The organism is Nonomuraea sp. GTA35 (assembly GCF_041950525.1).
GTDB lineage: Bacteria > Actinomycetota > Actinomycetes > Streptosporangiales > Streptosporangiaceae > Nonomuraea.
In genome coordinates this window covers 1,382,700-1,440,370 of the sequence record NZ_JBGNUV010000001.1, presented here as the reverse complement: position 1 = coordinate 1,440,370, position 57,671 = coordinate 1,382,700, and the positions used below count along the sequence as shown (strand labels likewise).

45 protein-coding genes and 2 pseudogenes (1 of these 47 only partly in view) are annotated in these 57,671 nt (G+C 69.9%); 14 read left to right on the top strand and 33 right to left on the bottom strand.

What is annotated here, in order from left to right; genetic code table 11:
• Positions 1-208: 208 nt before the first annotated feature.
• The 5 genes from ACBJ32_RS06495 to ACBJ32_RS06475 all read right to left on the bottom strand — a co-directional run bounded on the left by ACBJ32_RS06495 (position 209) and on the right by ACBJ32_RS06475 (position 2,851).
• Positions 209-613, bottom strand: a complete 405-nt coding sequence (locus tag ACBJ32_RS06495) for a hypothetical protein (protein WP_375125897.1) — start codon at positions 611-613, stop codon at positions 209-211.
• 25 nt (positions 614-638) lie between these two features.
• Complete coding sequence (locus tag ACBJ32_RS06490) at positions 639-863, bottom strand: hypothetical protein (RefSeq protein ID WP_375125896.1); 225 nt, start codon at positions 861-863, stop codon at positions 639-641.
• Between the two features lie 130 nt (positions 864-993).
• On the bottom strand, positions 994-1,605 hold the full coding sequence (locus ACBJ32_RS06485; protein WP_375125895.1) for a DUF3558 family protein: 612 nt from the start codon (positions 1,603-1,605) through the stop codon (positions 994-996).
• A gap of 246 nt (positions 1,606-1,851) precedes the next feature.
• Positions 1,852-2,292: a carboxymuconolactone decarboxylase family protein gene (locus ACBJ32_RS06480; RefSeq protein ID WP_375125894.1), complete on the bottom strand. Its 441-nt coding sequence runs from the start codon at positions 2,290-2,292 to the stop codon at positions 1,852-1,854.
• Positions 2,293-2,374: 82 nt separating this feature from the next.
• Entirely contained in the window at positions 2,375-2,851 is a 477-nt protein-coding gene (locus tag ACBJ32_RS06475) for an RrF2 family transcriptional regulator (protein ID WP_375125893.1), read from the bottom strand.
• 164 nt (positions 2,852-3,015) lie between these two features.
• On the opposite strand from ACBJ32_RS06475, the gene ACBJ32_RS06470 reads away from it, so the two are divergent.
• Positions 3,016-5,289, top strand: a complete 2,274-nt coding sequence (locus tag ACBJ32_RS06470; RefSeq protein WP_375125892.1) for a hypothetical protein — start codon at positions 3,016-3,018, stop codon at positions 5,287-5,289.
• Positions 5,290-5,506: 217 nt separating this feature from the next.
• On the opposite strand, the gene ACBJ32_RS06465 is transcribed toward ACBJ32_RS06470, so the two are convergent.
• The 3 genes from ACBJ32_RS06465 to ACBJ32_RS06455 are packed head-to-tail and all read right to left on the bottom strand — an operon-like array spanning position 5,507 to position 7,933.
• On the bottom strand, positions 5,507-6,817 hold the full coding sequence (locus ACBJ32_RS06465) for an FAD-binding oxidoreductase (RefSeq protein ID WP_375125891.1): 1,311 nt from the start codon (positions 6,815-6,817) through the stop codon (positions 5,507-5,509).
• Positions 6,818-6,855: 38 nt separating this feature from the next.
• Entirely contained in the window at positions 6,856-7,260 is a 405-nt protein-coding gene (locus tag ACBJ32_RS06460; RefSeq protein WP_375125890.1) for a DUF4267 domain-containing protein, read from the bottom strand.
• Between the two features lie 34 nt (positions 7,261-7,294).
• A complete protein-coding gene (locus tag ACBJ32_RS06455) occupies positions 7,295-7,933 on the bottom strand; it encodes a hemerythrin domain-containing protein (protein ID WP_375125889.1) in 639 nt (212 codons plus the stop codon).
• Positions 7,934-8,035: 102 nt separating this feature from the next.
• Here ACBJ32_RS06455 and ACBJ32_RS06450 point away from each other — a divergent pair, with 102 nt between their 5' ends.
• Positions 8,036-11,266: a BTAD domain-containing putative transcriptional regulator gene (locus ACBJ32_RS06450; RefSeq protein WP_375125888.1), complete on the top strand. Its 3,231-nt coding sequence runs from the start codon at positions 8,036-8,038 to the stop codon at positions 11,264-11,266.
• Between the two features lie 62 nt (positions 11,267-11,328).
• On the opposite strand, the gene ACBJ32_RS06445 is transcribed toward ACBJ32_RS06450, so the two are convergent.
• The 6 genes from ACBJ32_RS06445 to ACBJ32_RS06420 form a co-directional block, all read right to left on the bottom strand.
• The gene (locus ACBJ32_RS06445; RefSeq protein ID WP_375125887.1) at positions 11,329-11,790 is read right to left on the bottom strand and encodes a hypothetical protein; all 462 of its coding nucleotides are present in this window, start codon (positions 11,788-11,790) and stop codon (positions 11,329-11,331) included.
• Between the two features lie 157 nt (positions 11,791-11,947).
• Positions 11,948-12,529, bottom strand: a complete 582-nt coding sequence (locus ACBJ32_RS06440; RefSeq protein ID WP_375125886.1) for a hypothetical protein — start codon at positions 12,527-12,529, stop codon at positions 11,948-11,950.
• Positions 12,530-12,588: 59 nt separating this feature from the next.
• Positions 12,589-13,110 (bottom strand): DUF899 family protein, encoded by a 522-nt coding sequence (locus ACBJ32_RS06435; protein ID WP_375125885.1) that lies wholly within the window; start codon positions 13,108-13,110, stop codon positions 12,589-12,591.
• A gap of 115 nt (positions 13,111-13,225) precedes the next feature.
• Positions 13,226-13,888 carry a hypothetical protein gene (locus tag ACBJ32_RS06430; protein WP_375125884.1) on the bottom strand — a complete coding sequence of 221 codons (663 nt, stop codon included), beginning with the start codon at positions 13,886-13,888 and terminating at the stop codon, positions 13,226-13,228.
• A gap of 784 nt (positions 13,889-14,672) precedes the next feature.
• A complete protein-coding gene (locus tag ACBJ32_RS06425) occupies positions 14,673-17,426 on the bottom strand; it encodes a tetratricopeptide repeat protein (RefSeq protein WP_375125883.1) in 2,754 nt (917 codons plus the stop codon).
• A gap of 199 nt (positions 17,427-17,625) precedes the next feature.
• Complete coding sequence (locus ACBJ32_RS06420; RefSeq protein WP_375125882.1) at positions 17,626-18,456, bottom strand: tyrosine-type recombinase/integrase; 831 nt, start codon at positions 18,454-18,456, stop codon at positions 17,626-17,628.
• A gap of 784 nt (positions 18,457-19,240) precedes the next feature.
• On the opposite strand from ACBJ32_RS06420, the gene ACBJ32_RS06415 reads away from it, so the two are divergent.
• Complete coding sequence (locus tag ACBJ32_RS06415; RefSeq protein WP_375125881.1) at positions 19,241-19,999, top strand: alpha/beta fold hydrolase; 759 nt, start codon at positions 19,241-19,243, stop codon at positions 19,997-19,999.
• Between the two features lie 89 nt (positions 20,000-20,088).
• Here ACBJ32_RS06415 and ACBJ32_RS06410 read toward each other — a convergent pair whose 3' ends face one another.
• The gene (locus ACBJ32_RS06410) at positions 20,089-20,763 is read right to left on the bottom strand and encodes a helix-turn-helix domain-containing protein (RefSeq protein ID WP_375125880.1); all 675 of its coding nucleotides are present in this window, start codon (positions 20,761-20,763) and stop codon (positions 20,089-20,091) included.
• A 183-nt stretch (positions 20,764-20,946) separates the two neighbouring features.
• Here ACBJ32_RS06410 and ACBJ32_RS06405 point away from each other — a divergent pair, with 183 nt between their 5' ends.
• The 3 genes from ACBJ32_RS06405 (at position 20,947) to ACBJ32_RS06395 (ending at position 24,074) form a co-directional block, all read left to right on the top strand.
• Entirely contained in the window at positions 20,947-22,230 is a 1,284-nt protein-coding gene (locus ACBJ32_RS06405; protein ID WP_375125879.1) for a serine hydrolase domain-containing protein, read from the top strand.
• A 327-nt stretch (positions 22,231-22,557) separates the two neighbouring features.
• Positions 22,558-23,061, top strand: coding sequence for an RNA polymerase sigma factor (locus ACBJ32_RS06400; protein WP_375125878.1), 504 nt, complete (start codon positions 22,558-22,560; stop codon positions 23,059-23,061).
• A complete protein-coding gene (locus ACBJ32_RS06395; RefSeq protein WP_375125877.1) occupies positions 23,058-24,074 on the top strand; it encodes a hypothetical protein in 1,017 nt (338 codons plus the stop codon). The genes ACBJ32_RS06400 and ACBJ32_RS06395 overlap by 4 nt, the downstream gene beginning before the upstream one ends.
• A gap of 76 nt (positions 24,075-24,150) precedes the next feature.
• Here ACBJ32_RS06395 and ACBJ32_RS06390 read toward each other — a convergent pair whose 3' ends face one another.
• From ACBJ32_RS06390 to ACBJ32_RS06380, 3 genes are all read right to left on the bottom strand, one after another.
• On the bottom strand, positions 24,151-25,323 hold the full coding sequence (locus ACBJ32_RS06390; protein WP_375125876.1) for a hypothetical protein: 1,173 nt from the start codon (positions 25,321-25,323) through the stop codon (positions 24,151-24,153).
• Positions 25,324-25,509: 186 nt separating this feature from the next.
• Positions 25,510-26,871 (bottom strand): sulfatase, encoded by a 1,362-nt coding sequence (locus ACBJ32_RS06385; protein ID WP_375125875.1) that lies wholly within the window; start codon positions 26,869-26,871, stop codon positions 25,510-25,512.
• 118 nt (positions 26,872-26,989) lie between these two features.
• Positions 26,990-28,159 (bottom strand): serine hydrolase domain-containing protein, encoded by a 1,170-nt coding sequence (locus ACBJ32_RS06380; RefSeq protein ID WP_375125874.1) that lies wholly within the window; start codon positions 28,157-28,159, stop codon positions 26,990-26,992.
• A gap of 277 nt (positions 28,160-28,436) precedes the next feature.
• Between ACBJ32_RS06380 and ACBJ32_RS06375 the strand changes: the two genes are divergently transcribed.
• Positions 28,437-29,873: an alpha/beta fold hydrolase gene (locus ACBJ32_RS06375; RefSeq protein WP_375125873.1), complete on the top strand. Its 1,437-nt coding sequence runs from the start codon at positions 28,437-28,439 to the stop codon at positions 29,871-29,873.
• Between the two features lie 478 nt (positions 29,874-30,351).
• On the opposite strand, the gene ACBJ32_RS06370 is transcribed toward ACBJ32_RS06375, so the two are convergent.
• Positions 30,352-30,810, bottom strand: a complete 459-nt coding sequence (locus tag ACBJ32_RS06370) for a hypothetical protein (RefSeq protein WP_375125872.1) — start codon at positions 30,808-30,810, stop codon at positions 30,352-30,354.
• A 448-nt stretch (positions 30,811-31,258) separates the two neighbouring features.
• Positions 31,259-31,735, bottom strand: a complete 477-nt coding sequence (locus ACBJ32_RS06365) for a MarR family winged helix-turn-helix transcriptional regulator (protein WP_375125871.1) — start codon at positions 31,733-31,735, stop codon at positions 31,259-31,261.
• Positions 31,736-31,798: 63 nt separating this feature from the next.
• On the opposite strand from ACBJ32_RS06365, the gene ACBJ32_RS06360 reads away from it, so the two are divergent.
• Positions 31,799-32,329, top strand: coding sequence for a hypothetical protein (locus tag ACBJ32_RS06360; RefSeq protein WP_375125870.1), 531 nt, complete (start codon positions 31,799-31,801; stop codon positions 32,327-32,329).
• 230 nt (positions 32,330-32,559) lie between these two features.
• On the opposite strand, the pseudogene ACBJ32_RS06355 reads toward ACBJ32_RS06360, so the two are convergent.
• Positions 32,560-32,947, bottom strand: a pseudogene (locus ACBJ32_RS06355) (HAD family hydrolase); the annotation flags it as partial.
• A 309-nt stretch (positions 32,948-33,256) separates the two neighbouring features.
• Positions 33,257-34,399, bottom strand: coding sequence for a serine hydrolase domain-containing protein (locus tag ACBJ32_RS06350; RefSeq protein WP_375125869.1), 1,143 nt, complete (start codon positions 34,397-34,399; stop codon positions 33,257-33,259).
• Between the two features lie 106 nt (positions 34,400-34,505).
• Here ACBJ32_RS06350 and ACBJ32_RS06345 point away from each other — a divergent pair, with 106 nt between their 5' ends.
• Entirely contained in the window at positions 34,506-37,634 is a 3,129-nt protein-coding gene (locus tag ACBJ32_RS06345) for a BTAD domain-containing putative transcriptional regulator (RefSeq protein ID WP_375125868.1), read from the top strand.
• A 250-nt stretch (positions 37,635-37,884) separates the two neighbouring features.
• Here the strand turns inward: ACBJ32_RS06345 and ACBJ32_RS06340 are convergent, their stop codons facing one another.
• On the bottom strand, positions 37,885-38,334 hold the full coding sequence (locus ACBJ32_RS06340) for a hypothetical protein (RefSeq protein ID WP_375125867.1): 450 nt from the start codon (positions 38,332-38,334) through the stop codon (positions 37,885-37,887).
• A 1,083-nt stretch (positions 38,335-39,417) separates the two neighbouring features.
• Here ACBJ32_RS06340 and ACBJ32_RS06335 point away from each other — a divergent pair.
• Positions 39,418-40,125: a sulfotransferase family protein gene (locus ACBJ32_RS06335; protein ID WP_375125866.1), complete on the top strand. Its 708-nt coding sequence runs from the start codon at positions 39,418-39,420 to the stop codon at positions 40,123-40,125.
• A gap of 248 nt (positions 40,126-40,373) precedes the next feature.
• Here the strand turns inward: ACBJ32_RS06335 and ACBJ32_RS06330 are convergent, their stop codons facing one another.
• The 10 genes and pseudogenes from ACBJ32_RS06330 to ACBJ32_RS06285 all read right to left on the bottom strand — a co-directional run bounded on the left by ACBJ32_RS06330 (position 40,374) and on the right by ACBJ32_RS06285 (position 54,876).
• Positions 40,374-43,910 carry a protein kinase gene (locus ACBJ32_RS06330; RefSeq protein WP_375125865.1) on the bottom strand — a complete coding sequence of 1,179 codons (3,537 nt, stop codon included), beginning with the start codon at positions 43,908-43,910 and terminating at the stop codon, positions 40,374-40,376.
• Between the two features lie 445 nt (positions 43,911-44,355).
• On the bottom strand, positions 44,356-45,816 hold the full coding sequence (locus ACBJ32_RS06325) for an FAD-dependent monooxygenase (RefSeq protein WP_375125864.1): 1,461 nt from the start codon (positions 45,814-45,816) through the stop codon (positions 44,356-44,358).
• A 157-nt stretch (positions 45,817-45,973) separates the two neighbouring features.
• Entirely contained in the window at positions 45,974-46,555 is a 582-nt protein-coding gene (locus ACBJ32_RS06320) for a TetR family transcriptional regulator (RefSeq protein WP_375125863.1), read from the bottom strand.
• Between the two features lie 83 nt (positions 46,556-46,638).
• Positions 46,639-46,860 (bottom strand): annotated as a pseudogene (locus tag ACBJ32_RS06315) (ISNCY family transposase); the annotation flags it as partial.
• 183 nt (positions 46,861-47,043) lie between these two features.
• Complete coding sequence (locus ACBJ32_RS06310) at positions 47,044-47,418, bottom strand: hypothetical protein (RefSeq protein WP_375125862.1); 375 nt, start codon at positions 47,416-47,418, stop codon at positions 47,044-47,046.
• Positions 47,415-49,163, bottom strand: a complete 1,749-nt coding sequence (locus ACBJ32_RS06305; protein WP_375125861.1) for a hypothetical protein — start codon at positions 49,161-49,163, stop codon at positions 47,415-47,417. Before ACBJ32_RS06305 ends, ACBJ32_RS06310 begins: the two co-directional genes overlap by 4 nt.
• 737 nt (positions 49,164-49,900) lie before the next feature.
• Positions 49,901-50,440: a hypothetical protein gene (locus tag ACBJ32_RS06300; protein ID WP_375125860.1), complete on the bottom strand. Its 540-nt coding sequence runs from the start codon at positions 50,438-50,440 to the stop codon at positions 49,901-49,903.
• A gap of 465 nt (positions 50,441-50,905) precedes the next feature.
• The gene (locus ACBJ32_RS06295; RefSeq protein WP_375125859.1) at positions 50,906-51,370 is read right to left on the bottom strand and encodes a hypothetical protein; all 465 of its coding nucleotides are present in this window, start codon (positions 51,368-51,370) and stop codon (positions 50,906-50,908) included.
• A 799-nt stretch (positions 51,371-52,169) separates the two neighbouring features.
• Positions 52,170-53,654 (bottom strand): carboxylesterase/lipase family protein, encoded by a 1,485-nt coding sequence (locus ACBJ32_RS06290; protein WP_375125858.1) that lies wholly within the window; start codon positions 53,652-53,654, stop codon positions 52,170-52,172.
• A gap of 475 nt (positions 53,655-54,129) precedes the next feature.
• The gene (locus ACBJ32_RS06285) at positions 54,130-54,876 is read right to left on the bottom strand and encodes an SDR family oxidoreductase (RefSeq protein WP_357881801.1); all 747 of its coding nucleotides are present in this window, start codon (positions 54,874-54,876) and stop codon (positions 54,130-54,132) included.
• 96 nt (positions 54,877-54,972) lie between these two features.
• On the opposite strand from ACBJ32_RS06285, the gene ACBJ32_RS06280 reads away from it, so the two are divergent.
• From ACBJ32_RS06280 to ACBJ32_RS06265, 4 genes are all read left to right on the top strand, one after another.
• Complete coding sequence (locus ACBJ32_RS06280) at positions 54,973-55,437, top strand: Rrf2 family transcriptional regulator (protein WP_375125857.1); 465 nt, start codon at positions 54,973-54,975, stop codon at positions 55,435-55,437.
• A 124-nt stretch (positions 55,438-55,561) separates the two neighbouring features.
• Entirely contained in the window at positions 55,562-56,242 is a 681-nt protein-coding gene (locus tag ACBJ32_RS06275) for a TetR/AcrR family transcriptional regulator (RefSeq protein ID WP_375125856.1), read from the top strand.
• 50 nt (positions 56,243-56,292) lie between these two features.
• Positions 56,293-57,171: an alpha/beta fold hydrolase gene (locus tag ACBJ32_RS06270; protein ID WP_375125855.1), complete on the top strand. Its 879-nt coding sequence runs from the start codon at positions 56,293-56,295 to the stop codon at positions 57,169-57,171.
• 477 nt (positions 57,172-57,648) lie between these two features.
• Positions 57,649-57,671 carry the start of a VOC family protein gene (locus tag ACBJ32_RS06265; RefSeq protein ID WP_375125854.1) on the top strand. Its footprint extends 511 nt past the window's final position, so 23 of the gene's 534 nt are visible here — the first part of the coding sequence; it begins with the start codon at positions 57,649-57,651; its stop codon lies off the right edge, out of view.

Genomic DNA, 57,671 nt, shown 5'->3' with positions numbered 1-57,671 from the left:
GCGGACGATGAGGGCGCCGTTGTGCATCAGGTCATCCCAGGCTTCATCGCTGACCCCTCGTCGGGCGCGGGCATTGCCGGAAGTGCCGCCGCACGGGCCGAAGCAGACCAGAACCCCCCTTCGCCGCGTGCTGCCGTCACGGCTACTGGAGGTGGTGGCGGTCCGCCGATGCCACGTGTCTTGGCTGTGCGCCGAACATGCGCGGTTCTTATGGGAGGGCGTCCTCAAGGGTCCTGGCGACAAGGTAGCCTGCTGCCGTGATGGCCAGAAAACCAAATCCATAATCAATCCGACCCATAGCAAATAGCGCAAGCGTGGACATCATGCCACCAGCTGTCGCCCCCATAAAAGCAAAACTCATAAATGTTACAAGCATGAAGATGACAACGACCGTGAATCCATGAAAGCCGCGGAGAGTCCGCCTGATCGATGGTAGTGCGATCCGTGCCAAAATAAAGGTGAGAGCGCCGACAACTATCATTCCGGCTGCGACTGCCGCCAAGATCCACGGGTTGTTGAGCCAGGACTCGGCGGTGCATCCGACGAGCAAGATGACAACACCGAATCCTCCTATTGCAAAATACAGGGGGGCTCCTGCAATGAAAAACAGCACAGCCTTCACCTCGCTGGTAGCGGCCTCATTTGGGTGGGATCGGCGTACTGCCACCTGAAACCGTCGCCAACGCGCCTGGCGAGACGGCCAGGCGACCATCTGCGGGAAACGCTTCGGCGAGGAACTCGTCCGAGAACACTTCGCCCAGCACATCCCGCAGCCACACCGCTGGGCTGCCCTTTGGGGAAGGCTCCGCAAGCACTTGGGCGGTCAACTCGGGCGCCTGTCGCCCATGTCGCTCCTCCAGCATCTCCGACTCCCCCTCCCGAGCGCCAAGATCTCACCATCAGTGTCGTTCCGGTAGCTCAATAATGACCGCAATGGGGGTCCCCAGCGGGGTCCTTCACGAGAGGGAGGAAGTCAATCGTGTCCTCCTGATTTCAACGGATATGGGTCAGGGCAGCAGCGGCGACCGACGCTCCCGCGGGACACGTACCGTCCTGTGACACCCCGCGTTCCGGAATGGTCGTCGTGCCGATCAACTGATCGACATCGTCCACCGCGACGAAGATGAAGCAGATCCGCTGAAACTCGGCCTGCACAGCCTGGTGCTGTCCCACCGGCACCTGCGAGACGCGCCCGTTCTTGGTCATCGTCTTCGCATAGGACAGTGGTAGATCCAGCGCGAGGCTGACGTTCTGCCCCGCCAGTTTCCACGTGCATGACACTCCATGCTTGCGGGGCTCCTGCTTCCCCCGGCCGCTGATTCCCAGGGCCGCGAGGTCGCGCTCGTCGAGAGCCAGGCACGGCTTGGACGCCAACTGCTCCCGGGGATACTTGCGCAGCTGCGCGGGAGCCGAGGCAGAGGCGAACGAAGAAGGTGAGGCAGGGGCGGAGGAGAAGTGCGTCGGATGGGGAGACGGTCTCCGCGAACCGGCTTGCCCGCTCGAACACCCGACGCTGAGCAGGACCCCGGCAAGGACGAGCACCAGCCCGGTCTTTCGGCGAGTCAACCCGCTCCTGAGCCGCCGATCAAGATCGAAACGCAGCATATCGGCATGATAGAGGCGTCTGTCCGGGACCGGTCCCCACGAGCCCGCCGGAGTCGTGTTCGCCCATGTCGTGGGACTGACGACGTTCCCGCGGGTCGCCTCGCCACCGTCCGATGGCTAGGTGTCTCGTTGAGATTCCTCTGATCCTGTTTCTGCCGGGGCCCGAGGACAGAGGCCTACGGCGTGAGGCCGGCCAGGCACCTGGCCGCTGAGGCACCTGAGCCGGCTGGATCGAGGAGCCGCCGATCAGGCGGCGGGCTCGTTGCGCAGGGTGACGTTGATCCGGTTCCACGCGTTGATTGCGGCGATGGCCATGACGAGCCCGGCCAGCTGCTCCTCGTCGTAGTGGTCGGCGACATCGTCCCAGACCGCGTCGGGCACGCCGTCGGGGTTGTCGGCCAGACGCGTGGCCGCCTCGGCCAGCGCCAGGGCCGCTCGCTCCTCCTCCGAGAAGAACGGGGTGTCGCGCCAGGCGGCGACGCCGAACAGGCGCTGGTCGGACACGCCGGACTGCCGGGCCTCACGAGCGTGCATGTCGACGCAGAATCCGCAGCCGTTGATCTGGCTGACCCGCAGCTTCAGCAGGTGGAGGGTGGTTTCCGGGACCGGGCTGCCGCCGATGTATGCCTCCAGGGCCAACATCGCCTTCATCCCTTCGGCGGCGGGCTTGCGCATGCTCATACGCATGGACCTTCTCCATTCTCACTATCTTAGATATTGGATATCCAGAATTTTGGCGGACGGGCGAGCTGCCTACCCGAGGGCTTGCTCAGCGCCGCCTGGCGAACCAGGTGCGCGTGGCGTCGGGGGTGCCGGGCGCCTGGCGCTCCACCCGTGCCTTGATGTCGGCCAGGGTCTGCCCGGCCAGCTCTCTGCGCCAGGCCAGCTCGGCCTGCCGCATCGACTGCGAGATGAGGCAGGCCTTGCGGTAGTCGACGTCCTCCCGCCCGGCAGGACCCTTGCGCAGCACCTGTTCGCAGCGGAACACCTCCCCCGGGCCCTCTATCGCCGTCACCACGTCGAGCAGCGTGATCCGCTCCGGCGGGCGCGCCAGCCGGAACCCGCCCCGGGGGCCGGGCGTCGAAGTGAGGATCTGCGCCCGCGACAGCGCCTGAAGCTGCTTGTTCAGGTACGCCGCCGGCAGCTCGTAGAACGCCGCCAGCTGGACCGCTGTCATCGCCTCCCCGGACTCCACCCAGGTCAGGTTCAGGCAGCAGTGCAGGGCCCATTCCACTCCCTCACTCATCCGCATAACCTGGATACTAAACATCCAGGATTGTCCGGCGCAACTCGGCGCACGCGCCCGAGCTGCAGGCCAAGAGCCGCCCAGGGGAGCCGGCGCTTGATCCACTTGACCGCGGATCAGTAAGGTTTGGCGCTTTCCTCCTCACCCCCATCCCGGAGTGCCTCATGCGCCGCCATCGTTTCGGCCGGCTCGCCGCCGGCTTCGCGGCTCTCTACTTGGCCGCCGTGATCGTCCTTGCCGTCGTCGGACTGGTCACCGGCGACCTCGTCCCGCTGTGGAGGGTCGTGGCGGACCCGGACGGATACCTGGCGGACGAGATCGGGGCGTGGCCGTGGCTGCCCGCCCTGCTGGTGCCGATCGCGGCGGTGCAGGCGTGGGCGTATCGGGAGGTGTTGCGCGGGCGGCTGCGCGGAGAACCGGCGCGGCACGGCAGGGAGGCGCGACTGCTGCGGGTCGTTCTCTACGCCATGATCGTGTACGTCCTGACCTGGGAACTGCCGATCCCCTACCTCTGGTGGCTGTCGCTGGTCGCCGATGTGATCGAGCTCGCGGTGATATGGCTGTTCTTCCGCGTGCTGCGGGGGAGCATCCGCCGATGGCTGCGGGTGCTCATGCTCGTGACCGGCACGCTCAGCGTGGTGCACAACGTGGTCACCACCATCGCGTACCAGACGGGCAACCACCTCTTCGCCGGGCAGAGCTGGACCTGGGCGCTGGGCGTGCTGTGGTCGGTGTGGCTGGTGTCGCTGCTGGTGGCGCAGGCGCGGGATCCGCGCTGGTGCGGCGCGACGGTACGGGCCGGCGTGATCGCGGTCCTGTTGTCCTTCCTCTCGTCCGGCTCGGTCTCGCTCGTGGCGTTCGGCGGCTCGGACGCGGTGCCGTGGAAGCTGCTGATGCCCTCGCTCCTGGGCGCGGTTTCGGTCTTCTCGCTGGTCTGGTGGGCGCGGTCCGCGCACGACCTGGGCACGCTCCAGCCTCCCGCGCCCCGGACGGAGCCCGTGTGGGCGCGCGCCAGGTGGTGGCCACTGCCGGCCGTGGCGATCGTGCTCCCGCTGGTCCCCGCGGCCGTCAACCTCGCACAGGGGGTGCCGTTCTGGCTCGGGCCGAAGAACGCGCTGAGCGACGCGGTACGCGAGTACACCGGATCGGAGGCCACCGCGTACTGGTTCGCGCTCGACCTCCTCGTCGGCGTCGGCGCGCCGGCGGTGCTGATCCTGCTCGCCGTGCGGCGGCGGACGCGCACGTTACTGCGCGCTACGACGCTGAGCCTGTTCCTGCTGGGCGGGGCCGGCGCCGTGAGCGCGCTCACTTCGGAGCACTCCACCTTCTTCGGGGAGCTGTGGCTCTACCCGGAAAGCCTCTACGTCGAGCAGGGCGCCACCGTCCCCTACGAGAGCGCCCAGCTCCTCTCCCCCGGCATCTCCCCGCTCTGGTACGCCCTCGCGCTCACCGCCTCCGGCCTCATCCTGCTCCTTCTGTACGCCGCCCCGCCCGCCCACCGCGTCCGCCACCACGTCCTCCTGGCGGCGCTCGCCTCGGCCGTGACCCTGTGCCTGCTGCCCGCAGCGGACATGGCCCGCGGCCCCGTCGCGGACTGCGAGATGCCCGAGTGGTGGGAGATCGACACGGGCGAGGCGGAGCCGCGCGAGCTGACGGCCGAGCAGAAGTTCGTGTGCTCCCTGCGCGGCGACTACAGCGCACAGGGCCTGCACGTGTTCCCCGGCACCACGCCCGACCAGGTCGTGCTCGCCTACGGACGCCACCTGTGCGGCGTCCACACCCGCAACGACCCACGGGAGCTGGCCCGGCTGAAGATCGACCGCGCGTCCCTCACCTCTCCTCTGGCCGGCATCTGTCCCAGCGCCACCACCATCGTCCAGGCCGCGAAGGCCAAGCAGGACCAGGAGATCGCGGCGATGCAGGCCGACTCCCAAGCCATGTGCGACGCCACGCCGCACCACCGCCCGCGCATCAAGCCGGCCCGGGCGACCCGGATGAAGGAGCCGCAGTGGACCGACTACGGGGTGCTGCAGACGTACGAGGGGGAAGGAGAGGAGGAGACCGAGCCGGACATGGACGCCGGCAACGGGCTGGTCTTCTCCGCGCGCGGCGTCCTGGCCGTCATGACCCACCCCGACTTCGACCTCTGCGTCACCCTGGAGACCTACACCCGCCGGCCGCCCGTCGAGACCACGGGCTGGGACAAGGTGGTCGAGGTCGGCTACTACAGCCCGGGCGGCGAGATCGTGCTCTACGACAGCCTCAGCGGCACCGAGCTGCCCAACCTCGCCCTCAACGGGCGCAAGGGGCACTACCGTATCCGCGTGCACTACGCCTGGTTCCCCTGGAAGGGCGAGGCGCAGAGTGGGCAGCGGCTGCTCATCATGGCGTATCCGGGCAAGGGCGACAAGGAGATCGTCCACCGGAACCGGAAGTGACCCCGGGCGCGTGGCGGGACGTCAACGCTGACGGCTCTCCCGACCCGTCAGCCGCCGCTACCTGGTTCGCGCTGATCTGCATGAAGACGCTGAGCTGCTGGCGCTCCGGCACGAGAACCAGGTACTCCGCCGTCAACTCGGCGGCATCTGTCACGCGGGTGTGGTGTGGCCCCTCCGCCCCGGGGGGCGGAGGGGCCGCGACCTGCTGGGAAGCGATCTATCCGAGCACCGGGTAGTTCGCGCGGAACACGTTGTGCGGGTCACGGGCCCGCTTGATCTCCCGCAGCCGCGCGAGCGCGCTGCCGGAGAAGGACTTCGCCGCCGTGTCACCGGGAGACAGCAGGGTGTACGGCTTGCGGCCGCTGGTGTAGGCCTCCAGGTCGGCCACGACCTCGGCCTGCTTGGCGCGCGTCGCGCCGGCCACGTGCGGCAGGCCGAGACCCAGCAGGCCGAGCAGGTACGGCTCAGCCACCGCGCCGCTCGCCCCGGCCCCGCCGCCCGGCTCGGCGAGCGCCCCGCCCAGGTGCCTGATCTGCACGTTGATGAGCGGTTCGACCGGCTTGGCCAGCAGGAGCTCCACCGCGTCCGCGTCCAGGCCGGTGAGCAGCTCCGCACGAGTGATGGACGGGGCCGGATCGGTGGGCTCGGCGGTGATGCCGCCCAGGCCGGCGACCGGGACGACGCCGCGGCTGTCGGAGATCGCGCCCCCGATCTTGTCGATGCGCGCCAGCAGGACCTCCCCTTGAGCCGCCTCACCCAGGTGGACCAGGTCCAGCGTGACCATCGGCGGCGCGCCGGGCGGCTGGAGCCGGTTGATCCAGACACTGAGTTCACGCGGCGCCTCGGCGGTGATCTCCAGGAACGCGTCGTACACCTCCCTGGTCCGGTGCTCCGGCCAGATCACCCGCCCGCCGTACAGGACCGGCGCGGGATACAGCTCGAGTTCGAGGGCGGTCACCACCGCGAAGTCCCCGCCACCGCCGCGCAGCGCCCAGAACAGCTCCGGATCGGACTCGGCGGTCACCCGGCCCGGCTCGCCCTCGGCGTCCACGATGTCGACGGCCCGCACGCTGTCGGAGGCGAAGCCGTACTTGCGGCTGAACCAGCCCACCCCGCCGCCCAGGGTGTAGCCGGTCACGCTGACCCCCGGCGCGCTGCCGGTCAGGCCGGTCAGGCCCAGCGGACCGGCCGCCGCCAGCACCTGCCCCCACTTCACGCCCGCGCCCACCCGGACCATGCGCTCCTCCGCGCGTACCTCCACCTCGTTCAGCAGGCCGGTACGCAACAGGATCAGGCCCTCCACGTCACCCGAGGCGCCATGCCCGCTCGGCTGCGCGGTCACCGTCATGCCCGCCCGCCGCGCGTAACGCACCAGCGCCGCCACGTCATCGGCATCCGCGGCCTCCACCACGGCCGCCACCGGCTGCCTGACGGTCAGGTTCCACGCGGCGGACGCCTGTTCGAAGCCGTCGTCACCGGGCAGGAGCACGCGGCCCTTGAGGGCACCGCGCAGATCGTTGATGGTCATTATCGTCTCCCCTTTCGAGTTGTCAGAGAATGCGGGCGTCAGGCGGGCTGCGCGGCGGTCGCCGGGGTGGTGCCGGTCTCGCGGAGGGTCAGCAACCCCGTGACCGCGATCAGCGCCGCGGTCAGGCCGTGGATGCCGAGCGCGGCGGCCGTGGATCCGTGGTGGGCCAGGACGTTGACCATGTCGCCGAACGGGGCGACGGCCACCATCAGCAGGACCCAGCCCAACGGGCGGCGGTGGCCCGTCACCAGCAGGATGCCCATGGCCAGGCCCATCGCGATCTCGCGGCTGCCCTTCACGATGGAGAAGCCGCTGCCGTCAGAGGGCCAGTCCGCCAGCCCCGGGAAGGTGGTCCCGAGGGGCAGGACGAAGGACAACCCGAGGTAGAGGGTGAACAGGACGACGACGGCGGCCAGGACGGTGTTGAGCTTCTTCAGCGACATGGTCGTTCTCCTTGCATGTACGGACGGGCAGGGTTCAGCCGCGGACACGGCGGATGTGGCGGGCGTAGCGGGGGCGGCCGATGACATGCCAGATGACGCGGACCGGGGCGGGAAGGCCGCTGAGGACGATGGCGCGCTCGGCCGGGTTCGCGTCCTCCAGGACGGCGCCGAAGAGCGTGAGCAGGGTGAGCTTGGGCGTGTTGTTCACCAGGTGGTCGCCCAGGGAGGCCCACTCCTGTTGGGTGATGTGCTTGGCCACGAGCGGGAGGAGGGTGGCCTCCTCGTCGTCGAGGTGTTCCAGCAGGACCGCGCGGTGCTCGCAGAGGGCGGCCGCCAGGGTGTCGCGTTCGTCGGCGCCCGCGGTGGCCTCCCAGGCGGGCAGCGCGGCGTCCAGCCTGCTCAGGGTGACCGCGACGCGCTCGTGCTGGGCCTGCATGCGCAGGACGATGTCGGCCTCCAGGTCCACCCGGGAAAGGAGCGGCGGCCACAGCAGCTCGTCCTCGCTCTCGTGGTGGTTGTGCAGGACCAGCCGGTAGACGCGGAAGTAGCCGGCGACCACCTTGGCGCGAGCGGTGTCACCCGGGGCGACGGCCGCCACGAGCTCCACCAGCAGCCGTGACTCACGGCGGAGCACGCGGTGGACGATCTCCATGTCCCGGGTGTTGACGCTCATCTGTTCCCGCCCCTTCATCGGTTGCGATGTGTTCAGGCTGCTCCTGGGTGTTTGGAGGGGATTTGGAGGGGACTTGGAACGTCCACGTAAGATGTGTGGATCATGGTCTTCATCCGGGTGCTGGGCTCCTTCGTGGCCGAGGTCGGCGGCGAGCCCGTTCCCTTGGGCGGGCCGCGGCAGCGGGGCGTGCTGGCGCTGCTGGTGGCGGCGCGTGGGCAGGTCGTGCCGGTCGACCGGATGATCGAGGATCTGTGGCGCGGGGAGCCGCCCGCGCGGGCGCTGATGTCCCTGCAGGCGTACGTGTCCAACCTGCGCCGGCTGCTGGAGCCCGGACGCCCGCCGCGCACGCCGGCCCGGCTGCTGGTGAGCGCGGCGCCGGGTTACGCGTTGCGGCTGCCACCGGAGGCGGTGGACGCGTGGCGGTTCGAGGGCCTGCTGGGCCAAGCGCGTACGGACACCGACCTGCGCGCCGCGCGGGCTCGGCTCGCCGAGGCGCTGGGGCTGTGGCAGGGACCGGCGTTCGCCGAGGTCGCCGACGAGCCGTGGGCCGCCGCCGAGACGGCCCGGCTGAACGAGCTGCGCCTGGTTGCCACCGAGCTGCACGTCGCGGCGGGTCTGCGCATCGGCGACCCCGCCGCGGTGGTCCCCGAGGCCGAGCGGCTCACCCGCGACGAGCCCCTCCGCGAGGAAGGCTGGCGGCTGCACGCCTTGGCACTGTGGAGCAGCGGCCGCCAAGCCGACGCGCTGGCGACGCTCCGCCGCGCCCGCGGCATCCTCGCCGAGGAGCTCGGGCTCGACCCCGGCCCGGACCTGACGGCGCTGGAGGAGGCGATCCTCACCCAGCGCGCAGACGTCCTACGCGCGACCGTGCCCCCGCCCCCGCTGACCGCACCGCTGCCGCAGGTGGCCCCTCTCCCGGGGACGGCTCCGATCGTCGAGGCGCCGTTCGTCGGACGCGAGGCCCAACTGTCGGCGCTGGTCACGGCCGCCACCGGGGCCGCCACCGACGGAGCCCGTATCGCCCTTGTCACCGGCGAGGCCGGGCTCGGCAAGTCGACGCTGCTGGAACACCTCGGCAGGCGGCTCGAACGTGACGGATGGCTGGTCGCCGTCGGCCGCTGCCCCGAGGTCGACGGCGCGCCGCCCGCGTGGGCCTGGACCGAGGCGCTGAGCGCCGTCGCCGCGTCCAGGTCCCCGGGCGAGTTCGCGGACGACCTCGCCCCGCTGCTCACCGACACCGGGCCGGCGAACGCCGACGCCACCGCTGGACGGTTCCGCCTGCGCCAAGCCGTGTGGAAGTGGCTCGCGGCGGTCGCCACGGAACGCCCGGTCGCCGTCGTGCTGGACGACCTGCACTGGGCGGACGCCACCACGCTGGAACTGCTCGGCGGCGGCCTCGGCATGCGGGCCCCGATCCTGGTCGTCGCCGCGTACCGCGCGGACGAGAGCGGGCACCTCACCGAAACGCTGGCCTCCCTCGCCCGCGCCACGCCCCTGCGCCTGGCGCTGCCGGGGCTGAACGGCGAGGCCGTCGCGGAGCTCGTACGGGCCGAATGCGAGGCCGACGAGGAGACCATCGCGGGGATCGCCGAGCGCACCGGCGGCAATCCGTTCTACGTGCGCGAAAGCGCCCGGCTGCTGAACGGCGAAGGCGCGCTGGTCGCCCTCTCCGAGGTCCCCGAAGGCGTACGGGACGTCCTGCGCCGCCGGCTCGCGCGCCTGCCCGAGGGAGGCGTGTCCGTCCTCCGGCTGGCCGCGGTCGCAGGCCGGGAAAGTTCAGTGGACGTCCTCGTCAAGGCCGCCGACACCGACGAGGACGGCGTGATGGACGCCCTGGACGCGGGCGTCATCGCCGGGCTCCTCGACGAACCCGGCCCGGGACGCGTCCGCTTCGTCCACGCCCTCGTCAGGGACACGCTCATCGCCGACGTCAGCAGATTGCGTGCTACCCGGATGCACGCCCGGATCGCCGCCGCTCTTGAAGGAACCGACGACATCGCGGCGCTGGCCCATCACTACGCGCGCGCCGGCTCACCGAAGGCCGTCGGCTACTGCGTCCAGGCCGCCGAGCTCGCCGAGGCCCGCTACGCCCACGACGTGGCGGCCGACCTCCTCACCGATGCCGTCACCAACTCGACCGGACCGGACGAACGCGTCGAACTGCTCGGCAGGCTGCTGCGCGCGCAGATCCGGGCGGGGTCCGTCGCAGCCGCCCGCGAGACGCGCCGTCAAGCCGTGGAGTACGCAGAGTCCCTGGGCCGCGACGACCTGATGATCGCCGCATTCACCGCGTGGACAGAGCCCACCGCCTGGCGGGCCCGTACATACGGCACGGTGGACCGGCCCGTCGTCGACCGCCTGAGCCGCCTGCTGAAGCGTGACCTGACCCCTTCGGTGCGGTCCCGGCTCCTGACGGCGTACGCGCACGAACTGGTCGGCGAGGACGACCCGGCCGTTGTAGAGGCAGCACAGGAGGCGCTCGACCTCGCCACCGAACCCCGGTTGCGGGCCGCGGCACTCGAGATCCTGGCCGAAGTCCACCGCGACGTCGCGCTCTGCCGGGAGCTCGTGGAGATCGGCATCGAGCACGACCTGCCGGTCTACCGCGTCACTGGGCTGCTCAACCATGCCGGCGTCGCCGCCGCCGCCAATGACCCGGTGACCATGCACCAGGTGATCACCGAGGCCCTGGAACTCGCGCGTACCTACCGGATGCGCGAGGCGATCTCCGTCGCCGAGATCACGCTGGCGAGCCTGGCGCTCGTCGAAGGCCGATTCGCCGACGCCGAGCGCCTCTACATCAAGGCCGACGAGGGCATGCGGCGCATCGGATCGGTGCACACGGGCTTTTTCCACCTTGCCCTGGCTACGATCTGGCTGAACGAGGGCACGCTCGGTGCGCACCTGGACGACGTGCGCGCCCTCCACGCCGCGCTCGGCCCCATGGCCTGCGACCTGCTCGCGCTCGCCCTCCACGCCAACGGCCTGGACGCCGAAGCCCGCGAGGTCCGCGCGTCATCCAGCCCGATCCGCCCCGACTTCTTCTTCACCTTCCTCACAACGTTGCGCGCGATGGCCGTCGTCGCCTTGAACGACCGCGATGCCGCCGAGGAGATCTACGCGACGCTGCTTCCGCATCGCAACGGCCCCCCGGCGGGCGCCGCGAGCCTGTCGTTGGCGCTGCGTCCGGTCGCCCACACCCTGGGTGAACTGGCCGTCTACCTCGGCCGCACCGACGAGGCCGCCGCCCACTTCGCCCAGGCCGCCACCATCGCCGACCACTGGAACGCACCCCACTGGGCCGCCGAGGCCCGGTTGCGCGCGACCACCTAGCCTCTGCCCACGGCGCTACCGCGCACGGCGGCGTGGCCTTCGAGCCGTGACAGGCTGCGCGGTCAGCTGCTGAACAGATCGATGAGGTCCTGGGCGCGTGGCGCCACCCGCCGGGCCAGGATGCCCATGGTCAGCGGCTGGTGCAGGCTGCCGAGGATGGCCGCGCGGGCCTCGCCCGGGAAGAACCGCATGAGGTCGGCGTGCCGGCGGCCCGTCGCGGCGGGCCGGGGATCCTCGATCGCGCCCCGCCAGTGCGACACCGGCCGCCCGCCGGTGATCTCCTCCAGCTCCCCCGGCAGCACCACGTCCGGCAACACCGTGAACCCGGGCGAGGCCAGCGACCGCACCACCATCTCATCCTGGTCGCCCGCCGCCGAACGCAACCGCTGCCGCCAGCTCTCCGGGGCACCACGGCCCCGACCGGACAACGCATCGGTGATCAACGCCAGCATCGACAGCCCCGGCGACAACGTCACCGACCCCGGCATCCGATCAAGCCGCTCCACCACCAGACTCGTCCGCATCCCGCTTCCTCCGACACGACATCCCCCGCACCACTGGCCGAGGGCGCGTTCCCGCGCCCGCCGCGCGCCCCACGTGGCGGTTCTTCGGACCCTCCGGATGCTGTCAGCCGGCTCTTCAGGTCTTCTTACGGTCGGTGGCCGGTCCGGGCCGTCCGAGTCACCTCCAGGTCGCGCGCTTGAGAATCGCCGCCAGGCCAGGGGTGTCCCAAACGTCCACGACCACGATGCCGGCCTCGCGCAGGTGCCAGACCCGCTGGGTGAAGGCCGAGACCTTCTTGCCCTTGTCGTTCCTGCAGTGCGCGGCCCAGGCCCGGTACCGGGCCTGGTGGCCGCGCCCGGCCGGGCGCGTGGCGGCCACGGCCGGCCTGTGCGTGGGGAAGGACCACCACAGCTTGTCGTCGGCGGGGCAGGGAACCACGCCGGTGCTCGGGTGCCAGGGCCTCTTGCCGGTGTACGGCGACATCTCGTGGCCGGTCCTGATCGCCTTCGGCCCGTACAGCTCGAACGAGTCGCACTCCACGTACGACCCCCTCTTCGGACATGTCCCCGTCACCACCTGCACGGTGGGACCGTCGCCGGTGGAATGGCGGTACACCTTCCAGCCGGACGGGATCTTCAGCTGCATGCCCCTGAAGGACACCGTCTCGGTCGTGGCGGCCGCGGCGGCCGGGACGGTCGCCGCGGCTCCGACACCGCCGATCACGATGCCGACGGCGACCAGACGCTTGATCCTTTTCATCCCCATGGCTCGTTGGACACCTGATCGCGTCGAATGGTTCTCTCCCGCGCCGGCCGGCTTCACAGGCCGAGGTAGGCCAGCACGGCGCGGACCCGCCGGTGCCCGGCGTCGGCCGGGGCGAGGCCGAGCTTGAGGAAGATGTTGCCGATGTGCTTGTGAACGGCGCGTTCGGTGATGAAGAGGCGGCCCGCGATGTCGGTGTTGGCCAGCCCCTGGACCATGAGGGCGAGAACCTCGCGCTCCCTGGGCGTCAGGAGGTGTTGAAGGCGCAGCCCTCGGACTGCTCCGCGGCGGGCCTGCCGGGGTGCCACATGTGGTAGGCGCATCAGCTGGGAGCGGCCGTCGAAGACGTCGATCAACGGCACCGGCCCGCGCGCTCCGATCAGCGGCGTCCGGGGATCGACTTCGACCATCGGGAGGCGGCGCCGAGCGGCGGTGATCGCGTCGCCCTCGCGGGTGTGGACCTTCTCCCTGGCCCGCAGCCGGTCCAGTGCGGCCTGGAACGGGGCCCGGTCGACGACCGGAGGCTTGGCCGTTTCCTCTATCGGTGAGGCGCTGCGTCCGGTGGGCTGGTTCGTCATGGTGAGATCCTCTCTCGAATCGCGGCTCCCGGCCCGGGGCGAGGGAAGTTCGGGTTCCCGCCGCCGGCGGGTCCGCGATCGGAGAAAAGCGGCCCGGCGCCCGCTGAGACGAGGGTCAGGCGCTCATCCGGAGCCACAGGAAGAGGGCCAGGGTCAGCAGGGCGAAGCCGCCCACGATCTTGACCCAGGTCTGGCCGGTGGAGTCGTCCTTCAGCAGCCCTTCGGCCGAGCCCTGGGCGATGGTCACCAGCACCAGCCACGGGCTCCACGCCACCAGCAGGCAGCAGGCGACGTCATGGCAGATGCCCGCCACATCCCGGAGCAGCCGGCGCGGGGCCAGCAGAGGACCGGGGTGCTCGCGGGTCATGTCCTTCCCGTCGGGGTCGGCGGCGTTCAGATGGAAGGACGCCTTGACCGTCACGAGCATGCCAGCGGACATGACGAAGGCGGTCCACAGCCCCATCCAGGCCGCCTCCGCCGCATCCAGCGCGGCCCAGGTGACCAGCCCCACGCGCAGCAGTTCGAACATCACCACCGGGAACAGGGCGAGCACCGCCCGGGGAGGCTTGCGCCCGGCCGCCCCGAAGGCGATCGCCGGCAAGGCGGTCATCGCGACCCCGACGACGATCAGCACGAGCGCGAGCCCGAAGCTTCCCCACGTCGGGCTCGCCGCCCACAGCCACACCACCACGCCGGCGACGACGATCAGCAGCAGGTGCCGGCGCATCTCGAGCAGCCGGTATTTGCCGATGTCTACCGTGCGGCCTTCCCCTGTCATACGTAGTCCCCTTCACGTCGAGGTGGCAGCAGGCCCATCGTGCCGACCGGCCCCGCACTGCTTCAATCTTTTCGGGATAAATCGAAATGAAGGTGGCCGGACCCGCGCTGCGGGCCGGCCACCGGTAAAGGCCTATCCCTTGACATATCCGAGCTTGAAATCGCTCTTGACCGGATTGGCGCCGGTGCTCTCGCAGTCGGACTTCAGCGAGAAGAAATGGCTCTGCGACTTGGCCCAGTGGCAGCGGTAGATCGGGCGGGTGAAGCCGGGGACGGCGCTGCTGTAGAGGTAGCGACATCCTGCGGGAGACCCTCCGGGAGATCGACGAACGCATGGAGGTCCTGAACCGTGACCGTCAGGCACCGATCCGCTACCTCGACGCCGCCGAGATCGACTAGGCCCAGGCCTCCACCGTCATCTCCCGGAGTGGCACCCGCCGCACAGTGCCGTGCGGTGGAAACGAGGCAGGAAGTCCAGGCCGGCGATGCGCCGCAGTTCCGCGTGGTCCAGCCAGGCCGGATACGAGCCGAGGGAGAAGTCCGGTGCGCGGCCGCCCGCAGTTCGTCGCCGCCAGCTCAAGCCGGCCGTCGCGGGCCTGATCCTGGTCGCCCGCCCCCCCATGCCGACTGGCAACGTGACGTATTCGACTGTGTCGTATTCGCTGGTTGGTCGGGTGCGATGCGAGCGGGTGAGCCTGTTCGGCGACGGCTCAGATGATCTCCCCTGCGTAACTGGGATTATGATGGCCAGAATAGTGCCCGAATGACCGAATTTCGATGAACACTCACGCGTCGTCTCGGGACCGGCCGTCGGCTCCCGTTTCCCGGCAACGCCGGGCCCAGTAGGCGAGGTCGGCCCGGGCGGTCAGCGTTTCGGGATGTTCGGCGCCCGAGACGCGTTCGCGAAGGGGCAGCAACCCGGCGAACTGATCGCGCGCCCCGGCCGGATCCCCCGCCTCCCCCGACCAGCGGGCGAGGTCGGCCCGGGCGGTCAGCGTTTCGGGGTGTTCGGCGCCCGAGACGCGTTCGCGAAGGGGCAGCAACGCGGCAAACTGATCGCGCGCCCCGGCCGGATCCCCCGCCTCCCCCGACCAGCGGGCGAGGTCGGCCCGGGCGGCCAGCGTTTCGGGATGTTCGGCGCCCGAGACGCGTTCGCGAAGGGGCAGCAACGCGGCAAACTGATCGCGTGCCCCGGCCGCGTCCCCCGCCTCCCCCGACCAGTAGGCGAGGTTGGCCCGGGCGGTCAGCGTGTCGGGGTGTTCGGAGCCCAGGACGCGTTCGCTGATAGGCCGCAGCGCGGCGCACTGGTCGCGCGCCCCGGCCGCGTCCCCCGCCTCCCCCGACCAGTAGGCGAGGTTGGCCCGGGCGGTCAGCGTGTGGGGGTGTTCGGCGCCCGAGACGCGTTCGCGAAGGGGCAGCAACGCGGCGAACTGATCGCGCGCCCCGGCCGGATCCCCCGCCTCCCCCGACCAGCGGGCGAGGTCGGCCCGAGCGGCCAGCGTGTCGGGGTGCTCGGCGCCCGAGACGCGTTCGCGAAGGGGCAGCAACGCGGCGAACTGATCGCGCGCCCCGGCCGGATCCCCCGCCTCCCCCGACCAGTAGGCGAGGTCGGCCCGAGCGGCCAGCGTGTCGGGGTGCTCGGCGCCCGAGACGCGTTCGCGAAGGGGCAGCAACGCGGCGAACTCGTCGCGCGCCCCGGCCACATCCCCCACCCTCCCGGTGTAGTAGGCCAGGTCGGCCCGGGCGGTCAGCGTTTCGGGGTGTTCGGGTCCGTGGTGGTTGAGCTGAGCCTGGTAGCGCTGGTGTTGCAAGGTTTTGGCGGTGGCGTAGTCCCCGCTGGCGTCCAGGTAGTCGATCACCTGGGACGTCGCCGGCGATCGCGGGGGCAGGGCCGCGCGGGCGTGGGCCAGCAGTAGCCGGTAGACCGGCCAGTTGTCGATCACGTTCGGGTCCGCGGGCAGTTCGGCGGTCAGCAGGTCGGCGGCTCGGGCGTGGACGGTCTGGCGCTCGTGTTCGGGGAGGTCGTTCACGGTGACGGCTTGGACCAGGCGGTGGACGCCGACGGTGTCGCAACCGGGGCCGCGGCCGGTGTTATCAGGGCTGATGGTGATCATGCTGTAGGAGGCCAGCAGCCCCAGCGCCTGGCCGATCTGGAGTTCATCGACGTCGGGCAGGGCGTCGGGCAGGTGGTGCAGGACGGTGATGGGCAGCTGGTCGGGGGCGTAGCAGGCCAGCAGCGCCAGCAGGTGGGGGGCCAGCGGGTTCTGGGCGGCGATCCGGGTGCGGGTGATCGTCCAGACCTGGGCGAGGACGCGTTCGCCGTCGCCGCCGGGCGGCGCGGCCGCGTGAGCCTTGCCGGGGTTGTCGCGCAGCAGTGTGCGGTAGGTGGTGACGTTCATCCCGGGCGTGCGGGCGATGAACGCGGCGGCTTGCGTCAGAGCCAGCGGCAGAAATCCCAGATCCTCAGCCAGCCCGGCCAGGTCGGCCGGCTCGGCCGGTCCGGACTTGTGCGCGGGGGCGCCTCTGCCGGGCGGTCGGGTGGGATGCGCCTGGGTGATCATCCGGGTCAGGAGCTGCCGGGCGGGTTCGGGGTCCAGTACCTCCAGGCTGATGGGGGTGCAGCCCATATCCGTCCAGCCGGTGTCGCGCCGGGTGGTGATCAGCACGTGTCCGCCGGTCAACCGGCCCAGGTAGGGGTGCAGGTCACCGGCGTCTTCGACATTGTCGAAGACGAGCAGCCAGCCGGGGTGGGCGGCCAGCCACGCCAGCGCCCAGTCGGCCGCCTCCTCCGCCGTCGCCGCGGACGCCGCCACCGAGTCGGCGCCCGCGCAGATCGCCCGGGTCAGCCCTGCCAGCGAGGTCTGGATCTGGGCCGGGGTGTCGGCGTCGATCCACCACACCAGCCGGTAGGCGCCGCGGTGGCGGGCGGCGTACTGCAGCGCCAGTTCGCTCTTGCCGATCCCGCCCAGCCCGTACACGGCCGCCTGCGTGATCACCACCGGCTCCACCCCCGCCGATCCCGCCGGCCTTGCCGCCGGCGGCCTGCCCGGTGGCCTGGCCGGCGTTTTGGGTGTGGTGGTCAGTGTCTTGCGCAGCCGGGTGAGCACCTGCCGGCGGCCCAGGAACACCGCCGCCGGCGGGCGGGGCAACCCGGGCAGCCCGGCCGGGACGGTGAGGGTGGCCGCGTCCGGCAACGCCCGCCGGTCGGTCGCTGCCGGTACCGCCGGGAGGTGCGCGGGAGCGGATGCGGCGGGTGAGGGAACGCGAGGGGAACCGGCCGAATCGGAAACCTGCGACTGGCCGCGCCGCTCGCCCTGCTCTGCGGGATCGACAGCGGGGGCATCGGCGGGGTCAACGGCCGGTGGGGAGGGCCGGGGGCCGGTGCGGGACTGCCACAGCGACACCGCCGCCACGATCAGCGAAGCCAATCCGATGGTGGCGCCGGCGGGATCGACGTCACCCTTCCAGCTGACCCACATGACCACCACGGCGGCGATCACCCCGGCCACACCGGCACCGGCCAGGATCCTGAACGCCACCCGCACGCGACTCCCGCCCGGCATCATCGGCCGCCCGCCACAGCCACCACGACAGCCACCGCGACGCCGATCGGCCGCGGCCGCGATCCGCCTGCCTGTCCCGCAACCACGCTTCCTATCGTGGCGGCACTTTATGCGCACGGGCAGCACATGCACACAAATCCGTAATCAAGATCCATAATCAAGCACTGAAAGGCGATTATGGAGGCCCGATTCTCCGGTTGATCGCCCCGAGCGACAGGCGCTCGGCGCGCTCCGTCGGCCACAGTGCCGGGCCGCCGTTCCGGTCGAAGGCGGGCAGCATCGTCTCGGCCCATTCGGTCAGGACCTCCACCACCCACGGCCAGACCGTCAAGACGCTGCGCGGCTTGGGCGGCGAGCCCTTCATCGCCTTGCCGTGCCGCACGTAGCAGACGCCGTACTCGCCGAACTCGGCAGCGTGCGGGTTGCGGCCGAAGTCGGCCACGTCCAGCATCCGCACCTCGTTGCGGCGCAGCCCATAGGCGTAGGCGACCTTGAACAAGGTCGCGCCCCGGAACGCGGCCAGCCAGCCCTTACGGCCGGCGGCCCGGATCCGGGCGACCTCCTCATCGGCGTGGTCGAACAACCCCTGCAGCTCCTCGCGGGTGAACGCCCGCCGGGCCGGGTCGCCCTCGGCGTCTTGCACGTGCACCGCGGCGTTCCACTCGTGCACCACCTGGACCGGATGCGCCCCGAACCGCTGCTCGCACTCGGCCGGCCAGGCGTTGGCCGGGCCGGTGAGGTAGTGGCAGAGCAGCTTCACCGCCAGCTGGTAGCCGCGCAGGGTCGAGCGGCGCAGGTTGCGGACCGCGCGCAGATCGGTCATCCACTCATCGACCATGCCCGGCGTCCACATCCATGGGAAGGCGTCGGCGTGCGTGGTGAACGCGCGGACCATGCGCAGCCGCGAGTCCACCGTGGAGAAGGCCAGACGGCGCGCGAGCTGCTGGTTACGCCAGCCGTCCAGCATCGCCTCGAACGCCTGCTCCTCCGGGAGCAGCAGCGCCACCCCGGGCAGCAGGTGCAGTCTCGCGGAGCCCCGGCCCCCACACGTCCGTACCCATGGCGCCTCCCGCACACATGCGAATGCCAGTGAAGCACGCTGGTAGAGACGATGCGAGGGGTTCGGCGGAAAACCGTCCTGCTTGCGCCGGTTGGCGCAGGTCCTGCTCACCGGCGTATGCGCTCTGTGCTGTATTCGCATCGGATGCAATACGCGACGGTTGCAGTCCCGGAAGAAAGATATGCAGAAAGAGGGACGCGAGAGCGGTGCGGGCCCGGCCATCCTGCCGGCACGAACATCGCCATATCGCTCATCATCGGCGCGGTCACCACCCTCGCTCCGGCCACGGCCATCCCCCTGTCATGGCAGGACTGCGGGGATGGTCTGCAGTGCGCGCAGATCGAGGTGCCGGCCGACTGGGCCCGACGATCAGAGCCGCGGGTGACGATCGGGCTTGCCAAGCTGCCCGCCCAGGACCAGGCCCGTAAGAAGGGGGTGCTCCTGGTCAACACCGGCGGGCCGGGCGAGCAGATCGCGCTGCTGCGGCGCGTCAAACAGTCCTTCGCCGACCTGACCAGATGGTTCGATGTGGTGATCTTCGATCCGCGAGGGTTCGGCCGGTCCACCGCCATCACGTGTCCCCTGCCCGCCCCCTTCGCCACCGAGTGGGTGTTCCCCGGCAAGGCGGCCTACGACGCGTACGCCGCGAAGAACCGTGCGTTCGGACAAGCGTGCGTCGAAGAGGCCGGCGTGCTGTCAGGCAACCTCAACTCCTGGCAGATCCCATGGCATGGAGGCGATCAGAAAGGCGCTCTGCCAGGCCAGGCTGACCTATCTGGGCAACTCGCACGGCACCGCGCTCGGGCAGGCCTACGCCGAGTTGTTCCCCCGCAGGATCGGCCGGATGTACCTCGACAGCGTGTGGGACCACACCACGCCCGACCTGCGCGAGTGGCTCCACCGGCGCGCCCACGCGCTGGAGGCCAACGCCGAACGCTTCGCCGCCTGGTGCAGGGGCACCACCACCTGCGCGTTGCGCGGCGAGGATCCCCTGGCCGTCTGGGACGAGGTGATGGTCAAGGCCCGCCGCGAGCCCATCCCCGCCCCCGAGGCCGGACCCGAGGTGCGCATCAGTGACACGCAGATCGCCTCCCGCGCCAACTTCACCTACGAGGCCACCTGGGAGCGCCTGGCCGCCGGGATCGCGCGGGCCCAGACCGGTGACGCCTCGTTCTTCGCCAAGGTGGAAGGGATGCCCGACCCCGACCTGTCACGCGTCATCCTCTGCGCGGATCTGCCCTACCCCTGCTATGACAAGCTCCAGAAGCTGGAGACGGCGCTGCGCCGCGACACACCGCACATCGGGTGGCGGTCGGTCTGGCCGATGGCCAACCACTGCGCGGGCCTGCCACCCACCGGAACCTACCCGCCGCACCCCAGCTTGTTCCGGTCGCAACGCCGTTCCGGCACGTCACCGTGCGCAGATCGAGCCGATCACCGAGCACATGCGTCGCATCCGCATCACCGGCCCGCGACTGCGCGAGCTTGACCGGCTGCCCGGAACGCACATCCGTCTGCGAATCGGCGCCCCTCGCCGGCCAGCCACTGGTCGCCGTGCCGCCATGATCGCTCGTTCTGTCAATTCAGGAGGTGGCGCCAGCGGTCGGCGGACGCGATGATGTCCAGGCTGACGCGTTCCAGGAAGGCCGCTGTCTTGGCCAGCCGTTGCCCGACGGGGCCGTCGAGCCCGCAGGTCTCGGCCACCGCCATCGTGGCCCGTACCGTCTCAAGGGTCTGCTGCCTGCTGGTCACGACGGCGTGGTACCAGGCGTCGTCGTCGATCACGTAGATGTCGCGCCGGCGCTGCGGATCGCGCTCGCGACGGGCGTACCCCTGCTGGAGCAGGAAGTTCACAGCCACGGAGACGGAGGCCGGGCTGACGTTGAGCCTGCGGGCCAGCTCGGCCGCGGTGCGCCTGCCGTCCTCGGACAGCACCAGGTCGTGGTGCACGCGCGCGGCCGTCCTCGGCATCCCCGCCTTGACCGCCATCTCGATGATCTCCTGTTCCATGGCGGCGATCAGCGGTGTGGCCGCGTTCGGGGGTGCCGGGGTGCCGCGCCGTGCCCGCTGGGTGGTCGCCTGCTGTGCCTGCTGGGGCCGGTAGCCGGTGGGGCCGCCGTTGCGGGTGATCTCCCGGGTGATCGTCGAGGTCGGCCGGTCGAGTCGCCTGGCGATCTCGCGGTAGGAGAGTCCGGCGGTGAGTCCGGCCGCGATGCGCTGACGGTCCTGCTGGCTCAATCGTCGTCGTGGCATGCCGTCAGTGTTGCGTTAGCCGCCATCAATTGCAACAGGGTGTTGCTTTCGGGTGCAGCATCATTGCGCCAATTAATGCGCTTTTACCTGGAGAAACATCCTCCGATAGATTGACGGGATCTCGAATGCAACATAGCTTTCGGGGTGCACCAAATGCGTACTATCGCGAGATGAGGATCAACCATGAGTGCATCCCCCCACAGGGCCAAGAACAACAGAGGCCGGGTGCCGAGGACGTTCCGGCCGGTGGCGGTCACGGCGCTGGCGGCCGCACTGCTGACCGGGGCGGCCGGGCCCGCCTTGGCCGCCGCGGACGGCAAGGCCGTGCCGAAGGCCACCGGTGGACAGAACCGCCCCGAACTCCAGCAGGCCATCCAGGCGATCGTCGATGCCGGTTTCCTCGGCGTGCAAGCGCGCGTGAACGATGAGCGGGACGAGTGGGTCGGCAGCGCCGGACAGCGCAAGCTCGGTGCGAACGCGAAGCCGCCGGCGAACGGGCACTTCCGGATCGGCAGCAGCACCAAGCCCTTCGTCGCGACCCTGGTTCTGCAACTGGTGGCCGACGGCAAGCTCAAGCTGGACGGCCCGGTGGCCGACTACCTGCCCGAGTTCAAGCTGGACCGGCGGATCACGGCGCGGATGCTGCTGCAGCACACCAGCGGGCTGTACAACTACACCGGCGAGTTCCGCCCTGACGGGTCGGTCGAGGCGGGGATCCCCGCGACGGGCAAGGAGTGGGCGGACGCCCGGTTCAAGACCTACCAGCCGGAGGAGCTGGTGCGGTTTGGGTTGTCCAGGCCGGCACGGTTCGAGCCGGGCGAGAAGTGGAGCTACTCCAACACCGGCTACACGCTGGCCCAGCTGCTGATCGAGAAGGTCACCGGCCACTCGATCGCCGAGGAGATGAAGCGGCGGATCCTGGCCCCGCTCAAGCTGCGAGGCACGGTGCTGCCGGGCGCCTCGCCGGAGCTCCCCCAGCCGCACCCCCATGGCTACTTCCGCTACCAAGACGATGCCGGCCGGTGGAAGGTGATCGACGTCACCCGCCAGAACCCCTCCATGACGGCCGCCGCCGGCGACATGATCTCGACCACCCAGGATCTGGCCACATTCTTCTCCGCGCTCAACGGTGGCAAGCTCCTGCCGGCCAAGCTGCTGGCCGAGATGCGCAGGACGCACCCGACGAGCGCCGGCCCCTTCGGCGGCTACGGCCTCGGAACATACGTGCAGGACCTGGGCCCGAACTGCGGCACCGTCCTCCACCACAACGGCAGCACCGCGGGAGGCTACGTGTCGGTGCTGTACAGCACGCCCGACGGCAAGAAAACCCTGACCGCCTCGATCACCTACGGCGACGCCGCACCCGACCTGGCAGAGGCATTCCCGAAGGCGCGGGACAACCTGCTCAAGCAGGTGTTCTGCGACGGGCCGGCCCGGCCGGCCAACGAGGCCAAGCCGGCTCGGTAGACGGGGGCCGGGCACCGGACCCGTACACCTGAAGGCAGACGCCTTGCGGTCGTGCACCAGGACAGCGTGAAAAGGGCCACGCCGAGCTCGTCGAGCGCGGCGTGGCCGGCCCAAGCGGCGCGGACGCCGAGGACCGTCATGACCCGGGCGGGGGGCATCAGGGATCCACTCCCCGAATCGCTCTTCATGCCCGGCCACGTTCGCGCTCGCGACGTCGCACGAGCTACACCCCTGGTAGCGGTCGTTGGCGTGGCCGAGGCACACGTACGCTACGACAACTCCTCAAGATTTCCTGGAAGGACCGCGTGCTTGCGGGCAATCAAGTGTGTGATCACTGCTCCCGGCATCTTCGAGGCCGTCTTCGAGGCCCATTACGAGGAGATCCGGCGCTACATCGGACGCAGGCTCGACCCCGACGTGGCCGAGGACCTCGCCGCCGAGACGTTCCTCATCGCCTTCAGGCAACGTGAACGCTTCGACTCGGGCTTGGGCGAGATCAGGCCATGGTTGTACGGCATCGCGACCAACCTCATCGGCCGCCACCGGCGCGCCGAGGTGCGCCGGTATCGCGCCCTGGCCCGGACAGGGCCGCCACCTGACGACGAAGGACACGACCAGCGGATCGTGGACAGGCTCAGCGCGAGCGTGACGGTCGACCGGTTGGCCGGAGCGCTGGCGCGGCTGTCACAGGGAGAGCGCGACGTGGTGCTCCTCATCGCGTACGGCGGGCTGGGCTACGACGAGGTGGCGGCGGCGCTCAGCATCGCCTCGGGGACGGTCGCGTCAAGGTTGAGCAGGGCCAGGACCAAGCTGCGTGAGGTGTTGGGATGAACGAGTTCCAGGTCATCGACTCGGTCATGCCCGATGTGCCGCCTCCCTCGGCCGAGCAACTGCTGGCGGCGCGGGAGCGGATACTCGCAGCTGCACCGGTGTCCCATGTGTCGATGGCGGGGGCGGGCAGAAGGTCGTGGACGGGGATGGCGCTCGTCGCGGCGGCTGTCGTGCTCGTGGTCGGCGTGGTGGTGGCCCTCGTACCCCGATCCGCCGTGAAGCCGGTCGCGGTCACGCCCATGCAGAAACTGGAAGCCGCGGCCGCCAGGCTGGCGGCCACACCGGAGGCGAACGGCCGCTACTGGCGACGAGCCACCGAGCACGTCGTGCGGACGAAGAGCGATCATGGCTACAAGGTCGAGGAACGCGCCATGGAGGTCCTCGCCTTCGGGCCCGACCGTGAGGTCTACGGCTGGCACGAGCCGGTGTCGTCGAAGCCGTACACGGCCGAGGACCTGAAAGCATGGCGACGGGACGGTTCCCCCAAGCTGTGCCCCGCGCGGGGGTGCGACAAGAACATGCCCGCATACTCCTCAACGGATCTGGAGGCGGGGCTGGAGCTCGCCGATGGGCTGAAGCCGACGCTGACGGAGCTGCGGAGCCTCCCCAAGGAGCCGGCGGCCCTCAAGGCCCGGCTGCTGGAAAGCTACCGCCCTCAGGTGGACGCCGAGCGCGAGCGCTGGCTCAAGGAGGCCGCCTCGCGGCTCATCACCTCACCGGCGGAGCCCGGCACCAGGGCTGCCGCCTACCTGCTCCTCGCGAAGGAGCCGGGCATCACGGTGGTTGACGACGTGCCGCGGACGTTCGGGCTCGACGGGCTGGCTCTCCAAGACAAGACGGGGCAGGGCGTGAGGCAGATCGTGATCGACCGTAAGACCGGCCACGTGCTCGGGAGGCAATGGCCGGCTCCTGACGGTGTCCACCATCGCGCCGAGATCGTGAGGAAGGTGGGCTGGAGCGATGTGCGCCCGGTGCCACCTGCCGGATGTGTCCGGTGCACGACCCGGTTGTAGAAAGCACCGGATCGCGGCGCGGCGAGCACGACATCCTCGCCATGCTGCTCGGTCCGACCGGCGCAATCCCGCATGCCTATTCTGGTCCCGCTCCACCACCTGACCCAGCCACGGAGAACGCGGCTCTCGTGCGGGGAATTCGGAAGAGGAGGGCCAAGCTGGCCAGGTGGAGAAGAAAAAGGGTGAGGCCGGCGGTCGATACCGCCGGCCCGTGCCACCAGGGTGTGATGATCCCCGTGCCCACGTAATTGTGGAAGTAGCTTGTGTCGCTGTGATGCAGGGCCGAGTCCAGCAGACCGCCCGCGTAGGGAATTCCGATAGGACCGGCGAGCAAACCGGCCGCCAGCCGTTCCCGGGCGTGGTGCCGCCAAAGGATCAGGCCCGCTACCACGACAGGGGCCGCGGTGATCCCGAAAAACTCGACGTGAACCTCCATGTCCTGGAGGAAGAGATGGGGGAGAAAATCGGGTTCGCCGCGTTCGATGGCCAGACCGACCACGGCGCCGGGATAGTTCGCCAGGGCGTAGATCAGTAACAACGCGGGGGTGAGCAGCATCAGCAAGGCCGCCTGGCGGAGCGGGCTCATCCACAGGGGCGCGGGGCCCGCCCCGGCGGGCCACTCCCGGTGAACGGTCCACCATTCCACTCCGTGCCTACCGGTCAGCAGAATGAGACCCCATACCTGTGCGACCGCGGCGGCCAGGACCAGGAGCCCGCGGAGCGGGGCGTACCAACCGGGCAGCTTCAGGTTGATGAAGTGACTTTCTTGTCCGCTGTCGGACACGAGCAGGAGCCCCGACGGCTCCATGGCGAATACCTGCCAGAGCATGGCCACATAAACAGCGGTCAGCCCGGTGGCGGTCGCGAGCAGAAAGGTGGGACGCCGCGTGCCACGCCGCACCTGCCACGCCAGCAGCCCGAACACGACGGTGGCCACCGCGGTGAATATGCCAAGGCCGAGCAATCGGTCGTGGAACTCCTTGTCGGATTGGCTCGCCGCGGAACGCCACATCGCCGCCGAAATCTCCCGCGGATTCTCGTCGTGCGGCAAACTGAGCAAGCTCTGCGCCTGGGCGAGCAACGTGATCAGCACCAGCGCGATCCCGGCCGGAGCCGGGGAGAGCAGCAGGGCGGTCGCTTTCCTGATCCTTCCTGGGACGGCCTCCATGTGATCTTCGACGCGCCTGAACTCCGCGACGTTCCCAGATCCCCTGCTCTGGCCGCCCGCTGCCGTCGCCAACGCGCTCATCTCGCTCGCCCGGCGGCAAGCCCACGACCACCCTCAGCCCCCGCCCGAGGACACCTACGCATTCGATGCACGAGATCCAGGTACGGAACCGTCAGCAGACCGCCGGCGGGCGCCCGATCCGCTTGCTTTCCGCTGGCCTTGGGTTCAGCAAGGGGTTGAGGTGGTCTCCGTCGAACCCGGCGTGATTCAGGGCGTGGTGGGGTAGGGAAGCAGGCCGGCGTTGATCTGCTGCCAGCGCGTGCGGAGCTGGTTGAGGATGTCGGGGTGGCGTTTGGCGAGGTTGGCTTGTTCGCGGGGGTCGGCCGGCACGTCGTGCAGCGTTTCGACGTTGTTGGCGCGTAGGTACTTCCAGCGGCCGCTGCGCAGCGCTCCGGCCCGGCTGGTGCGCCAGAACAGGGCGTTGTCCGGGGCTGGGGCTCCGTCGAGGAGGTAGGGCAGGAGAGTGTGCCCGTCCAGTGGGTGGCTGTCGGCGGGTCGTACGCCGGCGGCGTCCAGGATGGTCGCCGTCCAGTCCAGTGTGATGACGGGAACGTCGCTGACCTGGCGGCCGTCGAGGGCGGCGGGCCAGCGCGCGATGGTGGGCACCCGGATTCCCCCCTCGTTGAGCTGGCCCTTGGACCCGCTCAGCGGCCACTGGTAGGACCAGCGTTCGCCGCCGTTGTCGCTGGAGAAGATGACGAGGGTGGTGTCGCGCTGCCCGCTGTCGGTCAGCGCCTTCAGCACTCTGCCGATGCCGGCGTCCATGGCCTCGACCATTCTGCGGTAGGTGCCCAGCGAGCCGCCGTCGGCGTGCTGGAGCGCTCCCGGTTCTCCGGCCTTGATGCGGGCGGTGAGGTCCTTGCTGACGTCCTGGTCGCCGGGCGCCTCCCAGGGCCAGTGCGGGGCGGTGAAGTTGAGGTTGAGCAGCCAGGGCCGCTCGCGATGTGCGGTGACGTACGCCGCCGCGTGCGCGGCCACCGTGTCGGTGTAGTACTCCAGCGATTGCGTCGGCACTTCGCCCTCGTACAGGTCCACCTCGCCTCTGCCGCTGACCTTGGAGTAGTAGTCGATGGCGCCTCCGAGGTTGCCGAAGAAGGTGTCCCAGCCGGACTTGACCGGGCTGAACCAGGGCAGGAAGCCGCAGTGCCACTTGCCGAACATGGCGGTGCTGTAGCCGGCCTGCTTGAGCAGCGAGGCCAGCGTGGGATGCTCGGGAGGGATGCCGTCCTGCTCGGCGGGCTGGTTGATCGGCTCTCTCAAACCGCCGGGCAACCGGCCGGTGTAGAGCGCGAACCGGGTGGGTGAGCACACCGCCGCGGCCGAGTAGCCGTGGGTGAAGCGCACCCCGTCCGCGGCCAGCGCGTCCAGGTGGGGCGTGCGGATGTCCGGCGAGCCGTAGCAGCTCAGATCGGCCCATCCCAGGTCGTCGGCGAAGATGAACAGCACGTTCGGCCGCGCCGGCCGTTCGGTGCCCGCCGCGGCGCGGAAGGGTCGTTCCTGCGCGGACGCGGCGCTCGCGGCGCTCGCGGCGACCGCCGGCGCGGCGAGCGCCGCCGCGCCGGCGGTCAATACGGCTCTTCTGCTGACTCCAGTCACTGGGCCTGCCCTTTCGTCAAGGAATCCGGTAAGGGCAAGAGCGTGGCGGAGTCGCTGTTTCCTCGCTGTTATCCCTGTTTCGGGTCTTTTGTCACTTCTGCGGGCAGAAGACCGCTTCGGCGGCCTTGACCAGGAGCGGATCCAGCGATTCGTCGAGGTTGGAGACGGCCAGGGTGGCCGACAGGGCGAACTGCATCCGGCCGTCGGGCGAGGTGAAGGTGACCGCGTTGAAGCCGGGGGCGCTGCCCTTGAGCGACATGACCGCCGGCTCGCCCCCGCACGGCTTCGCGGGCTGCTGCTGCTGGCCGTCGCCACCTCCGGACGGCTGCCCGGACGGCTGCCCGGACGGCTGCGGCGCGCTTCTCGGCGGTCCCATGAGCACCTTCTTCAGCTCTTCGGGCAGCAGCCGGTTCTGGGCGAAGGCCCGCTGGAAGGCGCTGATGTCGTGCGCGGTGGAGATGACGCCGCCGGCGGCGTAGCCGTAGCTCATGTTCAGCCGGTCCACATCGCGCGGCTTGCCCGTGCTGTCGGGGAAGTAGCCGTGGCCGTGCGGACCCTTGATGCCGCCCGGGAACCTGGTGGGCAGGTAGGAGTCGTCCATACCGACGGGATCGAAGACGCGCCGCTCGAACTCGGCGGCCAGGGAGTGCCCGGTGTACTTCTCGACGATCAGGCCCAGCAGCATGTAGTTGGTGTTGGAGTAGGAGAACCTCTCACCCGGCTCCTGGGCCCTGGGCAGGGTACGGGACTTCTTCACCAGCTCCATCGGCGGGTAGTGGGTGGTGAAGTCGAAGGTGTCGACCAGCTTGTCGTCGAAGAAGTTGGGGATGCCGGAGGTGTGCTGGACGAGCTGCTGCAGGGTGATCTCGCCGGCCCGTTCCACCAGGTCCTTCTCGGCCACCTGCGGGAGCAGGTCGCTGAGCCTGTCGTCGAGCTTCAGCTTGCCCTCCTTGACCAGTTGCAGCACCACGACACCCGTCATCTGCTTGGTCTGGGAGCCGACCCGGAAGCGGGCACCGTTCGGGATCTTGCCGCCCCTGCCGTTCAGCAGGCGGGTGCCGGCCGAGCCCCTGTCGACACGCCTGCCGTCGACGTAGACCTCGCCGATGGCGCCCACCACCTGCGGGGACTTGGCCAGGGTGTCCAGCGCTTTCTGCACGTCGCCCAGCTGAGGCCGGCTCGCGGCTGCCGCGGGCAGGGTGCTCAGCGTCAGCATGGCGCAGGCCAGCCCGGCGAGGCCGGCCGCTGTCGCACGATTCACGAGAGAGTTCCTTCCGTCAGGGAATCGCGGTCCGGCGGTGGCGCCGGCCGCGACGTTCGAGCTCATGCCTAGACCAAGCGGGGTTTCCTGCCTGTTTCCGGCCTTCGGCCGGCGGGGCGACGGAAACCGTGAGGAAACAGGGGCTGCGGTAGAGATGGCTGCCATGACGTTTTTCGCGGCACCCGTACGCCGGCTGACTGCCCTCGTATGCCTGACGCTTCTGGGAACGGCGCAGCCGCCCCCCGCGGCGGCCACCGTGAACCGGCCTGCTCCGATCGTGGAGTGGAAGCCCTGCCCCGCCTACACCGACGAGGTGGTCCGGGCCATGGGCGTGACCGAGGAGCAACTACCGGCCTTCCGCGCCCAGATGAAGCGGCTGCGATGCGGCACGGTCAGTGTCCCGCTGGACCACGATCGCCCCGACGGGCAGAAGATCGACATCGCGGTGACCCGCCTCGCCGCCACCGACCCGAAACGGCGGCTCGGCGCCACCGTCATCCTGCCCGGCGGGCCCGGCAACAGCGGATACCTCGATCCCGTCCTGCGCATCCGGCTCAGGAACGAGGAGATCGCCAAGCTCAACGAGCGCTACGACCTCATCGGCTTCGACCCCCGAGGGGTGGGCGCCAGCACCAAGGTCGCCTGCCCGCCCACGCAAGGCGCCCGGCCGGAGCCCGGACCGCTCACCCAGGAGACGGCCCGCAAGATCTACGACGCCCAGGCAGCCGCCAACGACTCCTGCGGCCGCTCCAACCCCGCCTTCCTCGGCGCGCTCACCACCGAGAACGTCGCCGACGACCTCGACCTGATCAGGGCCGCACTCGGCGAGCGCCGACTCAACCTGCTCGGCGTGTCCTGGGGAACCCACCTCGGCATGCTGTACCGCGGCAACCACCCCCGCAACACCGGCCGCGTCTTCCTGGACAGCACCGCGCCGCCGTGGACCCGCCAGGACGACCACCTCGCCGGCAGCGCCGCCGCCGCCGAACGCAACTTCGCCCGCATGGCGGCCTGGCTGGCGCGCAACGACGAGATCTACGGCCTGGGATCCACCACAAGGCAGGTACGCGACGCGGTACTGCGGTTGGTGCACGACCACGACAAGACGCCGAAGACGTTCACCGACCTGCAACGGCCCATCGACGGCTCGGCCGTCGCCGACCTGGCCCGCCGCAACTCCACCGAATGGGCACGAGCGGGCAGGGCCCTGACCGAACTGCGTGACGCGACCGGCACCACCGCCCCGCCCACCGTCAAGGAACTCCTCGGCCCGCCGAAGGCAGCACCCGTGCCCGGCCTGCCCGAGACGCTGAACCTGACCATGAACCGCGCGGTCAAATGCAACGAGGACGCCGGCCGGCCCGCCTTCACCGCCGCCTGGAACGCCTACCAGGAGCGTGTCAGGCGCCATCCGGTGACCGGCCGGGCCTGGGGGCTGGGAGTGGAATGTCCCGGCTGGCCGCTTCCCGTACAGGAAAGCCCGGTCAAACGCGGCAAGGGCTCGCTGGTGCTGTCCGGGCACCTGCATGAGTACATGTCAGCGTATGAGTGGACGCTGCAGACACAGCGCGCCATCGGCGGCACCGTCTACACCGTCGCCGACGACGTCCACGGCTCCGTCACCCGCCTGCCGGAATGCGCCGCCGACGTGGTCCGGTACTTCACCACCGGCCGCATCGACCGCGGCTGCGACGGCAGCCCCATCCCGAGCTGACAGCCCAGCACACCGACATCGGCCCGCGTCTCGATCGCGTCCGCTTTCCCGAGGCGTCGCCCTCACCCTCGATGCGAGGGCGGCACCGGGAACGCACTTTCAGCTTGTTCTTCATCCTCCGGATTGTTGTGCTGAGTGCCGGGTTGATCGTTTCGCGGACAGCAGGACGGCCGCGATCCAGATCGCCGCCTGCCCGTCGGGACGCGAGTAGAGCGATCATCGATGACGCTCATCTGGCGTTCGCCAGCGTGCGGCTGACCCAGATTCTTGACCTGTGGCCGGCCACCGCCGGCGGGGGCGCCCGGAGGCGCACGGCACTGCGGTGGCCAGCGTGCTGCTCGGCCGGCACGACGGCCCCGTTCGCGGCATCGCGCCGGGCTGCCAGGCGGACAGCTTGCCGACGCGGCCGATAAAAGGGGGCGCGTTCCACCAACGCCGCAACCTCCGCGACTTCCCCCTGTGACCCCGTGGCGAAATGTCAGATGCTGCGGCTGCGGCCGCGCTTGATGCACCTGTAAGAGTCCCCGCGGGGGAGATCGAACCAGAAATCGAGGTCGACGTGGATGCGGTCCCCGCGGTTGACGGCGAACCCGATGCTGCGGCCTCCGGAGCCCTTGCGGGTCTTGATGGACCAGCTCTTGAGGGTCTGGTCACTTCTCCCAGCCCGATGCTTGCGGATCCTGATGTAGACCTTGTTGCCGGTCTGCATTCTCGGGCCATGGCTGTACCAGTTGAGCCGGTTGAAGATATCGTGCGTGGAGGTGCTGTTGTAGTACGCCCGCAGGGTCGCGACGTAGTTGCCCCTGGAGGAGGGATAGGTGCACTGCGCCTCCAGGTAGGCGGCGGCTGCCTGCGCCGGCGCGGGCATGGCCAGCGACCCCAGCGGGACGAATGTAGCGGCGGCGAGCGCCGCGCCGACCTTTTGAATGCGTCTCATGCCGAGACCCCGTCCTGTCTTCCTGTTCCCCGGCAGCAAGCGGTCCCTTTGACTGCTTGTCCCGAGGCCTGTGGCCACCAGGATGGGAGCGGCAGAATTGTTTGGCAGCCCTGACCGGGCAGGCGAACAATCCACTTCTGGGAGAACGGAGAGAATCAGAGACAGCCACTGAAGGGTGAATCGCCTCTATCGTCGCCATCCATGACGTTCGCGAAGGTCGGAACTGAAATGGCAAGCTCAGAGGCCGTTTTCGATCCCACACGGTCAGTATTCAATTGATCTTTGAATCGCGCCATTGGATCACGACCGAGGACAGTTTCTCGGCTCGTGTACCGGCGAGGGATTGCAACCGTTGCTCGCATTGTCGGCTCCTTCGTCCGGCTCGACGATGCCGGTGTCGTGGTCGCGGAGCATGCGCATGGCGGTGGCCGGGGAGGGGTGCCGGCCCTCATGGCCCCGCATCGGGCGCCCCGGTCTTGGCCTCGGCTGCCACCCCTTCGCCCGACAGGAGGCCGTCGATGAGGGCCCTGAGCGTCTTGGCGTCGTCCGGGCCGAGCCGGTCCAGCAGGTGACGCCGGGTGGCCATCTCCAGTGTCGGCAACGTCGTGTCGATCAAGTGCCTGCCTGCCGGGCACAGCGCGACCTCCACCCCGTTCGGAACCTTGTCGCGGGCCACGTAGCCGCGGTCGGCCATCCGGGTCAGCAGGTGCGACAGCCGCGTCCGATCCCAGCCGAGGGCGGCGGCGAGGGCGTTCTGCCGCAGACTCCCGCCGGACTCGTGCAGGCAGACCAGGACGCCCAGTTCCGGCTCAGAGACACCGGACGCCGCCGTGGTTTCGGCGATGACGGCGGCACGGATCAGCTCATGGGCGCGTTTCCACCGCAGCCACAGCTCAGTCGCCTCACCCGGCCCAAGTGTTGACATATCAACAGTCTGCTTTCTAGTGTTCGTCCCGACCACATAGCTCGATGTGCAAGGACTTCTCCGATGCTCGATCCTCGACGGCACTACGCCAGCCTGCGCCTGGTGGCGCTGCTCCCCCTCCTGCTGTTCCTCCCCGCCGTGATCGCCTTCTTCACGGACCCAGACGTAGCATGGGGAGAATACCTGGGCGTCTTCTTCCACCTCTCGATCCTCTTTCTGGTATCGCGCCTGGAGGCGGCGCCCTGGGCCAAAGCCGCAGGCTACGGCTGGGTGGCGCTCGACGTACTCGCCGGCATCCTCATGATCAACGCAGTCGAGTACGACACAGCTTGGGCGGTCCGGCTCGGCGGCCACGTCCTCGCCGGCGTCTGGATCGTGGCGAGTTCCCTGGTCAGCCGTTCCTGGGCAGTCCGCGTGGTCGGCGTCATCACCGGCGTCTGGCTCGCCGGCTACTCCTTCGCCGGCACCCTTCTCGCCGAGGAGTTCCTGCGCCCGGCCGGAATCATGATCCTGGTCTGGTTCGCCCTCCTGGCGATTTTCCACCGCGACGATCCCCGGCACCCGGCGGCACCGGCCAGTCCAGCGCCGGCCTGACGCGCGGTATACCCACGACCGGCGAGCCCTGGCGGCCGGGTTCGCGCGTCACCCGATGGGCAAATCACCCGCACTTCCTACGTGATGGGTGCCTCGCTGGGATCCGCGGCCACCGTGTCCGCTCCCCCGCACTCGAGCCGCGTCGGCAGTTGCCGCCCGTTTCCTGGTGCAGCGCGGGGGCACGGGGCCACCCCCATGAGAGTGAAGGACGAAGTGGCCGTCGTCACAGGGCCGTTCACGACGGCCTGGACCCCGCGGCCGGCCAGGGGCCGGAATCCGGCGGCCGCGGCCGGGTGCGCCGCCGCGGAAACGATCGCCCGGGCCAGGGGGTGCTCACTGTCGCCTTCGATGCCTGCGGCCAGGTCGAGCGCTTCACGTCCGCTCAAGCCGTCGTGGATGGCGACGGAGGTGAGTGCGGGAGTGCCCGTGGTGAGGGTTCCCGTCTTGTCGAACGACACGGTGTCGATGGTCCGTATGCGCTCCAGCGTGAGACGGTCTTCGACGAGGATGCCGGCCTTGGCCCGCGACGGCCGTGGACAGGGCGATGACCAGGCCCAGAGCGTGAGGGCAGGCGATGACCAGCACCGTCACGGTTCGTACGACTGCCTCTTTCGCATCGGGCGGGGTCGCCAGGATGCGTAGGGCGGTGGCCGTGCCCGGGCCGTTGAGCCCGAGCACGCCGCAGACCGTCGCCGGTGGCACCTGAAGGTCCAGGCCGCGCAAGGCCGTCACCAAGCGGCGCGTGGCCGCCGAGATCGGCGCCGGGGCGATGTCGCTGCATCGCTGCGGCGCCCGGCCGCGACGACCTGGTCGTCCTCATGGCCGGCCACCTGATGGGCGGGCTTGACCTGGAGGGATTGCCCTCCAGTACCGGCGCGCGCCCCGGACGGCGCGCGCCTCCGTGTGAGTACGCGCAGCCCCGGTGCCTCAGCCGGCGAGACCCGTCCGGGCGAGCTTGAACAGCAGCTCCCAGCTTTTGGCCTCGGTGTTGGTGTGGAAGGCGACCGCGCGCTCGCCGTCGGGCGTGGCCAGGGCGCCGAACATGTGCCCCCAGTAGCTGCCCGCCACACCGCGCACAGTGATCCCGCCGGTCATCGCCGGGTCGAGCTCGAAGGAGCCGAGCCCGTAGCGGGTGTGCGGCAGCCAGTTGGCGCCCTCGGTGGAGACCGTGGTCCACATCTTGCGGTGCTGCGCGGGCGGCAGGAGGGACCCGCTGGCCACAGCGCTGATGAGCCGGAGCATGTCACTGGTGGTCGAGACGATGTTGCCGGGCTCCCAGGAGGTGTCGAACTCGGTGACGTCCAGGGGCGCTAGTCCGGGCTCCTCGACCATCGACTCCCAGTTGTCCGGGGTGACGTCGGCCGGGTCCACGCCGTCCTTGTAGAACTGGGTGGAGTAGGCGCGCGGGTGCGGGCCGGGGAAGGTGGTCTCCCCTTCGGGCCGCACATAACTGGAGCTCAGGCCGAGCGGCTGGAAGACCGTGCGCTCGACTTCCTGGGCGTAGGTGTTGCCGGTGACCTTCTCGATGAGCGCCACGGACACGGCGAAGCCGCCGTTGGAGTAGATGAAGCGCTCACCGGGCTGGCCGACCGGCGGCTGGGAGACCGCCAGGCGCAGCAGGTCCTGCTGGCTCCAGGCGTCGAAGCGGTGCTGGTCGAACCTGGACCGGCTGGTGTATCTGGCCACCAGCTCCGGCGCCAGGCCCGTGGAGAACAGGCCGCCGGTGTTGCTGAGCAGGTGCCTGATGGTGATCTTGGTGCCGTCGTAGCCGCCGGTGTCCAGCACGCCGGGCAGCCACTTGCTGATCGGGTCCTCGATGTCCAGCCGGCCCTCGGCCTCCAAGGTGAGGATCACGCTGGCGATGAAGGCCTTGTCGCCGCTGCCGATCGGGACCAGCTCCCCCGGCACCCGCTTGGCGCCGGTCGCCAGATCGGCGACGCCGGCGGTGCCGAACCAGGTGGTGCCGTCGGGGTTCTTGACCTCGGCGACGATACCGGGGATGTCCACCTCGGAGACGGCCCACTCGAGCACCTGCTGCGTCTTGTCCTGCATGTCATGCCTTTCACGCATCTGTCGTTTGACGTTCTCCACGATGCGGGCCGGCGGTGACAGCCCTCTTACAGCGCTACGACAGGCGGCTCGGTCGCTGTAAGCGGGTCCTCATAGCCTGGTGGCCATGCGGGTTGAGGTGCTGGGGCCGGTGCGGGCCTTTGGCGATGGCGGGGCGTCGATTGACGTCGGCGGGATCAGGGTGCGTGCGCTGCTGGCCAGGCTGACGCTGGCGGGCGGCGAGGTGGTGCCCGTCGATTCGCTCATCGACGGGCTGTGGGGCGATCGTCCGCCGCGGGAGAGCGTCAGAGCGCTGCACGCGCTGGTGTACCGGTTGCGGCGGGCGCTGGGCGAGAGCGAGGTCGTCGAGCTGGCCTCCGGTGGATACCGACTGCACGTACGCGCCGAGGACGTCGACGCCTACCGCTTCGAGAAGCTGGCCAAGCAGGGTCGCGGCGAACTGGCCGCCGGTGGCGGCCGGAAGGCGGCCGCGCTGCTGGGTGAGGCGCTGGCGCTGTGGCGGGGCGACGCGCTGGCCGACGTACTCGACGCTCCTTTCGCCGGTACGGCTGCCGCCCGCCTGCAGCAGCTGCGCACCGCGGCCACCGAGGACTGGTTCGAGGCGAAGCTGCTACTGGGCGACCACGTGGAGATCCTGGCCGATCTGCAGGCGACGGCCGCGGCACATCCGCTGCGCGAACGGCCGGCCGTACTGACGATGCGGGCGTTGCACGCGGCCGACCGTCAATTCGAGGCGCTGGCCCTGTTCGAGGAGGTGCGCCGCACGCTCGCCGAGGAGCTGGGCGTCGACCCCTCCGAGGAACTGCGCAAGGCGCACCTGGCGGTGTTGCGCGGCCAGAGCGAGCTGCCGGAGCGCTCCCGGGCGGCACCAGGCCGGCTGCCAGCCCCGCTGACCGGCCTCGTCGGCCGGCAGGAGGAGCTGAACCTGCTCGCCGGCCTGCTGGAGAGCTCGCGGCTGGTCACGGTTGTGGGTCCCGGAGGAGTGGGCAAGACCCGCCTGGCCGTGGAAGCGGCGAGCCGGCATCGGGCCCATCGGCGAGGCCGCGTCTGGCTCGTCCCCCTGGCCGGGGTGGACACGCCGGACGGATTGCCCGAGGCGGTGCTGGGCACGATCGCCACGACGGAACCCCTGCCGCCGGGGACGCCGCTTGATCGATCGGTCACCCTGCTGGCCGGTGGCGAGGGCGTGCTCCTCCTGGACAACTGCGAACAGATCTCCGAAGCCGTGGCCGAGTTCGCCTGGCAACTGCTCGAGCGCCTGCCGGCCCTGACCATCCTGGCCACCAGCAGGGAGCCGCTGGAAGTCATGGGCGAAGCGCTGTGCCGGCTGGCTCCGCTCGCCCTGCCCCCGGCACACGCCGATCCCGTTCGGGCCGCGCAGGCAAGCGCGGTACGGCTGTTCCTCGATCGGGCAGTCGCCGTACGGCCCGGCTTCGCGCTGGACGAATCGACGGCGGGCCCGGTGGTGAACATCGTGCGCCGGCTGGACGGCCTGCCCCTCGCCCTGGAACTGGCCGCGGCGCGGCTGCGCACGATGAACGCCGACGAGCTCTCCCGGCGGCTGGATGATCGCTTCCGGCTGCTCGACACCGGCAACAGGACGGCCGAACCGCGGCAGCAGACGCTCCGAGCGGTCATCGGCTGGAGCTGGGACCTCCTCACCGATCAGGAGCGGACACTCGCCCGCCGGATGTCGATCTTTCCGGCGCGAACGGGGCTCGGCCCGATCGCGGCGGTGTGTTCGGATGACTCCGTGGAGGATGTCGCCTATCTGTTGGATTGCCTGGTCGACAAGTCCATCGTGGAGCGGGCCGGTGACGGCTATCGGATGCTGGAGACCATCCGGGCCTACGCGGCCGGCCAGCTCCGCTCCGCCGAGGAGCACCAAGCCGTACGGCACAAGCTCACGCGCCGCTACGCCGGCCTGGCCGAGCGACACGAGCCGCTGCTGCGCTCGCGACAGCAGATGGAGTCGCTGCGGGTGTTCGACCTCGAGTATGACAACCTCCTGTACGCCCTCCAGACGGCCATCGACGACGGCGACGCCGAGGCGGCGGCCCGGATCCTCGGTTCGCTGTACTGGTACTGGGACACGCTGCGTTATGACGGCCGGGCCGATGGCTACGTGACCAGGGTGCTGGAGTACGGCGACGCGCTGCCCCCGGCGGCCAGGGCCGCGTTCACCACGATCCACCTGCTGGCCGGTGAGGGAGACGCCGAGCAGTTGCGGGCGGCGGTCGAGGAATGTGCGCGGACGGGCGCGCTGCTGCGCTTTCCGATGCTGCTGACCATGACGCTGACGGCGGCCTTCATGGCCGGCCTGGACGACCTGGTCGACCGGGAGATCACCCGGGTCCGGGACGGTTCGGACGGTTGGGCGATCGCGCACACCCACCTGGTCGAGGCGCTGCGCAGCCGTACCCGCGGAGACTGGGTGGGCGGCGCGAGCGCGGCGGCGAGGGCCTTGCGCACGTTCGAGGAGGTGGGCGACCGGTGGTGGACCGCGATGATGCTGAACGGCACGGCGCAGATCCACGCCGTCGAGGGCCGACACCACGCAGCGGTCGCCGACTACGAGCGCAGCATCTCGATCAGCACCGGCCTGGCCTGGCAGGAGGAGATCTCATCCCGGCTCGGGCTCGCCACGGAGCGCATGCGCGCCGGCGATCTGAAGGGCGCTGTGCATGACCTCGAAACCGCGCAACAGGCGGCCTGGGAGCGCGGTCAGCCCATGCTGGAGATCCAGGTCCATGCCTGCTCGGCGGAGCTGTACCGCCGCTGCGGCAAGATCGACCGAGCCGATCGAGAACTCGACCGGCTGGAGAGGGTCGCCCGCGAGTTGTCCCTTCCCGCGGAGACGAGCCAGAGCCTGCTGCTGCCGGCCAGGACGGCGAACCTCCTCACTGCCGGTGACGCCACACGCGCGCGCGAGACGCTGCCCGGCGCCGTCCAGGCGGCACACGTGAACATGGACCTTCCGCTGGCCGCCCAGCTCCTGGCCCGGTTGCTGCTGCTCGAGGGCGATCCGGCGGGTGCGGCCACCGCGCTCGGCATGAGCGAGGTCATCCGCGGCACCTTCGACCGCGGCGATCTGGAACTGAGCGCGCTCGTGGCCACCCTCGTGGACCTGCTCGGCCGCACCGGCTATGCCAGGGCCTATCAGCGGGGCGCCGGCATGCCCTGGCATGAAGCGGTCGACAACCTGATCAACAGCCGGATGGAGTCACCGAGCTGATCGGGACGACCAGAGCGGCCCGCCCCTGTCGGTATGGGCCCCGAAAGCCCGACCGGATGGCGGTCTGTGGCCGGGGCCCTGGCGCGTCGTGGCAGAAGGCGGCTGCGGCGGTGGAGGCTGCGCGCCGTCAAGCACCTGCTGTGGCTCCGGCTCTGACGAGGGTGTCGCCAATGATCCCGAGACTGGCGATCTTTCCGTGCCGCAGGCCGTCCGAGCCGAGCCCTCAGCACGACGTCCACGAGTGAGCTGGTCAGTGAGACTCGTCCGCGGATCTACAGGTCATGATCGCGTCCAGGGCCAGGCCCCCGCGCAGCACGCTTTCCACATACCCGCATCCCGCTATGTAGCTGCCTCGAGCGGCGATCGCAGCGAAGACCGCTCCGGAGAACAGCTGCCTGCCGGTGGGATTGGAAATCCGGGGATGGACGCTACACCTGGTGGTGTTGTTACAGGTCTTCGTCTGGCGCTTGGTCGTCATCGGGGTGCTGTGGCGGTTGACGTCTGCCGAGACGATGATGCGGTCCTGGACTCGGTTGCATACGACGACGTACGTGGCGACGACGGCAGAGCCGCTGGTGGTGATGCCGGCGACCTGTCCGCGGCAGTTGTCCCGGTTCGCAGCCTGTGCCGGCAGCGCTTCGACGAGCATGGATCCTGCGGCGACCGTTGCCACTAGGGCGACCCTCATGTATTTGTTCATGGGAAACTCCTTTGCGATCAGTGGGAACGTACGAGGACCGGGACGAGAACTGCAAGAGATGGTGCGGAGGGCGTTGTCTGAGCGTCAGGTCCCGAATGGGAACGTCCCGTGCAGGGCAGTGCCTCGCCCGCTCCAGTAGCACCCGTAATCGGCCCGGTGGTGGACATTTTCGAAGGTGGGGATTACGTCACAGGCGGCACCGGGGTGCCGGATGTTGTCATCTCTTATGACAATGGGGCTTCCGATCACACCGGGGCGGGTCTCGAACGGAGATCAGCCTCCGGAGCGCCTATGGCCGCTAACGACGATTCGTCATGCTCGAATTCCTTTGACGCGAGCCCTCCCGGACCGGGGTTCACAGGAGTGATCGTGGCACGCGTCGGTAGCACCGTGAAATATGCAGGGAATATGCCTGGTCACCCGGCTTTGCCGCCGCTCTCAGGCCATGCTCACGTGCGAAGAGCGTGGGTCAACACCGCGTGGTCACCTTGAATTGCCAGATCCCGGAACCCGGAGGGTCAACCCGCTTGTGCGTGGCCGGTGAAGGCGACCGCTCCGATCGCCGCCGTCGCGATCGCGAGAGCGATCACTCCGGTACGGCGCGGACCGAACCGACGAATGGCCATCATCATCGCCTCCACTGTGCCGAGGTTCTGCGGCAGAGCAAAGCACCCGACGGTACACGGCCGGAATACTCAGGTCATGTACCAGAAATGTACCGCAAGTATGCCAGTCAGAGTCATCATCAGGGCACGGCAGAGGCCATTCCACTCTCTGCTCGAAAGGTACCGATAAAGCTCAGACACCTGCAACGGCGGGGATGGCGGCTTGCACGCCATCCCCAACAGCGTGAGCGGAACCGTCGTTCCAAGCCATCCGCGCTACGACTACGGCCGCAGCGGCTGCAAATGGATTCTCGGGGAATCGCTCCTGTCTACCCCGTCGCGTATGCCACGCCCTTGGGGGTGGATCTCGTGGTGGACCTGTGGGCACGAGAGAGCACGCAGCCGTAGAAGTGCGAGGATTGCCAGGGCCATGGTCGCGGCACCATGATCGGGGCAGCCGACACCATGGAGGAGCACCATGCTGACCGTGATCGGCGCGGGTTTCCCGCGCACCGGTACGAGTTCGATGAAGGCGGCGCTGGAGCGGCTGGGGTTCGGGCCCTGTCACCACATGTTCGACGTCGGGTCCGATCCCGATCGTGCCCGGCGGTGGGCGCCGCTGGCCGGCCATGACGTGGTGCCGGACTGGGACCACGTGCTCGAGGGGTTCCGTTCCGCCGTGGACTGGCCGGCCGCGTTCTTCTGGCGCGAGCTGGCCGACGCCTACCCGCAGGCCAAGGTGGTCCTCACGGTACGCGACCCGCACACCTGGATCGCGAGCATGCAGGCGCTCATCGCCAACGGGCCGGCGCGGTTACAGGCCGACAAGCTCGCACCGGAGATGGCCCCTCTGGTCGAGAACATGAACACCACCCGCCCGCTGCTCGAGCGCATGATCCGGGAGGGGCTGGGCAGCGAGCGGGCCTTCGGCGAGCCTCTCGACGAGAAGGACAGCCTCCTGGCGTTCGAGCGGCACGTGGCCACGGTGAAGGCGAGCCTGCCGCCCGAGCGGCTGCTGGTGTTCGACGTGCGGGAGGGGTGGGAGCCGCTGTGCCGGTTCCTCGGAGTGGACGTCCCCGCTGAGGAGCCGTTCCCGCACCTGAACGACAGCAAGGTGATGGAGCAGTCGATCGACAGGCTGCTGCAGGGGGAGAACATCGGGCTGCCGTTCCACCGCGTGAGCTGAACCCCCGGACGCGCGCCGCCCTCGCCCCGCGCGATGCTCCGCGACGCCGCCGTCCTGCTGCTCGACGAGCCGACGGGCCATGTGGACGCTCGTTCCGAGCAGCTGATCATCGAGTCCCTGCGGCAGCTGGGCGGCGCCCGGACGATCATCGTCGCCACCCAGTCGCCGGCGTTGAGCGGGGTCGCGGACCGGATGACTGTGCTCCCGCGAGGCTCCCGAAGGTCGATTCTCTGGCCGTGCCGCGCCCATCACCGGCACACCTCCACCGATGGGATGTCCGGCAGGTGGGCCGCCCACTCCTGCTCGGTGAGCGTCCGGCCGAACCGGCCGCACAGGGCGTCGGCCACGGCCGATGGCGCCACGGGGTACTCGTGCCGCGCGCCGAACTGGTCGAAGGTGATCAGGCGGGTGCCGTCCGGCGTGAAAGCCACCCGCTGGACGGCCCCGCGGTCGTCGTCCGGAACCGCGCCGATGGACTGGCCCAGCGTCAGGTCGTAGAGGCGGGCCTGGCCGTCGCCGCCCACCAGGGCGGCCAGGTCCTCCGTCGGAGAGACGGCGAGCGGCGCCGTGGGCGTGCCGGGTGTGCCTGTGATGACCGTTCTGGGTGAGCCGTCCTGGTTCCAGACGGTCAGGCGTCCCCGGCTGTCCGCGGTGACGAGCAGGCCGGTCCGGGTGAACGCGGCGTGGGTGAGGGTGGTCGCCCGGCCGATGGCGCGAAGCATCGGGCCTGCGTGCTTGCCCGTCGCGGCGTGCAGGATGTCCGGGTCCTGCGCCAGCACGGCGAGCCGAGTCCCGTCGCCGTTGAAGGCGACGTCGGTCAGCCTGGTGAGGTTGACCGACCACAGCGCGCGGCCGGCCTTCCAGTCCCAGAGCTGGAGTGTGGACTTCGTCGAGTCGTCCGCCAGGTGGATTTCCACCGCGACCTTGCCGGCGTCTGGACTGACGCCGCGCAGAAACGCTTGGCCGACGTCGCTCACGGTGAGCCGCTTGATCTCCTTTCTGGTCACGGCGTCGTGGATGCGCAGGCGGCTGATGTTCTCGACGTCGCCGCGCGGCGTCTCGTTGATCTCGAAGGTGGTCAGCGCGATCACGTTGCCGTCCGGGCTGAAGGCGGCGCCGGTGAAGTCGAACTCGCCTGTGGCTCCGTCACGCAGGAGCAGCTCGCGCTTCTGCGTCGTCCGCACGTAGGCGTCGGTGCTCGAGTCGGTGTTGAGCAGTTCCACTGTGAGCTTGCCGCCGGGGCTGATGGCGGCCGTGTCGGATTCGGGGTCGGCCGGTGCGGCCAGCGCGGAGAAGTCCAGGGAGAACACGCGGTCCTCGCTGAGGTAGCGCAGCGTCTTCCCGTCGGGGTCGAATCGCGGTTGCGGCGACATGACCCCGGCTGACCACTGGTGAGGGTCTGGTGCGGAGCGGACAGTCAGTGCGGTGAGGAGCATGCCGTCCCGCCAGAGCTGGATCTGGTCGTCTGTCGCCGAAGCGAACAGCTTCTGGTCGTGGCTGAAGATCAGGCTTCCCTGATTCCATGGGGTCGGGCCGATGCCGATCAACTCGTCGGTCGAGAAGCCCGTCGGGTCCTTCAGGTCGGCCACGCCGAGCCGCCGTCCCGGTAGTGCTTCGACCAGCCGGCCGTCCTTGGTGACAGCCAGCGGACCGGAGCAGGAGTCGCACGACTCCTGCTCCGGCCTGGTGCCGGCGAGTTTCAGGCTGGGCAGTGCGAATCTGCCGATTCGCCTGGTGTTGCGGTACTGCATGTAGATCGCCGAGCCGTCTGGGGTCATCGCGCCGTTCCAGTAGCCGGGGAGCTGCGCGGTGCGTCCTGTCCGAAGGTCCCAGAGGGTGAAGACCTCTCCTCCCTGCCGCACCATCACATAGCGGTCGACCGTGCCGAAGCGGACGGAGGCCAGATCGAACTGCTCGCCGCTGATGGCGCGGCGGAACGACCACGCTCGCCTGCTCTTGCCTGTCTTCGCCTCCCAGGCGTGCACGCCCCTGCTGGTCAGGAGCACGAGGACTGCACCGGACGGGCTCAGCGCCATGTCGATCGGCGTGCCCTTGACGTCCAGCTTCCACGTGCCGATCTGGCGGCGGCCGGCCACGTCCCACAGGCGCACCTCGTTGTCGCTGACGCTGACCAGCGTCCGGCTGTCGGCGCTGAGGGTGCGGATCGTGCCGGGTTGGGCGGCCGGATCCTGGAACATGCCGCTCTCGCGTTGGGCGAGGGAGCCGTTCATGGCCTTGCGGGTCTGCGCGGTCGGGTCGAGCCGCCAGGCGGCCACGCTCAGCAGCCCGCCGAGTTCGGGATCGGTGGCGCGGATCGCTCCTGCGGTCACCGCGATCCTGGCCGCCTCTGCCGCGCGGAGCCGGTCGTCGGCCAGCTTGCCCTGCCACACCGCAACACCGGTCGCGGCCAGCGAGACAACCAGCAGGACCGCGAGGCTCAGCGACACCAGCCGGGCCCTGCGCGCCCTGCGGCGGCCCAGAGCGGCGCCCGCGTTCAGGAAGTCTCGTTCGAAGCCGGCCAGCGAGATGTCCTTGCGGCCGGTGGCGGCCCACTGCAGCGCGTTGTCCAGCGACTGCCCGGCGAACAGGTCGCCGTCCCGCCGACCGCGCTCGTCCCATCGCCGGGCTGCCGACAGGATCTCACGGTGGGCGGCCATTCCGTCCCTGTTGCTCTCGATCCAGCGGCGCAGCCGGGGCCACGCGTGCGGCAGGGCCGGCCGGGCCAGCCGTACCTCATCGCCGCTGATGTCCAGGAGGTAGCCGAAGACCCGCAGCACTCCTTGTGCTTCGGTGAACTCGCTCAGGCGGGCCCGCCGGATGGACAGCTCTCCGTCCTCGTCCACCGTCACCAGCCGCAGGAACACCTTCGCCGCCTGCTCGCGATCGGCCGGGCCGAGCAGGCCGTAGGCCTCCTCGGCGAGCGGGCCGAGGCCGGGGTCGTGCGCCTGCGTCGCGAGGTGTGACGCACGGCCGCCTTCGGCGAGCAGCCGTGCCGTGTCGAGCTGCCCGTCGCCGCTGATCAGGGCGAGCAACAGGGCGCGGGCCGTGGGCCGCTCCAGCGGGTCCTTGCGCAGCGCGGCGTGAACCAGCGGGCGGAGCGGCTCCGGCAGGCAGGTGAGATCCGGCTCGGCCGACATGACCTGGTGCATGACCGCGCCGAGCGTCTCGGCCTTGAACGGGTCCTTGCCGGTCGCGGCGAACAGCATGATCCCGCCCCACGCGAACACGTCCGCGGGCGCCCCGGCCCGCTCGCCGGTGAACACCTCTGGCGCCATGTACGTGGGTGTTCCCGAGATCAGCCCGGTCGCGGTCAGCGACATCTCCAACGTCCGTGCCAGACCGAAGTCGATCACGCGGGGGCCGTCGGGGCCGAGCAGGACGTTGTCCGGTTTCATGTCCCTGTGGATCACGCCCGCGTCATGGATCGCGGTCAGCGCGGTGGCGACGCCGGTCGCCAGCCGGTGCAGTTCTCCCGGGGTGAAGCTTCTGCCGTTCCGTACGGCGGAGCCGAGGCTGGGCCCCTCCACGTACTCGCTGACCAGGTACGGCCGCGGTCCGGTGAGGTCGGCCTCGATCACGGCCGCCGTGCAGAAGGAGGAGACCCGCTGGGCCGCGGTGGCCTCCCGCTTGAGCAGGCCCACGTCGACGCCGTGCAGCATCTTGATCGCCACCCGGCGCCCGGTCCGGTCGTAGGCCTCGTAGACCACACCCTGGCCGCCCGCCCCCAGCCGTCCGGCCAGCCAGTAATCTCCGATCCGCAGCGGATCTCCAGCGATTAGTGTCACGGGATCTTGGATATGCCGTGCCACCACAAAGTTCGCGAATCACCCCGACTTCCCAGGTGTTGGCCGGTGCAAGCCCCCGGCTCGTCATCGGGCCGCCCTCTTGAACGTGGACACCTTGGCGACTGGAACGTGAGGTCCAGGGGAAGAGATGTCCCTGATGGTGATGAAGATCCGCCCGCCCGAGTTCGGTGGGTTCATCCTCGCATGCCGCATTTCGAGCGCCTCACGATCGAGAAGGCCCGAACGCTCGGCCGCCGTGAACTGCTCCCCGGCTCCAGGCACATGTCGCCATCGGTACCATGCCGGCCCCGCTGCCCGGACTCCCATTGGCCGGTGCGACCGCTCGCCCGCCTCCGATTTCGCCTGTCCCAGGCCGGCGTCCCGGTGGCCATGAGGCCGATGTGGAGCCCGGTCACCATGATCCCCCGCCCGGGCCCTGACACCTTCAGGCCGCTTTGGTGGCAGTGCCCGCCCAGGTAGCCAGGGCGGTGCGGAGGCCCTCGTCGTCGGGGCGGTCGGTGGCCCAGGCGAAGTAGCCGTCGGGACGGACGAGGGCCGTGGTGCGTCGGTCGCCGGTCCAGTGGGCGTGGACGACGTGGCCGGGCACGTCCGCGTCCTGACCGGCCGGTGTGATCAGCACGAACCTGCCACCGCGCTGGAGCTCGTTCAGCCGTCCCTCGGCCAGCTCCACGTCGGGGGCGCGCCGTCCGGTCAGCTTGTGCGCGCCGCGCGGGGCCTTGTAGGCGATGCCGATGCCGGTGACCATGGACGCCGCCTTGTCGGCCAACGGACGGAAGTTGCTGACGACCGTCCCGGCCGCGCGGCGCAGCAGCCGGGCGGCGAACCCGCGCAGCAGGGCGGCCCGCACCAGCGTCCCGCTCATCCGCAGCACCAGCTTGCCGACGGCGTGCCGTTCGGCCTGGTAGGTGTCCAGCAGCCTGTCGTCGGTGCCGTCGCGCAGCACGGCCACCAGCTTCCAGCTCAGGTTGGCGGCGTCCTGGAGGCCGGTGTTCATGCCCATGGCGCCCGCCGGGGAGTGCACGTGCGCGGCGTCACCGGCGAGGAACACCCGCCCGACGCGGTAGGCCGGGGCCTGCCGCTCGTCGCTGTGGAACCGGGACATCCAAGGGATCTCGGTGATGCCGTAGTCGGTCCCGAAGTTCATCTGGAGCAGTTCCTTGACCTCGTCCGCCTCCAGCGGCGCGTCGTCGGGAAGCTGGTGGCGCCGGTTCCAGCCGGTCACCCGGTACAGGCCGTCACCCATCTCGGTGAGCAGCGCGAACCCGTCGGAGACGGCGTTCACGACGAAGGGCCGGTCCGGTGCCTCGCCGAGCCTGACGTCGGCCAGGATCAGCGAGCTGAGGATCGTGTCACCAGGAAAGGGCTGACCGATCGCGGGCCGGATCGAGCTGTGCACCCCGTCGGCGCCGACCAGGTAGGACGCGCGGAACGTGGTGCCCGGCTGCCCGCCGGTGTCCTGCGTGTGGGCCGTGACGCCGTCCGCGTCCTGCGCCACCGCGACGACCTTGGTCTCGTACACGAAGGTGACCCCGGCCTCGCGGGCCCGGCGCTCCAGCACCTTCTCCACCTTGTACTGCGGGATGAACAGGACGAACGGGTAGCGGGTGGGCAGCCGCGAAGGGTTGAGCCGGGCCGCCTCGAACAGAGCCAGCCGGTCGATGGGGTGCCCGCCCGCCACGACGTCGTCGGCGATGCCGCGGGCGTCGAACTGCTCCAGCACCCGGGCGTGCACCACCAGCGCCCGGGACAGGTTGCTGACCTTGTGCGGGCGTCGCTCGACGAGCACGACCGACAGGCCCGCCTCGGCCAGATCCCCGGCCAGCAGCAGCCCGGTCGGTCCCGCGCCCACGACAAGGACGTCGGCATTGGTGACGGTGGGTGACATGGTGCCCCTCCCAAGGGGTTGTCAACATCTGTTGGTCAACGCTTGTAGGCATACCGTAGGGTGCCGCGCCCATGAATGTCAACAGCTGTTGGCCTATGTGCCCGCCGGCCCTGGCGCGACCGGCCACGCCCGGGGGCGGACCGGCGGCGGGCTCCGTCTAGAACGGGCCGTTCGCCGGGTCCCTGCCGGTCAGATAGCGCTGGATGACCGGGCCGAGCCAGGCGACGATGTCGTCGTCCGACATGGTGACCGCCGGCGGGAAGCGCAGGATGTAGCGGCACAGGGCCATCCCCAGCATCTGGGAGGCCACCAGCGCGGCCCGGGTCGCCGCCCGGCCGTCCCCGCCGGTCGGGCCGTCCGCCAAGGCGGTGATCAGTGGTGCGAGCTGGGTGGCGAAGACGGCGCGGGTGCGCTCGGCCGCGGCCTGGTTGGTCACCCCGGTGCGCAGCAGCACCCGAAGGGCGTCGTCGGCCTCCCAGCGGTCCAGGAAATGCCGGACCAGGGTCGCGCCCACCCGATCTCGCGGGAGCGCCTCCAGGTCGGGCAGGCGCAGGTCGAACTCGGCCGCGGCGGCGAACAGCCCGTCCTTGCTGCCGAAGTAGCGCATCACCATCGACGGGTCGATGCGGGCGTCGGCGGCGATCGCCCTGATCGTCGCCCTTTCGTACCCGTCAGCGGCGAAGCGCTCGCGGGCCGCGGCAAGGATGACCGCCTTGGTCTCTGCTGCGGATCTTCTCATGCCAACAATTGTAGGCCAACAACTGTTGACGTGGCGCCTCGGGATGGGTGACACTGGAGGACAGCCGGGAACGGGTGTGATGCGCCGTGCTGCAGCAGATCGGCGTCGGTGGGGTGATCGATATCGGCCTCCACCACGGTGGTGTCCATGCGCGGCTTGCGTCCTCGCAGCAGTTCGTCTTCGGCGAGCTTGCCCACCAGCTCGGTGTTGAGCTGCTCGAACACCTCCGGTCCCGCCAGCCGGACCAGTTTGGTCAAGGTGGTGGAATGCGGGACCCGCCCGTCCAGCGGAATCCGGCAGAAGCGCGGCAACAGCGCCTTCCATGACGCGATCTGTTGTCCCGGAGCCGCAGCACCGGCCACCACCTCCGGCGGAAATGACCCCGACGTCATTCTCAACCCGCCCGACCTCCCCGGCATTGATGGTCGCCGGCGAACCATTTGGCGGTCGATGGATGGGGTGTTCGGCGTGCACGGCTCCGGGTTCGTTCAGGAGGGGAGGAACTTGGTCAGGAGGTCGGCGAGTTTGCTGAGCGAGTCGGCGAAATCGGCGATTGGGCGCAGGCGGTCGCGCAGACGGCGGAAGGCGTCGGCGAGGCGGCCCGTGTCCCGCTCCGCCGCCGGGCGGGCGGCCTCGGTGAGGATCTCCTCCGCGTCGCGGCCGGCCCGTTCAGGGTGGTCGATCTCAGTGGAGTGGACCGCGACGCGGGCCATCAGGTCGGTGAGCAGCGCCTGGAGCCGTACCAGATCAGGGTCGGCGCCCTGGCCGCCCGTGTTGACGTTCTGGGTGAAGTGGGAGCCGGGGCCGCCGAACTGGCTGCCGGTGAACGTTCCGCTGTAGGTGTACTTGTCCTTGTCGGTCATGAGTTCGCCTCGCCCCGCTGCGTGTTCACGTTCTGGACGAACTGGGAGCCGGGGCCGCCGAACTGCGCGCCCGGGTAGTTGCCGCTGTACTCGTAGTGGGTCGTGCTGGAGATCGAGACCGCGGTGGCCTGGCGCCGGTAGGCGGTGGTGTCGACGCCCTTGTCCTCCAGGAAGTCGAGGACGGCCGAGGTCAGGCGCTCCTCGACGAGCTTGGTGTACTTGAAGGTGTCCAGCTCCTGGATGAGGGTGTCGGCCCGCTCGGACGCGCCCAGTTCGCGCAGGCTCAGCCGGGCCCCGTAGTCGTAGGCGGTGTACGCCCGCGGGTCGTCCACGCCGATGGCGTGCCGGAACGCCTGCCAGGCCATGCGCAGCAGCCGTACCGGAGCGGCGACGATGTCGCGGAACAGGTACAGCCAGCGCCCGCGCAGCGCGTGGTAGACCAGGAGCGGGGGCGAGGAGAGCGGCAGCTCGTCCACCGAGCGGTACACCCCGGCCACGGGCGGCAGCACCGTGACGACGAACTCGGTGTAGAGCATGCGGCCCTCGACCGCGAGGTGCACGAACGCGGTGACGGAGGTCCCCCGGTCCACGGCCGGGATGACGGTGCGGCCCGCAGTGTCCAGGACGTGCGGGCCCTCGGAGTTGATGTCCAGCCGCTGGTAGTGCCGCGCGCCTGCCTGCGGGGTACGGATCACCGCGGCGACGACCTGCTCCGGCAGGTTCGTCCACGGGCAGAGCTGGCCGGGATCCACCAGTGGATGCAGCGCCGGGCCCTTGCCGTTCCAGCCGTGCAACTGGTTGAAGCGGCCGGTGGCGACGATCTGGTCGCGGATGCGCAGGTTGATGATGCCTGCCGGGTGGGACTGCGCGCTCATCTGCGCCAGCCGCTCCCGTACGAACGTGTGCAGCTCCACCGGGTCGATCTCGACCAGCGGCCGCGCCGGCCCCGAGCCGTCGCGCGGGCCCGGCGTGCGGTCCAGCTCGACCGCGATGGTCCAGGCCCGGGCCGTGTCGCCGGCTCCGAGGAACGGGTTGCGGCCGGAGTAGAGCGTGACGTTCCCGTGCTGCGCCGCGCCGATCCAGCGCAGCCGCTGCTCGGCCCCCGCGTCGGCCGCCGGGCCGGGCGGCGGTGGCGGCGCTCCGGGGCGCAGGTCGCGGCCGATGACGCGGAACACGGCGATGCGGTAGCCGGCCGCCACGCCGAGGGACAGGAGCACCACGAGGAGCAACTGCAGCGACAGCGCGGCACCGCTCGGCGGCGCGCCCCCTTCGAGGAAGGAGCTGATCGCACGCGCGGTGGCGATGGCCACGACGGCGAAGGCGGCCGGTATCGACACCAGCGTCGAGATGACGAACCAGACGAGGATCTTGTACGGGCGGGAGAGCCGGCGCAGCGGCCGCAGGGTGAGCAGCGCGAACGGGATCACCACGGCGAGCCACTGGATCGTGACCTCGGGGAGCAGGAGAAGGCCGCCGGCGAGCACGACGGTCAGGACGATCTCCCGCGCGAGCAGGAACGATCGTGCGCGCAGGCAGTGCCGCAACACCGGGACCACGTCGAAGCCGCCGTGCGAGGGCGCCACGCCCCGGTGCCGGTTGCGGATGAGCTCGCGCAGCGCCGTCTCGCGGAACGACGGATCGAGGTAGGCCGCGACCGCCATGTATCGGGTCGCGTTCCGCATGGCCGCGCCGATGGGGACCTGCGGGGTGGCCGTCGGGTCCGCTGTGGGCGGACTGGTGTACATGCCGGGCTCCTCTCGGGGGAGAGATCAGCCCCACACACGTTAGGCGAACGGTAATCGTACGACTACCGAAAGATGATTCGGGAATGTATCCTTTTCGTCACGCTTCGTGAGTCTCCTTCGGGGTGGGCAGGTGTAGCGCCGGGAACAGGTCACCGACCAGCAGGGTCGCCTCGTGCGTGGCGAGCGCGCGGATGTCTGCTTCCGGGGCCTCGGTGCCTCAGGAGCTGTTCGGGGTTCGGATCTCGGTGATGGTCCGGGGGTGGGCTGGCCGGTCGCACTGCGCAAACAGTTCCACACCCCCGCGGGTCTGCCTCCGATGGCCAACCGGCGGGCGCACAACGTACCGGAACCGGCGACAGCACCGTGACCGATCACGGATTCCTCGTACTTCGCTCCAGTGGAAGTACGGCGCCTCGACCGGATTCCGGTAGCTGTACCCCGCCCGCGACATGCAGCCTTTTCATTCGTCAGCCGCTTTTCGCACCGAGGGGTGTTTCTGCGAGGTCTCCCAACCCTGTTTGTCGAGCCGCGGAACCGCGCCGGAGCGCCTGCTGCCAGGTGCGGTCCAGCCGGGCAGGTCTTCTTCGGCGATGCGGATGGCGGCTTGGAGTTCCGGGCCGCGGTACCAGTGTTCGGCGATGCGGGTGGACCGTTGCCTGTCATCCAGCAGGCCTGGACCTCCGCCGCTCGGTCGGCCACACCGAGGTCCGCTGGGACAACGCGATGGCGGAATCGTTCTATTCGCCGGCGTAGGGCTTGAAGAGCACGTCGCGTTCCATCCACGACTCGTTGAGCAGCTCGCTGTGCACCTCCCCCTGGACGACTCCCAGGAGAAGGTCGGTGGTGAGCACGTCGTACCTCTCCCACACGTCGCCGTTGCGGTCCGAGACCCGGATCGGGTACGAATCGGCTGCCGCCTCGGGTGAGACCTGCCAATAGAGCGTGACCCCCGTGCCGGTCGAGGCCCAGGGCAGCAGCCTGGAATCAGGGGCGAGATCGTCTGGCGGTCCCACGATCTCGTCCTCGAACAGGTCTTGAAGCTGTTCGAACTCCAGCCCCGACCGCTCGAGATCGACGTGCTTGAGACCGGGCCCGGGCGCCGGAACGTAGAGCCTCAAGGAGTTCAGCCAGAGTCCGCCACCTCCCGCGTCGAGAAGCTTGCGGTAGTCCTGCGGCACGGGCGTCCCGAGCCGGTGCTCGACCTGTTCCCAGTCGAACGGGCCGGCCAGCGGTGCGAGGCGTGCCGTTTCGATCAGCTGCTGAGCACTGGTTGTCATGCGGGTGCATTCCTCGGGGTTGCTGGTCCAGGCCCGATCTGTCCGAACCGGATCCCGCCCGCGCCCGGCCAGGCGGGACGCCACCGGCACACCTGGCCGTCGACGACCTCGCGTAGAGGGGTATGGTCATGGTCTTCCAGGGTGGCGAACGACTCCCCGGCGTGGGCCGGCGGATCGCGTTCGTCCGGCCGTTCGGCGACCTGGGTGCAAGATGACCATCGTAGGCGATGCCGGGTGGCCACGTTGCTCCTTGGGTCGATCGTCGGCATCCCGGCAGGCGCTCTGATCGGATGCCCGGGGCAGGCCGCTTGTCGGTGCTCATCCGGCGGATGTCCTTTCGTTGACGTGGATGGCGATGGTGGCCGCGTTCGCGAAGACCGGATCGTACGTGCCCAGCCCCGGCAGCAACGCCCTGCGCATCCCCACCGGCAAGTCCACGAATCCGGCCTGCCCACGCCCGGGATGTCACCGGAGTTTCCATCGGGGTTTGAACACCGACAGCGCGGTCGCGATCAGCAGCATGGCGATCTGTGTGCCCAGCACCGCGACCTGGCCCCACTGGCGAGCCGCGACGGCCTGCCTGGCGCCCGCGGTGGCTGCGGCCATGCCCTCGGGATCGAACAGGAACATGCCTACGCAGATGACGGCCACGAGCAGGACCAGCTTGACCGCCACCCAGTAATGGCGGATCAACCCCCAATGGCTGCCCAAGCCGAGCGTGATCCCGGTGGCCAATGCGGTGAGGCTCAGCGGTATGCCGCCCGCGAACACCAGGGTGGGCATCAGCCGATAGGCCGTGTGCGCCAGATCGAGGTCCTTGGACAGGGTGGCGGCCGTATTCAGCGCCACCAGTCCCCATACCTCGCCGACCAGCGCAACCGAGGCGACGATGTGGATGACCAACAGGGTCTTGCGGATTCGCGGCGCCATGGTCTCACCTCAACTCCGGGTTCAGCGCTCACCGCCATCGTCGCGGCTTCGTTCGCGCGCGGCGTCCGCCCGTGGATGGCGCTCCCGGTACGCCGAACGGCGTACCGGGATGCTCGAAGTTCGGGTGATCATTCCTCATGGAACGGTGCAAGGTTGCCTCCCATCGATCCCGCCGCCGGCCGGATTGGACCGGATCGTGGCGCTACGCCGTAAGGGCCTTGCATTCGGTACCCAGTACCGGTTTGCCGTCGAGGGCATGAGACAAGACACCGCCCTTGACCAGGGATGGGCTCCTGCTGGGGCCCGGCGGCGTGTGGCCTCAGCGGCCGGAGATCAGGTCAGGAGCCGAAGGCTCATGACCACGTGCACGCGCCCGGACGGGCCGCGAAGACCTCGAAGCCGAGATCCTCGACGATCTCCCCGCGTGAGTCGCCCGACGGCGAGGGGTTCGTCGGAGCGGCGGGGCTGCTCGCCTGCGTGCAATCTGTCTGCACGCCGCACCTGGACCGCTCACCCGCAGCCCCATCTTCACCGCCCTGATGAGCACGGCGGCAGGACTGGCTGCCATGGTCCCCGACGCGATCCTTCTGTCCGCCCTGGCTCTGGCCCGCCCCAGTGGCTGGTGCTGTTGCCGGGTTGGGGCGGACGGGCAGGCGGTTGATTGCGCGCCCCTCCCCCAACGATCGGAAGGACCCCGCCGTGGAATACGAGCTCGACGCCGTGCGCACCATGACCCGCTGCCGCCTGCGTCGGCCGCCCTGGGGTGGAGGCCCGGCCCGTGCCGGGAGGGAGCGGTTCGTCAGCAGCTGGGCAGGTCCAGTGGCTGGAAGCGGTGACCTGCCCAGATGCGGCGCGAGACTTCCTCGGGATAGGGAACGACGGCCGGATCGGCGTCCAGCCGCAGTGTCAGCCGCCTGTCCGCGTCGTAGGCGGGCCAGCCTGGGTCGCCGCCGGCGGCGAAGGACGTCCACGCTTTCCGCATGTACGCGGTCAGAGCGACGGCCTCGTCCGAGGGCCGCTCACCGAATTGGGCCGGCCCGGGGCCTACGGCGTAGGCGCCGAACAGGAGCTTGATGTCCAGGCCGTGGCAGGCCCCGTACCCGCCGGCAGCGCTCCAGCACAGCTCGGCGAGGAAGGTCCGGCCCGCGTGCGCCTCGGCCAAGTGGACCGCCGGCATGCGGAACAGCCAGTCGGACTCGGCGATCTCGTGCAGCAGGTCGTCGCCGACTCCCGGGAAAGATCGGCGGTACTGCTCCGCCAGGTGCGGCGCGTAGCTCTCCGGTCCGGGGCGGCCGGGCCCGGACAGCACCGTCCACAGCCGGCTCTCGTCGCGGGTGTGCATGACCAGCAGGTCCACGCCGGGGTCCGGGTGCTCCCACGGCGTGCGCGGCAGTACCTCGCCGTCGACCACCGGCGCGAACGGCAGCTCGGTGGCGGCGACAGCGGGGCCCCACCGGACGGCCTCCTTCGGGATCCGGGCGGCCAGCTCGCCCGCCGCCGCCACCAGCCGGTCCGGGTCGAACCGGGCCAGAACCGTCTCGCCGGGCCGGCCGGGGTCGGTTCCCGCCGGGTTCACGGCGGGCGCGGCCGGGGGCGTCCCGGCTTCGGAAGGAAGCTTCGCGGCCTCGGCGGCCAGCTCGGCGGCGAGCGCGCGAGCCAGCCGGGGCGTGTGGAAGATCGACGACAGGCTCTGGACGATGGCGCGCCGGAACAGGCCGGCCGCGCTCTCCATGACGAGCAGCGACGCGATGCCGACCGCGCCCGCGGATTCCCCGAAGACCGTCACCAGATCCGGGTCGCCCCCAAAGGCGGAGATGTTGTCCCGCACCCAGCGCAGCGCCGCGACCTGGTCGAGCAGGCCGCGATCGGCCGGGGCGCCGTCCACCCAGGCGAACCCCTCCGCGCCCACCCGGTGGTTGAAGGTCACGACGACCACTCCCTGAGCGGCCAGCCCTGCCCCGTCGTACATCGGGTTCGACGCCGTGCCCCGCAGGTAAGACCCGCCGTACACGAACACCATCACCGGCAGGCCCGACCCGCCGGGATCGGGCGACCAGACGTTGACGGTCAGCCAGTCGTCACTGGACCGCGGCAACCCCGCCTGCGGGGGTGGCGGGCCGAACGACAGCGCCTGCCGGGTCCCGTCCCACGGCTCGGGCGGGCGCGGGGCCGCGAAGCGGAGCGGTCCCACGGGCGGCCGGGCGAACGGGATGCCGCGGAACACCGCGATCCCGTCCTCGATCCGGCCCTGGACCTTTCCCTGAACGGTGCGTGCGAGAACCATGATCTGCATTGTCGTGCATGATCACACAAGCCATCGAGGCAGGCAGAGCCGTCGGCGTTGCGGCGGCCACCTCGACCACGAACGAGGCGAACTACCGGCCCGCCCGAACCCGGGACACCGTTTCACCTTGACTGTTGGCCCGGTACGAGGACGGGGCCGGCGGCGGACTGGCGGGTATCGGGTTTCTTGCCCAGCAGTATGTCGAATACGTTCTCGGCGGGCGTTTCCACGGTCGGACCGGTGGCGGCGTGGGCCGGTCCGGTCAGCGTGGTGGAGGCCAGGGTGACGGCCGATGCTGTGCCGGTGGCCGAGACCAGCGAAGCGCGGGCAAAACGTACGCGACATGGCCTGCTGGTTCCGTACGTCACGGGCGCGGGCGGTGTCACCCTGTGGGGGCTGATCGGATGGTTCGGCCACCGCCGAGCCGGCTTCCGCCTACGGCGGCGATGGCCCGCCCACGGGAACGGCCTTCGGGTCAGGCGTTGTAGCCGCCGTGGGCGTCCAGCACCGCGCCCGTGACGTACGAGGCGGCGGGGCTCGCCAGGAAGGCGATCGCGGCGGCGATCTCCTGCGGATGGCCCTTGCGCTGCAGCGACAGCGTGCTGAGCAGCGCCTTGAGGGTCTCGGGGTGGGTTTCCATCCCGCCCTCCATCAGTCCGGCTTCCACCACGTTGGCCGTGATGTTCCGGGGTCCGAGGTCGCGAGCGACGCCCATGGTGTATCGCTCGATCCCGGCCTTGGTCGCCGAGTAGTCGGCGAGGCCGGGGAGGCCGACCCGGGTGCCCAGTCCCGAGCTCACCGTGATGATGCGGCCGTCCGTGCGTAGAGCTCGGGAGGCGGCCCGGATGATCGCGATCACGCCGAGGTAGTTCGTGGTGTGCATGCGGTCCAGCGCGGCGGTGTCGGCGTCCGGGTCGTCCACCGTGCCGGCAACCGAGATCGCCGCGTTGTTGACGAGGATGTCCAGGCCGCCGAAGTGCGCGACCACCTCGTCGATCAGCGCCGGAGCCCCGCTCGTGTCCGCCTGGTCGGACCGGAAGGCCGCGACCTTCGCGCCCGTGCCGCGCACCTCGTCGACGACGGCCTGTGCCTGCTTCTCGGAGTTGACGTAGGTGAACCCGACGTCGGCGCCCTGCTCGGCCAGGAGCCTGACGGTGGCGGCTCCCAGTCCGCGGGACCCTCCGGTGACCAGGGCGACCTTGCCAGTGAGCGGTTTGTTCATTGTTCCCACCTCGCTGTTCGATCCTTCAATAGTCGTAACGCTAGTTGTTACGACGACATGTCGCAACTTTTGTTGTTACGACTGGATGGTCGTAACATGGCGAGTTACGGCCGAGGGGAGGAGATCGTGAGCGCCAACAGCAGGTTGACCATCGCCGCTCACGCGATGGCCTGGATCAGCCTCTACCAGCGCCAGGGTCATGAGGTGGCCACGTCCGAGCAGATCGCGACCAGCGCGAACACCAATCCCGTGGTGATCAGGCGGCTGCTCGGCGAGCTGCGCAAGGCGGGGCTCGTGGAGTCCCGGCGTGGCGTGGGCGCCGGCTGGTCGCTGGCGCGCGAGCTGGAGTCGATCACTCTGCTCGACGTGTACGACGCGGTGGAGCCCGGCCCGCTGTTCGCGATGCACCGCGCCACCCCGGACCAGGGGTGCGTGGTGGGCTACGGCATCCAGCCGGCGATGCAGGGCATCTACCGGGGCATCGAGGAGACGCTGAGAGCCGAGTTGGCCCGCGTCACGATGGAGGACGTGCTCCGGGACATCCTCGCGGCACCCCGCTAGGCAGCAGGAAGGCATCACGAGCCCTGGCACACCTCGTCCGGGCTCGGACCGTCCGGCCGGGCTGAGCAGCCAGGAGAGCCCCTCGCCGACCCTGCGGAGCACCGTAGATCGCGCCTGAGACCCGATGACGCTCGCCAAGTACGAGCTCTTCTCCGCCACCGCCCAGCTCGGCCGGCGACAAGGGAGCTTTTTTGAACACGCGATCCAGATACGCTACGGTGGGGACATGGCAAGGACCCGGGAGTTCGACACCGAGGCGGCGGTGAGCCGCGCGATGGAGCTGTTCTGGACGCGCGGCTACGAGGCGACCACGGTGCGCGATCTGACCCAGCACCTGGGGCTCGGACAGGGGTCCTTGTACGCGGCCTTCGGCGACAAGGACGGCCTCTACCGGGCCGCGCTGGAGCACTACCGCGTCACGCTCGCGGCGGACGCCCTGCGCAGTCTGCAGGAGGGAGCAGATGCCCGCTCGGCGATCCGTACGATGCTGGCCGAGCGGGTGCGCATCGCCGTCGAGCACGAAGGCCGGGGCTGCCTGGCGGTAAACGCCGCCTGTGAACGCCTGCCGCAGGACGCGTCGACCAGGCGCGTCGTGCGCGACATGCAGGACGCCAGCCGGGATGCCATTGCCGAGGTGCTGCGGGTCGCGGCGGAACGGGGCGAGATCGCGGCGCGGCACGACCCGCACACGCTCGCCGCGTTCCTCGTCACCTTTCTCCATGGCCTGCTGGTGTCCGCGAAGATCACGCCGGACGCTCGTGCCCTCGAGCCGCTCGTGGAGGTGGCGCTCGCCGCCCTCGACTGATTTTTCATGCCCGCAATCTGTATCAAGCGATCCACAATAAGGAGTACCCCATGTTCGACCATGCCGGAACACCCGTCCGCACCGGCCGCGCCGCCGTCAACGGAACGAGCCTGCACTATCGGACGGCCGGCTCCGGGCCGGCGGTGGTGCTGCTGCACGGCGTGCCCAAGACCGGTTACCACTGGCGCCACCTCGTCCCGAAGCTGACGCCCCGCTACACCGTCGTCGTCCCCGACCTGCGTGGCCTCGGCGACTCCGCCCGGCCCGCGGGCGGATACGACTCCGCGACGATGAGCGACGACATCGCCGCGCTGATGAGCGAACTCGGCCACGAGAGCTACGCCGTGATCGGCGAGGACTGGGGAGCGGTGATCGGCTACCAGCTCGCCGCCCGGCACCGCGATCACGTGACCGCCCTCGTGTTCGCCGAGGCGCTGTTCCCCGGGTTCGGCTTCGAGGACCACACCGCGCTCACCGCCGAGAACGTCTCCAGCGGCATGCATCTGTGGCATCTGGGCTTCTACTTCCAGCCGGACGTACCCGAGATGCTGATCGCCGGGCATGAGCGCGAGCTGATCACCTACATGATCAAGTTCGAGCGCAGCCGCCCGGACAGCGCGACCCCCGACGCGATCGACGAGTATGTGCGCTGCTACTCCATGCCCGGCGGCATCCGGGCGATGCTCTCGATCTACCGGGCGATGCTCGTCGACGCCGAGCAGAACCGGCAGGCGGCCAAGCAGAAGCTGGACATCCCGGTGCTGGCGCTCGGCGGTTCGGCGTTCATCGGCGACCGCAACGAGTCGCAGATGCGGCTCATGGCCCACGACGTGACCGGTCACGTCTTCGACGCCGGCCACGACCTCGCCGAGGAGGTACCCGACGAGATGGCCGGCGTCGTCCTGCCGTTCCTGGCAGCGCACCGGTAGCCCACAGCCGTCCGCGACCGCAAGGCCCCGGCGGACGGCACTCCAGCGTGGAGACCCTCCGCGGTTCGGGCAGGCCGGTGCAGGACCGGAGGATCGGCGGCGATCGGGAACGCGGCATCGCCGTGCTCAACCGGTCGGTGACACTGTCCCCGCGCGGCGTCGATCCCGTGATCGCCTCGCACGAGCTGACCCATGCGGAGCTTCACGCCCGTTCGGACGGCGCCGAAGTCATCGGGAACACACGTAAGTTCGGTAACGACGTCGGTGAACCAGCGCTCTTGGGCTCGCGGTGGGGCGATGAGTGTGCTCCCGCAGGGTGAGGGGGCGCTGGGCCGGCCTGGACACCGTCACCGGTCCTGACCGGGCCAAGCCGGCCGCTGCAGGGACGATCCAAGCCGACGAGCTGAACCCGGCAGGGAGTCTCCTGGGCCGCTCTTGCGGCAGGAAGCTGACCGCATTCATCTCTAGCCTCGCGGCATGGAGATGACCAAGAAGGATCC

Excerpts from the sequence above, each read along its gene's own strand:
- ACBJ32_RS06490 (WP_375125896.1), bottom strand. The coding sequence starts at position 863 with ATGCTGGAGGAGCGACATGGGCGACAGGCGCCCGAGTTGACCGCCCAA.
- ACBJ32_RS06485 (WP_375125895.1), bottom strand. The coding sequence starts at position 1,605 with ATGCTGCGTTTCGATCTTGATCGGCGGCTCAGGAGCGGGTTGACTCGC.
- ACBJ32_RS06480 (WP_375125894.1), bottom strand. The coding sequence starts at position 2,292 with ATGCGTATGAGCATGCGCAAGCCCGCCGCCGAAGGGATGAAGGCGATG.
- ACBJ32_RS06475 (WP_375125893.1), bottom strand. The coding sequence starts at position 2,851 with ATGAGTGAGGGAGTGGAATGGGCCCTGCACTGCTGCCTGAACCTGACC.
- ACBJ32_RS06470 (WP_375125892.1), top strand. The coding sequence starts at position 3,016 with ATGCGCCGCCATCGTTTCGGCCGGCTCGCCGCCGGCTTCGCGGCTCTC.
- ACBJ32_RS06465 (WP_375125891.1), bottom strand. The coding sequence starts at position 6,817 with ATGACCATCAACGATCTGCGCGGTGCCCTCAAGGGCCGCGTGCTCCTG.
- ACBJ32_RS06460 (WP_375125890.1), bottom strand. The coding sequence starts at position 7,260 with ATGTCGCTGAAGAAGCTCAACACCGTCCTGGCCGCCGTCGTCGTCCTG.
- ACBJ32_RS06455 (WP_375125889.1), bottom strand. The coding sequence starts at position 7,933 with ATGAGCGTCAACACCCGGGACATGGAGATCGTCCACCGCGTGCTCCGC.
- ACBJ32_RS06450 (WP_375125888.1), top strand. The coding sequence starts at position 8,036 with ATGGTCTTCATCCGGGTGCTGGGCTCCTTCGTGGCCGAGGTCGGCGGC.
- ACBJ32_RS06445 (WP_375125887.1), bottom strand. The coding sequence starts at position 11,790 with ATGCGGACGAGTCTGGTGGTGGAGCGGCTTGATCGGATGCCGGGGTCG.
- ACBJ32_RS06440 (WP_375125886.1), bottom strand. The coding sequence starts at position 12,529 with ATGAAAAGGATCAAGCGTCTGGTCGCCGTCGGCATCGTGATCGGCGGT.
- ACBJ32_RS06435 (WP_375125885.1), bottom strand. The coding sequence starts at position 13,110 with ATGACGAACCAGCCCACCGGACGCAGCGCCTCACCGATAGAGGAAACG.
- ACBJ32_RS06430 (WP_375125884.1), bottom strand. The coding sequence starts at position 13,888 with ATGACAGGGGAAGGCCGCACGGTAGACATCGGCAAATACCGGCTGCTC.
- ACBJ32_RS06415 (WP_375125881.1), top strand. The coding sequence starts at position 19,241 with ATGGAGGCGATCAGAAAGGCGCTCTGCCAGGCCAGGCTGACCTATCTG.
- ACBJ32_RS06410 (WP_375125880.1), bottom strand. The coding sequence starts at position 20,763 with ATGCCACGACGACGATTGAGCCAGCAGGACCGTCAGCGCATCGCGGCC.
- ACBJ32_RS06405 (WP_375125879.1), top strand. The coding sequence starts at position 20,947 with ATGAGTGCATCCCCCCACAGGGCCAAGAACAACAGAGGCCGGGTGCCG.
- ACBJ32_RS06395 (WP_375125877.1), top strand. The coding sequence starts at position 23,058 with ATGAACGAGTTCCAGGTCATCGACTCGGTCATGCCCGATGTGCCGCCT.
- ACBJ32_RS06390 (WP_375125876.1), bottom strand. The coding sequence starts at position 25,323 with ATGAGCGCGTTGGCGACGGCAGCGGGCGGCCAGAGCAGGGGATCTGGG.
- ACBJ32_RS06370 (WP_375125872.1), bottom strand. The coding sequence starts at position 30,810 with ATGAGACGCATTCAAAAGGTCGGCGCGGCGCTCGCCGCCGCTACATTC.
- ACBJ32_RS06365 (WP_375125871.1), bottom strand. The coding sequence starts at position 31,735 with ATGTCAACACTTGGGCCGGGTGAGGCGACTGAGCTGTGGCTGCGGTGG.
- ACBJ32_RS06360 (WP_375125870.1), top strand. The coding sequence starts at position 31,799 with ATGCTCGATCCTCGACGGCACTACGCCAGCCTGCGCCTGGTGGCGCTG.
- ACBJ32_RS06350 (WP_375125869.1), bottom strand. The coding sequence starts at position 34,399 with ATGCGTGAAAGGCATGACATGCAGGACAAGACGCAGCAGGTGCTCGAG.
- ACBJ32_RS06345 (WP_375125868.1), top strand. The coding sequence starts at position 34,506 with ATGCGGGTTGAGGTGCTGGGGCCGGTGCGGGCCTTTGGCGATGGCGGG.
- ACBJ32_RS06340 (WP_375125867.1), bottom strand. The coding sequence starts at position 38,334 with ATGAACAAATACATGAGGGTCGCCCTAGTGGCAACGGTCGCCGCAGGA.
- ACBJ32_RS06335 (WP_375125866.1), top strand. The coding sequence starts at position 39,418 with ATGCTGACCGTGATCGGCGCGGGTTTCCCGCGCACCGGTACGAGTTCG.
- ACBJ32_RS06325 (WP_375125864.1), bottom strand. The coding sequence starts at position 45,816 with ATGTCACCCACCGTCACCAATGCCGACGTCCTTGTCGTGGGCGCGGGA.
- ACBJ32_RS06320 (WP_375125863.1), bottom strand. The coding sequence starts at position 46,555 with ATGAGAAGATCCGCAGCAGAGACCAAGGCGGTCATCCTTGCCGCGGCC.
- ACBJ32_RS06310 (WP_375125862.1), bottom strand. The coding sequence starts at position 47,418 with ATGACCGACAAGGACAAGTACACCTACAGCGGAACGTTCACCGGCAGC.
- ACBJ32_RS06305 (WP_375125861.1), bottom strand. The coding sequence starts at position 49,163 with ATGTACACCAGTCCGCCCACAGCGGACCCGACGGCCACCCCGCAGGTC.
- ACBJ32_RS06300 (WP_375125860.1), bottom strand. The coding sequence starts at position 50,440 with ATGACAACCAGTGCTCAGCAGCTGATCGAAACGGCACGCCTCGCACCG.
- ACBJ32_RS06295 (WP_375125859.1), bottom strand. The coding sequence starts at position 51,370 with ATGGCGCCGCGAATCCGCAAGACCCTGTTGGTCATCCACATCGTCGCC.
- ACBJ32_RS06290 (WP_375125858.1), bottom strand. The coding sequence starts at position 53,654 with ATGGTTCTCGCACGCACCGTTCAGGGAAAGGTCCAGGGCCGGATCGAG.
- ACBJ32_RS06285 (WP_357881801.1), bottom strand. The coding sequence starts at position 54,876 with ATGAACAAACCGCTCACTGGCAAGGTCGCCCTGGTCACCGGAGGGTCC.
- ACBJ32_RS06280 (WP_375125857.1), top strand. The coding sequence starts at position 54,973 with ATGGCGAGTTACGGCCGAGGGGAGGAGATCGTGAGCGCCAACAGCAGG.
- ACBJ32_RS06275 (WP_375125856.1), top strand. The coding sequence starts at position 55,562 with ATGACGCTCGCCAAGTACGAGCTCTTCTCCGCCACCGCCCAGCTCGGC.
- ACBJ32_RS06270 (WP_375125855.1), top strand. The coding sequence starts at position 56,293 with ATGTTCGACCATGCCGGAACACCCGTCCGCACCGGCCGCGCCGCCGTC.